General features: G+C 62.4%; 47 protein-coding genes and 2 pseudogenes. 15 read left to right on the top strand and 34 right to left on the bottom strand.

What is annotated here, in order from left to right; genetic code table 11:
- Positions 1 to 125: pseudogene (locus NEZ08_RS25785) on the top strand (cupin domain-containing protein); the annotation flags it as partial.
- Positions 126 to 271: 146 nt separating this feature from the next.
- On the opposite strand, the gene NEZ08_RS12375 reads toward NEZ08_RS25785, so the two are convergent.
- The 6 genes from NEZ08_RS12375 to NEZ08_RS12400 form a co-directional block, all read right to left on the bottom strand.
- Complete coding sequence (locus NEZ08_RS12375) at positions 272 to 1,522, bottom strand: flavin-dependent oxidoreductase (protein WP_298107202.1); 1,251 nt, start codon at positions 1,520 to 1,522, stop codon at positions 272 to 274.
- An 85-nt stretch (positions 1,523 to 1,607) separates the two neighbouring features.
- On the bottom strand, positions 1,608 to 3,959 hold the full coding sequence (locus NEZ08_RS12380; RefSeq protein WP_298107204.1) for a bifunctional salicylyl-CoA 5-hydroxylase/oxidoreductase: 2,352 nt from the start codon (positions 3,957 to 3,959) through the stop codon (positions 1,608 to 1,610).
- Positions 3,960 to 4,189: 230 nt separating this feature from the next.
- Positions 4,190 to 5,026: an enoyl-CoA hydratase family protein gene (locus NEZ08_RS12385; RefSeq protein ID WP_298107205.1), complete on the bottom strand. Its 837-nt coding sequence runs from the start codon at positions 5,024 to 5,026 to the stop codon at positions 4,190 to 4,192.
- Positions 5,027 to 5,038: 12 nt separating this feature from the next.
- Positions 5,039 to 5,800, bottom strand: a complete 762-nt coding sequence (locus tag NEZ08_RS12390) for an SDR family NAD(P)-dependent oxidoreductase (protein ID WP_298107207.1) — start codon at positions 5,798 to 5,800, stop codon at positions 5,039 to 5,041.
- Positions 5,801 to 5,915: 115 nt separating this feature from the next.
- Positions 5,916 to 6,803 carry a sulfite exporter TauE/SafE family protein gene (locus NEZ08_RS12395; RefSeq protein ID WP_298107208.1) on the bottom strand — a complete coding sequence of 296 codons (888 nt, stop codon included), beginning with the start codon at positions 6,801 to 6,803 and terminating at the stop codon, positions 5,916 to 5,918.
- A gap of 300 nt (positions 6,804 to 7,103) precedes the next feature.
- On the bottom strand, positions 7,104 to 9,488 hold the full coding sequence (locus NEZ08_RS12400; RefSeq protein ID WP_298107259.1) for an EAL domain-containing protein: 2,385 nt from the start codon (positions 9,486 to 9,488) through the stop codon (positions 7,104 to 7,106).
- Positions 9,489 to 9,829: 341 nt separating this feature from the next.
- On the opposite strand from NEZ08_RS12400, the gene NEZ08_RS12405 reads away from it, so the two are divergent.
- Positions 9,830 to 10,987 (top strand): ABC transporter substrate-binding protein, encoded by a 1,158-nt coding sequence (locus tag NEZ08_RS12405; RefSeq protein WP_298107210.1) that lies wholly within the window; start codon positions 9,830 to 9,832, stop codon positions 10,985 to 10,987.
- A 30-nt stretch (positions 10,988 to 11,017) separates the two neighbouring features.
- Here NEZ08_RS12405 and NEZ08_RS12410 read toward each other — a convergent pair whose 3' ends face one another.
- The 3 genes from NEZ08_RS12410 to NEZ08_RS12420 are packed head-to-tail and all read right to left on the bottom strand — an operon-like array spanning position 11,018 to position 14,774.
- Positions 11,018 to 13,405: a xanthine dehydrogenase family protein molybdopterin-binding subunit gene (locus NEZ08_RS12410; RefSeq protein WP_298107212.1), complete on the bottom strand. Its 2,388-nt coding sequence runs from the start codon at positions 13,403 to 13,405 to the stop codon at positions 11,018 to 11,020.
- The gene (locus NEZ08_RS12415; protein ID WP_298107214.1) at positions 13,402 to 13,899 is read right to left on the bottom strand and encodes a (2Fe-2S)-binding protein; all 498 of its coding nucleotides are present in this window, start codon (positions 13,897 to 13,899) and stop codon (positions 13,402 to 13,404) included. Before NEZ08_RS12415 ends, NEZ08_RS12410 begins: the two co-directional genes overlap by 4 nt.
- Positions 13,896 to 14,774: a xanthine dehydrogenase family protein subunit M gene (locus NEZ08_RS12420; RefSeq protein WP_298107215.1), complete on the bottom strand. Its 879-nt coding sequence runs from the start codon at positions 14,772 to 14,774 to the stop codon at positions 13,896 to 13,898. The genes NEZ08_RS12415 and NEZ08_RS12420 overlap by 4 nt, the downstream gene beginning before the upstream one ends.
- A gap of 322 nt (positions 14,775 to 15,096) precedes the next feature.
- Between NEZ08_RS12420 and NEZ08_RS12425 the strand changes: the two genes are divergently transcribed.
- Positions 15,097 to 16,185 (top strand): LLM class flavin-dependent oxidoreductase, encoded by a 1,089-nt coding sequence (locus NEZ08_RS12425; protein ID WP_298107216.1) that lies wholly within the window; start codon positions 15,097 to 15,099, stop codon positions 16,183 to 16,185.
- Between the two features lie 106 nt (positions 16,186 to 16,291).
- On the opposite strand, the gene NEZ08_RS12430 is transcribed toward NEZ08_RS12425, so the two are convergent.
- The 3 genes from NEZ08_RS12430 to NEZ08_RS12440 are packed head-to-tail and all read right to left on the bottom strand — an operon-like array spanning position 16,292 to position 18,706.
- Positions 16,292 to 16,978: a TetR/AcrR family transcriptional regulator gene (locus NEZ08_RS12430; RefSeq protein WP_298107217.1), complete on the bottom strand. Its 687-nt coding sequence runs from the start codon at positions 16,976 to 16,978 to the stop codon at positions 16,292 to 16,294.
- Positions 16,975 to 17,541, bottom strand: a complete 567-nt coding sequence (locus tag NEZ08_RS12435) for a flavin reductase family protein (RefSeq protein ID WP_298107218.1) — start codon at positions 17,539 to 17,541, stop codon at positions 16,975 to 16,977. Before NEZ08_RS12435 ends, NEZ08_RS12430 begins: the two co-directional genes overlap by 4 nt.
- A 7-nt stretch (positions 17,542 to 17,548) precedes the next feature.
- Entirely contained in the window at positions 17,549 to 18,706 is a 1,158-nt protein-coding gene (locus tag NEZ08_RS12440; RefSeq protein ID WP_298107261.1) for an acyl-CoA dehydrogenase family protein, read from the bottom strand.
- 350 nt (positions 18,707 to 19,056) lie between these two features.
- On the opposite strand from NEZ08_RS12440, the gene NEZ08_RS12445 reads away from it, so the two are divergent.
- The 8 genes from NEZ08_RS12445 to NEZ08_RS12480 all read left to right on the top strand — a co-directional run bounded on the left by NEZ08_RS12445 (position 19,057) and on the right by NEZ08_RS12480 (position 27,132).
- Entirely contained in the window at positions 19,057 to 20,040 is a 984-nt protein-coding gene (locus NEZ08_RS12445) for an NAD(P)-dependent oxidoreductase (protein WP_298107219.1), read from the top strand.
- Between the two features lie 369 nt (positions 20,041 to 20,409).
- Positions 20,410 to 21,663, top strand: a complete 1,254-nt coding sequence (locus NEZ08_RS12450; protein WP_298107220.1) for an ABC transporter substrate-binding protein — start codon at positions 20,410 to 20,412, stop codon at positions 21,661 to 21,663.
- 178 nt (positions 21,664 to 21,841) lie between these two features.
- A complete protein-coding gene (locus NEZ08_RS12455; RefSeq protein WP_298107221.1) occupies positions 21,842 to 22,708 on the top strand; it encodes a branched-chain amino acid ABC transporter permease in 867 nt (288 codons plus the stop codon).
- Positions 22,705 to 23,640, top strand: coding sequence for a branched-chain amino acid ABC transporter permease (locus NEZ08_RS12460; protein ID WP_298107222.1), 936 nt, complete (start codon positions 22,705 to 22,707; stop codon positions 23,638 to 23,640). The genes NEZ08_RS12455 and NEZ08_RS12460 overlap by 4 nt, the downstream gene beginning before the upstream one ends.
- Positions 23,637 to 24,380 (top strand): ABC transporter ATP-binding protein, encoded by a 744-nt coding sequence (locus NEZ08_RS12465; RefSeq protein WP_298107223.1) that lies wholly within the window; start codon positions 23,637 to 23,639, stop codon positions 24,378 to 24,380. Before NEZ08_RS12460 ends, NEZ08_RS12465 begins: the two co-directional genes overlap by 4 nt.
- Entirely contained in the window at positions 24,370 to 25,095 is a 726-nt protein-coding gene (locus NEZ08_RS12470) for an ABC transporter ATP-binding protein (protein ID WP_298107224.1), read from the top strand. The genes NEZ08_RS12465 and NEZ08_RS12470 overlap by 11 nt, the downstream gene beginning before the upstream one ends.
- 18 nt (positions 25,096 to 25,113) lie before the next feature.
- Positions 25,114 to 26,004 carry an NAD(P)-dependent oxidoreductase gene (locus tag NEZ08_RS12475; RefSeq protein WP_298107225.1) on the top strand — a complete coding sequence of 297 codons (891 nt, stop codon included), beginning with the start codon at positions 25,114 to 25,116 and terminating at the stop codon, positions 26,002 to 26,004.
- A 54-nt stretch (positions 26,005 to 26,058) separates the two neighbouring features.
- Positions 26,059 to 27,132, top strand: coding sequence for an amidohydrolase family protein (locus NEZ08_RS12480; RefSeq protein WP_298107226.1), 1,074 nt, complete (start codon positions 26,059 to 26,061; stop codon positions 27,130 to 27,132).
- 61 nt (positions 27,133 to 27,193) lie between these two features.
- Here the strand turns inward: NEZ08_RS12480 and maiA are convergent, their stop codons facing one another.
- The 11 genes from maiA to NEZ08_RS12535 form a co-directional block, all read right to left on the bottom strand.
- Positions 27,194 to 27,853: a maleylacetoacetate isomerase gene (gene maiA / locus NEZ08_RS12485; RefSeq protein WP_298107227.1), complete on the bottom strand. Its 660-nt coding sequence runs from the start codon at positions 27,851 to 27,853 to the stop codon at positions 27,194 to 27,196.
- 102 nt (positions 27,854 to 27,955) lie between these two features.
- On the bottom strand, positions 27,956 to 28,810 hold the full coding sequence (locus tag NEZ08_RS12490; protein WP_298107228.1) for a type 1 glutamine amidotransferase domain-containing protein: 855 nt from the start codon (positions 28,808 to 28,810) through the stop codon (positions 27,956 to 27,958).
- A 6-nt stretch (positions 28,811 to 28,816) separates the two neighbouring features.
- Positions 28,817 to 29,791 (bottom strand): quinone oxidoreductase, encoded by a 975-nt coding sequence (locus tag NEZ08_RS12495; protein WP_298107229.1) that lies wholly within the window; start codon positions 29,789 to 29,791, stop codon positions 28,817 to 28,819.
- A 211-nt stretch (positions 29,792 to 30,002) separates the two neighbouring features.
- Positions 30,003 to 31,265, bottom strand: a complete 1,263-nt coding sequence (locus tag NEZ08_RS12500; protein WP_298107230.1) for a CaiB/BaiF CoA-transferase family protein — start codon at positions 31,263 to 31,265, stop codon at positions 30,003 to 30,005.
- Between the two features lie 106 nt (positions 31,266 to 31,371).
- Positions 31,372 to 31,842, bottom strand: coding sequence for a GNAT family N-acetyltransferase (locus NEZ08_RS12505; RefSeq protein WP_298107231.1), 471 nt, complete (start codon positions 31,840 to 31,842; stop codon positions 31,372 to 31,374).
- Complete coding sequence (locus NEZ08_RS12510) at positions 31,839 to 32,021, bottom strand: hypothetical protein (RefSeq protein ID WP_298107232.1); 183 nt, start codon at positions 32,019 to 32,021, stop codon at positions 31,839 to 31,841. Before NEZ08_RS12510 ends, NEZ08_RS12505 begins: the two co-directional genes overlap by 4 nt.
- Entirely contained in the window at positions 32,018 to 32,320 is a 303-nt protein-coding gene (locus tag NEZ08_RS12515) for a hypothetical protein (RefSeq protein ID WP_298107233.1), read from the bottom strand. Before NEZ08_RS12515 ends, NEZ08_RS12510 begins: the two co-directional genes overlap by 4 nt.
- Before the next feature lie 4 nt (positions 32,321 to 32,324).
- Positions 32,325 to 32,684: a phage terminase large subunit gene (locus NEZ08_RS12520; protein ID WP_298107234.1), complete on the bottom strand. Its 360-nt coding sequence runs from the start codon at positions 32,682 to 32,684 to the stop codon at positions 32,325 to 32,327.
- On the bottom strand, positions 32,647 to 32,916 hold the full coding sequence (locus NEZ08_RS12525; protein WP_298107235.1) for a hypothetical protein: 270 nt from the start codon (positions 32,914 to 32,916) through the stop codon (positions 32,647 to 32,649). The genes NEZ08_RS12520 and NEZ08_RS12525 overlap by 38 nt, the downstream gene beginning before the upstream one ends.
- A gap of 26 nt (positions 32,917 to 32,942) precedes the next feature.
- Entirely contained in the window at positions 32,943 to 33,122 is a 180-nt protein-coding gene (locus NEZ08_RS12530; protein ID WP_298107236.1) for a hypothetical protein, read from the bottom strand.
- The gene (locus NEZ08_RS12535) at positions 33,119 to 33,328 is read right to left on the bottom strand and encodes a hypothetical protein (RefSeq protein WP_298107238.1); all 210 of its coding nucleotides are present in this window, start codon (positions 33,326 to 33,328) and stop codon (positions 33,119 to 33,121) included. Before NEZ08_RS12535 ends, NEZ08_RS12530 begins: the two co-directional genes overlap by 4 nt.
- Before the next feature lie 93 nt (positions 33,329 to 33,421).
- Here NEZ08_RS12535 and NEZ08_RS12540 point away from each other — a divergent pair, with 93 nt between their 5' ends.
- Positions 33,422 to 33,832, top strand: a complete 411-nt coding sequence (locus tag NEZ08_RS12540; protein WP_298107239.1) for a hypothetical protein — start codon at positions 33,422 to 33,424, stop codon at positions 33,830 to 33,832.
- A 128-nt stretch (positions 33,833 to 33,960) separates the two neighbouring features.
- Here the strand turns inward: NEZ08_RS12540 and NEZ08_RS12545 are convergent, their stop codons facing one another.
- The 7 genes and pseudogenes from NEZ08_RS12545 to NEZ08_RS12575 all read right to left on the bottom strand — a co-directional run bounded on the left by NEZ08_RS12545 (position 33,961) and on the right by NEZ08_RS12575 (position 43,302).
- The gene (locus tag NEZ08_RS12545) at positions 33,961 to 35,799 is read right to left on the bottom strand and encodes a KUP/HAK/KT family potassium transporter (protein WP_298107262.1); all 1,839 of its coding nucleotides are present in this window, start codon (positions 35,797 to 35,799) and stop codon (positions 33,961 to 33,963) included.
- Positions 35,800 to 35,943: 144 nt separating this feature from the next.
- A pseudogene (locus tag NEZ08_RS12550) lies at positions 35,944 to 38,338 on the bottom strand (EAL domain-containing protein).
- 318 nt (positions 38,339 to 38,656) lie between these two features.
- The gene (locus NEZ08_RS12555; RefSeq protein WP_298107241.1) at positions 38,657 to 39,343 is read right to left on the bottom strand and encodes an antibiotic biosynthesis monooxygenase; all 687 of its coding nucleotides are present in this window, start codon (positions 39,341 to 39,343) and stop codon (positions 38,657 to 38,659) included.
- Positions 39,344 to 39,438: 95 nt separating this feature from the next.
- Positions 39,439 to 40,809 (bottom strand): ATP-binding protein, encoded by a 1,371-nt coding sequence (locus NEZ08_RS12560; protein WP_298107243.1) that lies wholly within the window; start codon positions 40,807 to 40,809, stop codon positions 39,439 to 39,441.
- On the bottom strand, positions 40,796 to 41,482 hold the full coding sequence (locus NEZ08_RS12565) for a response regulator transcription factor (RefSeq protein WP_298107244.1): 687 nt from the start codon (positions 41,480 to 41,482) through the stop codon (positions 40,796 to 40,798). The genes NEZ08_RS12560 and NEZ08_RS12565 overlap by 14 nt, the downstream gene beginning before the upstream one ends.
- Before the next feature lie 119 nt (positions 41,483 to 41,601).
- Positions 41,602 to 42,228, bottom strand: coding sequence for an SCO family protein (locus NEZ08_RS12570; RefSeq protein ID WP_298107246.1), 627 nt, complete (start codon positions 42,226 to 42,228; stop codon positions 41,602 to 41,604).
- A gap of 3 nt (positions 42,229 to 42,231) precedes the next feature.
- A complete protein-coding gene (locus NEZ08_RS12575; protein WP_298107264.1) occupies positions 42,232 to 43,302 on the bottom strand; it encodes an MBL fold metallo-hydrolase in 1,071 nt (356 codons plus the stop codon).
- Between the two features lie 227 nt (positions 43,303 to 43,529).
- Here NEZ08_RS12575 and NEZ08_RS12580 point away from each other — a divergent pair, with 227 nt between their 5' ends.
- Both NEZ08_RS12580 and NEZ08_RS12585 read left to right on the top strand, forming a co-directional pair.
- Positions 43,530 to 44,519 (top strand): tripartite tricarboxylate transporter substrate binding protein, encoded by a 990-nt coding sequence (locus NEZ08_RS12580; RefSeq protein ID WP_298107247.1) that lies wholly within the window; start codon positions 43,530 to 43,532, stop codon positions 44,517 to 44,519.
- A gap of 31 nt (positions 44,520 to 44,550) precedes the next feature.
- Positions 44,551 to 45,495: an NAD(P)-dependent oxidoreductase gene (locus NEZ08_RS12585; protein WP_298107249.1), complete on the top strand. Its 945-nt coding sequence runs from the start codon at positions 44,551 to 44,553 to the stop codon at positions 45,493 to 45,495.
- A gap of 354 nt (positions 45,496 to 45,849) precedes the next feature.
- Here NEZ08_RS12585 and NEZ08_RS12590 read toward each other — a convergent pair whose 3' ends face one another.
- The 4 genes from NEZ08_RS12590 to NEZ08_RS12605 form a co-directional block, all read right to left on the bottom strand.
- Entirely contained in the window at positions 45,850 to 46,035 is a 186-nt protein-coding gene (locus tag NEZ08_RS12590; RefSeq protein ID WP_298107251.1) for a hypothetical protein, read from the bottom strand.
- Between the two features lie 131 nt (positions 46,036 to 46,166).
- Positions 46,167 to 47,708: a SpoVR family protein gene (locus NEZ08_RS12595; protein ID WP_298107253.1), complete on the bottom strand. Its 1,542-nt coding sequence runs from the start codon at positions 47,706 to 47,708 to the stop codon at positions 46,167 to 46,169.
- A complete protein-coding gene (locus NEZ08_RS12600; RefSeq protein WP_298107265.1) occupies positions 47,705 to 48,979 on the bottom strand; it encodes a YeaH/YhbH family protein in 1,275 nt (424 codons plus the stop codon). Before NEZ08_RS12600 ends, NEZ08_RS12595 begins: the two co-directional genes overlap by 4 nt.
- Positions 48,980 to 49,012: 33 nt before the next feature.
- Entirely contained in the window at positions 49,013 to 50,956 is a 1,944-nt protein-coding gene (locus NEZ08_RS12605) for a PrkA family serine protein kinase (protein ID WP_298107255.1), read from the bottom strand.
- A gap of 741 nt (positions 50,957 to 51,697) precedes the next feature.
- Between NEZ08_RS12605 and NEZ08_RS12610 the strand changes: the two genes are divergently transcribed.
- A complete protein-coding gene (locus NEZ08_RS12610; RefSeq protein WP_367278410.1) occupies positions 51,698 to 52,495 on the top strand; it encodes a Crp/Fnr family transcriptional regulator in 798 nt (265 codons plus the stop codon).
- Positions 52,496 to 52,571: the final 76 nt, after the last annotated feature.

Consider the following 52,571-nt stretch of genomic DNA (forward strand, 5'->3'; position numbering starts at 1 on the left):
CGACGCAGAAGCTCTATGACCTGTTCTGGGGCATTCACAACATGAAGGAACAGACGCCCGACGCAGTCGTCGCGCTTGCCGCCGAGCACAACATCCACTTCCTGCCCCCGCCGCCGGGAGCGTGATCTCACTCCTCTAGCGGGCTGAGGGTTAGGGGTGAGGGAATTTTCCGTAGATCGAAGCTCGCGGAGATTCTCCCACACCCAAGCCTTGACCTCTCCTCTCAAGCGAGGCGGAGGTGCCAGCGAACAAGCGCCCTCCTCGCAGCAAGCTAGCCCCGCACCGCCGCCAATCCCGGCACAGCGGCGAAGCCCGCCTTGCTGGCATAGCCGCGCACGATGGCTTCGCGCTGGGAGTAGCTCAGCACCTTGTCGATATCGGTAAAGCCGTCCGGCGCGAGCTGCTCGACTGCGTCGATCACGCCCTCCGGCCCGCCGCGGCGGTTTGAGCGCACGATCTCGGCCGTCATGGGCAGGCGCTTCTGCTCGTAGGCGACCAGCGCCTGACGCGGATGTTCGGATCGCACGAGCAGATCGGCAAGACAGCGCGCATCCAGAATAGCCTGCGAAGCGCCGTTCGAGCCGACCGGATACATCGGATGCGCGGCGTCGCCGAGCAGCGTGACGCGTCCGCTTGACCAGTACGGCAAGGGATCGCGGTCGCAGGTCGGATATTCGTAAAACTCCGGCGTTGCCGAAATCAGACTGGCGACGTCGATGTGCGGCACCGAAAACCGGGCCACGTGCGGCATCAGCTCTTCGCGCCGGCCCGGACGCGACCAGTCTTCGCGGCGCGGCGGCGGCGAGCTGCCGTCACCGATCTTGACCAGCACTGCCCAGTTCGTCAGCCGGTTGGACGGGCTGGAGCCCTGCGCGATCGGGTAGACCACGACCTTGGCATTGAGGCCGCCCGCGACGATCATCGAGCGGCCGGTCAAAAACATCGGCCAGTCGCGCGCGCCGCGCCACAGCATCAGCCCGTTCCAGCACGGCGGACCTTCGTTCGGAAACAGCGTCTCGCGCACGCGCGAATGAATGCCGTCGGCGCCGATCAGGATGTCGCCGCGCACGGTCTTGATATGATGACCTGAGCGATCGAAGAAGTGTGCGGTCACGCCGCCCTCGTCTTGGGTGAACGCGCCGAGGCGATGACCGGTGTGAATGGATTCCTTGCCGAGCCGTTCCTCGACCGCGCGATGGATGACGCTTTGCAGGCGTCCGCGATGGATCGAAAATTGCGGCACGTCGTGGCCGGCGTCGACGCCGCGCGTGTCGCGCCAGACCTCCTGGCCGTGACGGTTGAGATAATAAAGCACGTCGGTGCGGATCGAGACGTCGTCGAGCTTCTGCAACAGGCCGAGCTGGGCGAGTTCGCGGATCGCGTGCGGCAGCGTGTTGATGCCGACGCCGAGTTCGCGGATGGTGTCCGCCTGCTCGAACAGCTCGCAGCCGATGCCGCGCGCGGTCAGCATCAAGGCCGTGGTCAGACCACCGATACCGCCGCCGACGATAATCGCTTTCATCGCCTTAACTCCACGCAACCCGACTCGCCTCTCACCCTGCCCGCCAAGCGCGGGGCGCGAGGGCCGACCCAGCGTGCCATCCGGCCTATTCGGCCGCAAGCGGCTTTGTGGCCTCCGCCTTCAGCTCGGCGCGGGTCTTCGGCTTAGCCTTAATTTTAAGCTCTTCCAGGTCCTGCCGGTCCCTGACGCTGTTGCGGAAAATCTGCTCCTTGCCGGGCAGGTATTGCGGCGGGCAGAAGACATCGTCGGCGCCGTACCAGGCGGCAGCCTTCATCGTAAAGCCGGGGTCGACCAGATGCGGGCGGCCGAGCGCCACAAGGTCCGCCCGGCCGGCGGCCAGAATGGTGTTAACCTGGTCCGCGGTCGTGATGTTGCCGACGCACATCGTCGCGACGCCGGCTTCGTTACGGACCTGATCGGAAAAAGGCGTCTGGAACATGCGGCCGTAGACCGGCTGCGCGTCGCGCACGGTCTGTCCCGTCGAGACGTCGACGAGATCCACCCCGGCCTCGGCAAAGGCGCGCGCGATCTTCACCGCGTCGTCGCCGGTGATGCCCCCCTCAGCCCAGTCGGTCGCAGAAATGCGCACCGACATCGGCTTGTGCGCGGGCCAGGCCGAGCGCAGCGCTTCGAATATTTCCAGCGGATAGCGCAGACGATTTTCCAGCGAGCCGCCGTACTGGTCGGTGCGCCGATTGGTCAGCGGCGAGATGAAACTCGCGAGCAGGTACCCGTGGGCGCAGTGCAGTTCCAGCATGTCGAAGCCGCACCTTTCACCGCGCTCCGCGGCTGCGACGAACTCGGCCTTCACACGGTCCATTGCGGCGCGGTCCATCTCGCGCGGGACCTGGCTGTCATGGAAGTATGGCACCGGGGACGCCGAGATCACGTCCCAGGCGCCTTCCTCCAGCGGACGATCGATGCCGTCCCACATCAATTTCGTGGCGCCCTTGCGGCCGGCATGGCCAAGCTGGAGACAGATTTTTGCAGCGGAATTGGCATGGACGAAATCGACGACGCGCCACCACGCCTTCTCCTGCTCGTCATTCCACAGACCGGCACATCCCGGCGTGATCCTTGCATCGCGTCCGACGCATGTCATCTCGGTGAAGATCAGGCCGGCGCCGCCCATCGCGCGCGAGCCGTAATGCACGAGGTGGAAATCCTGCGGCACACCTTCTTTTGCCGAATACATGCACATCGGCGACACCACCGCGCGGTTGGCAAGCTGCATCTCGCGCAGGCGGAACGGCTGGAACATCGGCGCGCGGGGCTTTTCGACATCGACGTCAAAGCCAAGATTGCGCACGTGGCGCGCAAAGGCCTTGTCGACCTCGCCGACAAAGTCCGGCGCGCGCAGCGTGAGATTGTCGTAGGTGATCGCCTTCGCCCGCGTCATCACGCCAAAGGCAAATTGCACAGGATCGAACTCCAAGAAGCGATCGAGATGCTCGAACCAGACGAGTGAAACGTCGGCGGCATGCTGGGTCTTCTCGACCTCCTCGCGGCGGCCCTGCTCGTAAAGAGCCAGCGCGCCCTGAACTGTCGGCGCGTCGCGCATGGCGTCGGCGAGCGCGATCGCGTCTTCCATCGCAAGCTTGGTGCCTGAGCCGATCGAAAAATGTGCGGTCGCCTTGGCGTCGCCAAGCAAGACCATGTTGTCCTTGACCCAGCGCTGGCTGCGGATCATCGGAAAATTCCGCCACATCGAGCGGTTGGTGAGCAGAGGGTGCCCCTCAAGGAACCAGCCGAAGATTTCCGCCATGCGATCGGCCGATTGCTTCTCGTCCAGCCCTGTCAGACCGGCGCGTTTGAAGGTATCGGGATCGGTCTCGAAGATCCAGGTCGAGCGTCCGGCCTCGTATTGGTAGGCATGGGCGATGAACGGCCCCCACTCGGTCTCCTGGAAGATGAAGGTGAAGGCGTCGAGCGGCCGGGTCGAGCCCATCCAGGCAAACACGTTGGAGCGAAGGTCCACTTCCGGCTGGAAATAGGCAGCATGTTTTTCGCGGAATCGGCTGTTGATGCCATCCGCCAGCACGATGAGGTCGGCGTCGGCGAAACGCGCCTCGTCGTCGATCTCGGTCTCGAAGATCAGCTTCACGCCGAGTTCGCGCGCTCGGCCCTGAAGGATCAACAGCAGTTGGCGACGCGAGCAGCCGCAAAAGCCGTTGCCCCCGACGCGATGCACCGTGCCACGGAAATGCACGGCGATGTCGTCCCAATAGGCGAATTCCTGCGTGATCCAACGGTAGCTCGATGGATCGTGCTTTTCGAAATTGTCGAGGGTCGCGTCGGAAAACACCACGCCGAAGCCGAAGGTGTCATCGGCGCGGTTGCGTTCATAGACCGTGATGTCGGCCGCGGGACGCTGCTTTTTCAGCAGGATCGCCGAATAGAGACCAGCCGGTCCACCGCCGATGATCGCGACCTTCATGGGAACCTCATCCGCGCTTCGAAAGCAGAAATTATTTTAAACCTAAAATATCTCGACGGCAAGCGTCTTGCGCTGGTGCCGCTTAGCGCAAAAAATCCGTCCGTCTCGTCTTGGCCGGATCTCGTCCGGCCGTCCACGCCTTTTGGCTTCGATAAATAAGGACGTGGATGCCGGCACCAGGCCGGGCATGACCGCCGACGTTCGAGGCGTCGAGCCGGAATTGACTGCCTTCAATTTCCCTTGAACACCGGTTTGGTCTTTGCGGCAAAGGCCTCGAACGCCCGAGTGAAGTCCTCGGTCGTCATGCACAGCGCCTGCGCGATCGCCTCGGCTTCGATGGCTTCCTCCACCGACATTGCCCATTCCATCGCCAGCATCCGCTTGGTCATGGTGTTGGCAAAGGTCGGCCCCGCGGCGATTTCGTTCGCGAGCGTCTGGGCCTGCGGCAGCACCTCGGAAGGCGCGACGATGCGGCTGAAGAAGCCCCAGCGTTCGCCCTCCTCCGCGCTCATGAAGCGGCCGGTGTAGAGCAGTTCGGAGGCGCGCGCCTGGCCGATGATGCGCGGCAGGATGGCACATGCGCCCATGTCGCAGCCGGCGAGCCCGACCTTGTTGAACAGGAACGCGACCTTGGCGCCGGTGGCAGCCAGCCGCATGTCGGACGCCATCGCGATGATCGCGCCCGCGCCGGCGCAGATGCCCTCGACGGCAGAGACGATCGGTTGCGGACAGGCCCGCATCGCCTTCACCAGATCGCCGGTCATGCGGGTAAAAGCAGTCAGCCCCTTGGTGTCCATCTTCACCAAAGGCCCGATGATCTCGAACACGTCGCCGCCGGAAGAAAAATTGCCGCCGGCACCGGAGACGACCACGGCCTTGACCTCATCATCGAAGGCGAGAGCGCGGAAGAAGTCGGTCAGTTCGCGGTAGCTGTCAAACGTCAACGGGTTTTTGCGCTCGGGACGATTGAGCGTCACGCCGGCGACGCTGCCTTCGACCCGCAGCAGGAAATGACGCGGCTGATATTGCGCGAGCGGAGTCGAGACGGGATTGGCTGGCTGGCTCATGGATGCTTCCTCTCAAATTTCTCCCCCGGCGACCGCAATCGCCTGACCAGTGACGGCGCTTGCGCCCTCGCCGCACAGCCACAGCACGGCGTCGGAGACTTCCTGCGGCGAGACGAGACGGCCTTGTGGATTGTGCCTGGTCAATTCCGCCATTGCTTCCGCGTGGTCGCGCCCGGTTCTTTTCTTGATGGTGTCGATAGAGCCTGCGACCAGATCGGTATCGGTAAAACCGGGACAGACGGCATTCACGGTGATGCGCGTCGAGGCCAATTCAAGTGCCAGCGAGCGAACGAGGCCGATCGCCGCATGCTTGGCCGCTGCATAGGCGCTGACGTAAGGGTAGCCCTTGAGGCCAGCCGTCGAGGCAATCACGACGATGCGGCCAAAGGGCTGCTTCCGCATCGACGGCAGCGCCGCCTGGATGCTGTTCACCACGCCCATGAAGTTAACGTCCAGCATGCGCTTGAACAGCGCCGCATCCGATTTCGCAAAAGGAGCGGACTCCGCCGCGCCCGCATTGGCGATCATGATATCGATCGGCCGGCGGGCGGCAGCCTCTTTCAGCGCTGCGACGACGGCGGCTTGATCGGTCACGTCAGCGACCGCCGAAAATCGCGCATCGCCTCGCGCAATCAGCTCTTCGAGTGCTGCATTCTGACGGCCAAGCGCGGTGACGACGGCGCCTGCTCTCGTCAGCGTCGCGGCGATTTCGCGGCCGATGCCGCGCGCTGCGCCGGTGACGACAGCATGTGGGGAATGCGGCAGTCCCGCCATACGCCACCTTCCCGAATGAAAAGACCACGTCGAGGACCTGGATATATTTTAAACTTCAAGCTTTGGCAAACGAATCCGGCCGGTCGGCCCGGACCTAACGGGCAGATTCAGTCGATCAATGCGCGGGGCGTGCGCCGATCGCAACAGGCACGACCACGCCCCCGCGTGGTGCCCGCGCCGGCGCGCCCGCCGTAGCGGCGGCAACGTTTGGCGTGGCAGTGCGCCATTCTTCGGCGCCCAGCCTGCCCGCGACGACGACCAGGATCGCCGCGAGCATGAGCCGCAACGCCGTCTCGGGAACGCGGACTGCGCAATAGCTGCCGAGCGCAATCCCGGGCAGCGAGCCCATCAGCAGCACGCCCATCAATGGCCAGTCGATCGAGCCCAACGCCCAGTGACCGATGCCTGCGATCAGCGTCAACGGCACGGCGTGCGCGATGTCGGTACCGACAATGCGAGACATCGGCAATTCCGGGTACAGCAGCAACAAGGCGGTGGCCCCGACCGCGCCGGCTCCCACCGAGGAAATCGATACCAGCACGCCCAGAGCAATGCCGACGAGCACGGTGGCGCGCGCCACTGCAGCTCCGTCCAGGCTCTGCATCCGCGCCCGCAAATTTTCGGTCACGAATTTGCGGAAGATCAGCGAGAGCGCGGTCAGCATCAGCGCGAAACACAGCACCGAATTGACCAGGCTGCGTGCGGCGTCCGCCGGCAGGTCCAGGTGCCAGAGCAACAGCAATGTCAGGACACTGGCCGGGATGCTGCCGCAGGCGAGCCTTGCCACCGCGGGCCAGTGAATGGTTCGCTCCCAACCGTGCACGGCCGCGCCACCGGCCTTGGTCGCCGAAGCGTACAACAGGTCGGTGCCGACCGCAGTGGATGGGTGAACGCCGAACAGCAGGATCAACAGCGGCGTCATCAGCGATCCGCCGCCGACGCCCGTCATGCCGACCAAGAGTCCGACGCTGAAGCCGGACGCCACGAAAACAGGATCGATCACAGGCGTCCTGCACGTCTGGTCAGGGGCGTGCGATCACGTCCTTGCAGTCCGGCAGCCATGGTGAAAAATCCTCCTTTGTCCTAATTCGGAACTGAACGTCCTAGGATGCCATTAGGCTCCACCTGTCAGGTAGGATTATATTTCTCCACACGGCAATAGCGTCCATTAAAAAAGCATAATCCTTCTATTCGCGGGGTTTTCGAGGGGATTCTGGCCTATCGGGCGGCCATGCCGCGATTGCGCCGACCCATCCGGGGCCGTCCTGCATGGCATGCCAGGACAGGCGACCTGCGCCGGCCGTCACGCGGCGGCGGCGTGAAGCGGCTGGAAGGTTGCCGGTTGCTTTTCGAGTTCAGAGGCCGTCACCGGACGGCCCAGGAGATAGCCCTGCGCAAAATTGACACCGAGCGTCTTCAGCCCTTCGAGTTGCTCGATTGTCTCCACGCCTTCCGCCGTCACCGACATATCGAGCCCCCGCGCGAGCGTGACGACCGAGGAGATAATCGCCGAGCTCTTATAATGCGCTGACAGGTTGCCCATGAAGGACTTGTCGATCTTGATCTTGTTGAAGGGGAAGGTGGTCAGGCAGCTCAGCGAAGAATAGCCGGTGCCGAAATCGTCCAGCGCAAGCGAGACCCCGGTGCCGCTCAGCCGTTCCATGAAAGCGAGGTTTTCGGCCGCGCGCTCCAGCAGCACGGATTCGGTGATCTCGATTTCGAGCCGCTCCGGCGGCAATCCCGAATTCTTCAGCGCCGAGGCGATCACGTCGAACAGCTCCGCCTGCTTGAACTGCACCGGCGAAAGGTTGACCGAAACCCTGGTGTCAGCGGGCCAAAGCGTCGCGTCGTCGCAGGCCTGGCGAATGATCCATTCCCCGAGCGCTACGATAAGCCCGGTTTCTTCCGCGAGCGGAATGAACCGGTCCGGCGGGATCAGGCCCCGCTCCGGATGACGCCAGCGAATGAGCGCCTCGGCGCCACGCCTGCGTCCGCTCTGGACGTCAAAATACGGCTGGTAGTGTACTTCGAACTGGCACCGCGAGATCGCGTCCCGCAAATCGCCCTCAAGGGTGTTGCGCGCATCGAGCTCGGCGGACATGGCCTCGTCGTACACGGTGAAGCAGTTGCGGCCGGCGGATTTGGAACGGTAGAGCGCGAGGTCCGCCTTCTTCAAAAGCTGTTCGCGGTCATCGCCATGCTCGGGAGCCAGCGCGATGCCGATGCTGGTGCCGATTTCGACCTGATGCCCGGGAAGATCGAACGGCTCCGCGATCAGTTTCGAAAGCCGGCTCGCCAGATCGATCGCATTTCCGCGCTGATCGAGATGACCTGCCTGGATGATGGCGAACTCATCGCCGCCCAGTCGGGCCAGCACGTCTTCCTTACGCAGCGCCGATCGCAAGCGGGCCGCCACCTGCCGGAGCAGCGCGTCGCCGGCAGCGTGGCCGAGCGAGTCGTTGACGTTCTTGAAGCGATCGAGGTCGAGCATCAGGACCGAGAACATGCCGGGCAGATATTGCTGATCCGTGCCGGCGTGCTTGAGCTGGTCGAGAAAGAATGCCCGGTTCGGCAATCCGGTCAGAATATCAGTCTGCGCGAGTTCGAGCACGCGGCGGTTCGCCAATGCCAGTTCGCGCGAGTTGCGGCTGGCCATGCCGAGATAGACGCAGAGGAAAATAGTGACAGCGCAGCCCGCGGTGAGCACAGTCAGAGCGCGCTCGTAACGTACGGTCAAATGACCGCCCGCGGCGGGAAAGGCCTTCACCTGCCATTTCGCATCGCCAATGCGAAGCGAGCCGGACCAGTGCGGTTCGCTCTCAAGCGCGCGCATCATGAGGGGCGCCAACGGAACGGAGGAATAATCGGCATGGACCGCCTGCTTGCCCTCAACGGCAGGCGGAAACGCGGAAAGGACGACCGCGCGAGATTCAGGGCTATCGGTCCGGATCGATGTCAGGAGTTCCCCGATATTGAACATTCCGATCACGAAACCATTCAGGTTTCGCCGGCGATCCGCGACTGTGGCGCGCGAGGTCCCTTTCACATAGACCGGTACGGCGATCAACACGCCGTGAGAGTTGCCGCGGTCGCTCTGAAACAACTGAGTGGGAACGACCGCAACGGAATCGTTATCGCGTGCGCGTTGCAGCGTCGCCCAACGGATCGGATCGGTAGAATAATCCATCCCGTAAACACCGGAGGTCTTCGGCTCGGTCGAAAACAGGATCGGGTAGTAGAAATCCTTGTCCGGCGCGACGGAGACGATACCGCCCAACAACGATTTGAAATGGTAGCCCGGAACGCCATCGCTGACAGCGGCGCTTTCGAATTCCCCTCGTTCCTTGCGGTACACCTTCGGCAGCCAATGGACGCGAAGCACGCCCGGCTGGTGCTCGAATAACCGGCGGCCGAACACTTCGAACTCACTGCGCGTCACTTCCTCGTTGGCGGATTCGAACAAGGTGCGCAGCGTCACCAGGCGGCCGAGATATTCGTTGACGCCGTTCTGCATCTCGATCAGTTGGGTCGCAGCAACGCCATCGAACTCCGTCCTGATGGCGCGGCGTTCCCAGCGGGCAACCGCATAGGCGGCAGCGATCGTCAGCAACAGGCCGGCACCTGCGGCAACCCAGACGGGTCGATGCGGCGCGGTTCGCGATGCGAACGCTTTCCTCCGTTCGACCATGTCTTCCCTGCGATTATCGCCGGGATCTCGACCGCTCATCTTCACCCCTGATCGGAACGGCTGACGTAGCTGCTTACCGTTATGAGGCGGATGCTGGTTAAAAACCCTGAAGCGTCAGGGGGGATAGCGCCGGTTCTGGCCGCCGTAGTTAACGATCCCTGGGATCGGAATCGTCCGCTGCATCGCAACAGAGCATAGGAACGGACGAACTGCTGCCTCGAAGCAAAAACCTTGAAAGGACAGGGACCTGGAACCGTTGTCGGCGCGTCGAAATTAGCGACCTCTTCACCGCATGGCGCTATCTTCGAGCCGTTTCGCACCGATCGTTTACAAGTATTGGCATGCGTTTTTTACAACCCAGGATTTTGTATGGCCTGGTGCCAGTGTTGCTGGCCGGCCCGGTTCAGGCGGGCGAGGTTGGCGTCATGCCGGACCGGATCGTGTTCGGCCAGGCAGCGGCGCTATCCGGCCCTTCGTCGGCGCTGGGGCAGAAAATGCGCCAGGGTATCCTTGCCGCGTTTGCCGAGGTCAATGCGAAGGGGGGCGTGCATGGCCGCACGCTTCAACTGGTGAGCCGTGACGACGGTTATGACCCTGACCGCTCGGTCCTGCAGACCACGAAGCTGCTGCATGACGACAAGGTCTTTGCGCTGATCGGCGCCGTTGGCACTCCCACGTCGCTCGTCACCGAACCCATCGCGAAGGAGGAGAAAGTCCCCTTCATCGGTCCCTTCACTGGCGCGGGTTTCCTCCGGGAAAATGATCTCGATAACGTCGTCAACATTCGCGCCAGCTACAGCGCCGAGGCCGAAGCCTGGGTCAAGCACCTGACCGAAGATCGGCATATCAAGCGCATCGCGATCTTTTACCAGGACGATCCCTATGGCCGCGATGGTCTGGCCGGGGTCAAGCTGGCCCTGGCAAAGCGCGGCATGGAGCTTGCGGCCGAAGCAACTTATGAGCGCAACACCAAGGCGGTTGGCATGGCCATGCGCGTGCTGAAGCGCGCGGAGCCAGAGGCGGTGGTGATGGTCGGCACCTATGCGCCTTGCGCCGAATTCATCAAGCTTGCGCGGCAAAGCGGCTTCAACCCGGTCTTCGTCAACATCTCCTTTGTCGGCGCCGATGCGCTTGCCCAACAGCTTGGCCCCGACGGCGCTGGCGTGATCGTCTCGCAGGTCGTGCCATTCCCCTGGGATACGTCGGTCAAGGTCGTCGCCGATTATCAGGCGGCAGAAAAAGCCATCGATCCGGACCTTCCGCCGGATTTCGTTTCGCTGGAAGGTTATATTTGCGGCCGGCTCGCCGCCGCGGCGCTCGACATGGCCGGTCCCAACCCGACGCGCGCCGGGATGCTCCGGGTCATCAACGAAGTCGGTCAGTTCGATATCAGCGGCGACCATCTCACGGTCGGACGGAAGATGCGGGATTCTCCCGGCAGCGTCTTTCTCACCCTGATCCAGCCTGACGGCACTTTCAGGCCGGTCGACAAATTGTGACCTCGCTTTGCGGGCAACCGGATGTGCGAGTCAGATCCGCTTCAGCGCCGTCAGGATGAGCTGTGGCGTCAGCGGAATCTCCGTAATCACCGCGCCGAACGGCTTTAGCGCATCATTCACGGCATTGGCGACCGCCGCAGCCGCACCGGCCGTGCCCGCTTCGCCCGCTCCCTTTGCGCCAAGCTCGCTCTCGGCGGTCGGAGACACCACGTGGCCGACATCGATATCCGGCGTCTCGCCCGACATCGGCACCAGGTAATCCGCCATGTTGGCGTTGGTGAGCTGCCCGCGCTCGTCATAGATGCACTTCTCGAACAGCGCGGCGCCAAGCCCCTGCACCACGCCGCCCCGGATCTGCTCGTCGACCAGTTGCGGGTTGACGACGACGCCGCAATCTTCCACCACCCAGTGCTTCAGGAGTTTGACGAAGCCGGTATCGGTATCGACTTCGAGCCAGGAGGCCTGCACGCCGTTGGTGAAGGCGAACGGATATTGACGCGGCACGAAATGGCGCGTCGCCATCAGTTCCGGCTGGATCCCGGGCGGCAGCGTGTCGGGGCGGAAATAGACGATGCGCGCGAGTTCGGGCAGTTCGATGCGCGGGGAGCCGTCGCCCGCATTCACGATCCGATTGTTGGCGATGTCGAGTTCGGCAGGCGTCGACTGCAGGATGGCGGCGGCAACCTCCAGGATGTTCTTGCGCAGGACTTTTGCGGCCTGAAGCGCGGCCTCGCCGCCGATGCCGGCGCCGCGGGAAGCCCAGGTTCCGCCGCCATAGGGCGTCTGATCGGTGTCACCGAGGATGACGCGCACCTTTTCCATCGATACGCCAAGGACGCTGCCGACGATCTGCGCCGTCAGCGACTCCGATCCCTGCCCCTGCTCGGTGATGCTGGTCTGACAGACCACCGCGCCCTGCGCATCGAGCCGCACCGCCACGCCGTCCTGCGAGGAAATCTTCGCCCCACCCACGCCGTAGAATGCCGCGCTCGGATTGGTCACCTCGATGAAACTCGCAATGCCAATGCCGCGATGGATGCCTCTCTTGCACAATTCCGCCTGCTCGGTGCGAAGCGCGTCGTAGTTCATCATCTTGAGCAGCTTGTCCAGCGAGGCGTGGTGTGACAGCAGCTCGAAGCGCAAGCCCGCGGGCGACGTGCAGGGATAGGCATCGTCGGCGATCAGGTTGCGCCGGCGAATTTCGACCGGGTCCATGCCGATCTTCGCCGCGGCCAGATCGACAAGCCCTTCCGTGATCGAACACGCGATAGGATGGCCGACCGCGCGATACTGGCACATGACGTTCTTGTTCTGGAACACGACTCGAGCGCGGGCGCGGTAATTCGGCGTGACGTAGGGGCCGCCGACGAGATTGACCACCTGATTGGCCTCGATCGCGCTGGTGCGCGGATACATCGAATAAGGCCCGATGCCGGTGAGATCATCGATCTCGAACGCGGTGATGGTGCCGTCGCGCTTGACGCCGACGCGTGCCTTGCAGCGATGATCGCGAGCGTGGATGTCGGTATTGAAGCTTTCGATCCGGTCCGCGACGTATTTGACGGGGCGCTTCAACAGTTTCGACAGGGCGTAGGTCGCCATCTCGTCGGCATAAATGTGCACCTTGATGCCGAAGGAACCGCCGACGTCCTTGCAGACGACGCGAACCTGCGCCTCTTCCAGACCCAGGTGCAGCGCGGCGATGTTCTGCACCATGTGTGGCGCCTGCGTGCCCTGGTAGATCGTGAGCCGCGCTTCGGCGGCATTCCAGTCGGCGACCACCGAACGCGGCTCGAGCGTCACGCCGGTATGGCGGCCGAAGATAAATTCCGCCTCGGCAACTTCGTCCGCCTCGGCAAAACCTGCATCGGGAGCGCCGGCATCGAACGTGCGCTCGAACGCAAGGTTGTCACCCAGCGAAGCGTGAATGACCGGCGTTGCGGAATCCAGCGCCGTCCGCATGTCGGTGACCGCCTCCAGCTCTTCGTATTCCACCGCGACGAATTCGGCCGCATCTTCAGCGGCGGCGCGGCTTGAAGCGACAACGGCTGCAACAGCCTCGCCCTGCCAACACGCGCGATCGACCGCGATGGCGCGCTGCGGCGCAGACTTGAGGCCTTTCATATGCGACAGCACGCCAACCCATGGCGTGATGACATCCGCAAGCTCTTCTCCCGTAACCACCGCGACGACGCCCGGTTTCTGCTTTGCGGCTTGCGTATCGACCGACACAATCTTCGCGTGGGCATGCGGCGAGCGCACATAGACCACATGGGCCATGCGCGGCAGCTCCATGTCACTGACGTAGAGCCCGCGCCCCTGCAACAACCGGTCCAGATTCGGCCGCGGCACCGTCTTGCCGATATAAGAATTCGGCCGGTCGAGTTCTGAGAGGGTTGCGTGTGCCGGCTTGTTCATGGCGCGCGCCCTTCGTCGGAATTCTTGCGCGCCCTTGCGGTCGCTTCCACCGCATCGATGATAGCCTGATAGCCGGTGCAGCGGCAGTAGTTGCCGGAAAGATGCTCGCGGATTCGTTCCCGGTCCGGCTCGGCGTCCGCTTTGAGCAGGTCCTGCGCGGTGATCAGCATCGCCGGCGTACAGTAGCCGCATTGCAGGGCGTTGCGCGCGCGAAACGCTTCCTGAAGGTCGGATATCTCGCCGGAATCCGACAGTCCTTCGATGGTCTCGACGGAGGCGCCATGCGCCTGTACGGCCAGCATCAGGCAGGAGCGAACGATCTCGCCGTTGACCCGGATGGTGCAGGCGCCGCAGACACCATGTTCGCATCCGACATGCGTGCCGGTCAGTTTGAGGTTCTCTCGCAGGAAATCCGCCAGATTGGTCCGCGGCAGCACATAGGCTTCGACGTGTTCACCATTGACTTGCAAGGCGATGGGATGCGGCGCCGTCATGCCGTCCCTCCGGCTCGTAAATCCGCCCGGCCGAGCAACTCCGCCACGCAGCGCGCCAGCAGGACATTCGCCAGATGCCGACGCATACTCGCGCTCGCCTGCTGATCTTCGGGCGGATCAAGCGTGCCTTGCATTACCTTCAGGCTTTCGGACAACACCGCCGGGGTCACATCCGTGTTGAGCAACGCCGCCACGTTGACGCGCTCGGCCTTGGCGCCGACGCCAAACAAGACCGGCCGAATATCCGTGAGGCGCTTGTTGTCCACCACCGCCTGTGCCGCGAGGCCGACGATGGCGTAGTCGCCGTGGCGCCGGGCGAATTCCGAGAAGAAGTGAACGGCATTGGCAGCCGGAAGCGGCACTTCCACCGCCGTGATGATTTCGCCGGCGGAAAGCGCCGTCTCGTAAATTCCGATGAAGAAATCTTCGGCGGGAATCCGGCGTTCTCCATTGATGCCGCGAACGACAATTGTCGCGTCGAGCGCGATGACACAGGCCGGCAGTTCGGAGGCGGGATCAGCATGCGCGAGGCTGCCGCCGATCGTTCCGCGGTTGCGGATCGCCGGATGGGCGACATGGACGACGGCCTCCTTCAGAAGCGGCGCATGCGTCGCAATCTCAGCAGAATTTTGCAGATCGGCATGGCGCGTCACCGCACCGATCGAGAGCATGCCGCCTTGTCTCCTGATGCCGCGCAATTCGTCGAGCGCGCCGATGTCGACGATCAGCTCGGGCGCGAGCAAACGCAGATTCATCGCAGGCATCAGGCTCTGGCCGCCCGAAAGCACCTTCGCCCGCTCGCCGTGTTTGGCGAGAAGCGCGATCGCCCCTTCGACGCTCGTCGCGCGGGCATAGTCGAAAGCCGGGGCTTTCATTAGGCGAAATCCTCCCTGACGTCACGGTTCTGACATTCGTATGCCGTCGCGGCGAACGCTTTCACGAATGCCAGAACCAACGGGACAGTCAGCAGATATCAGTTTTCCAGTGTGGCTTTGGCTATGACGTTCCTTGAAGGGGGCGCCGCAGAACTGAAGGAGCGTCGGAGCCGCCACACGAGTGATGTTCCGGATTAGACGGGCCGGCCCGTCAAAGGTCAAGTTTGTTTATCGAACGATTATTTCTGATGACTCGCCCTGCGGATCGGCATAAGGGAAGAAAAAGTCGACGAGCCTCGACGCTTCAGGGAGCAGCAAGCGCATGAATTTGGGCTTCTTCACCATGCCGATCCATCCGCTCGGAAAGGATTGGCGCGTTTCGCTTCAGGAAGACCGCGAGGCATTTCTCCTGGCGGACGAACTCGGCTTCACCGAAGCCTATGTCGGCGAGCACGTCACCGACCGCGCCGAAAATATCACCTCCTGCATCGCGTTTCTGGCCTGGATCGCGGCCGCAACCAAGACGATGAAGCTCGGCACGGGCACCATCAACATGCCGAACACGCACCCCGCGGCGACCGCCGCCGTCCTTGCGATGCTCGATCACATGCTGGACGGCCGGCTGATCTTCGGCATCAGCCCGGGCGGGCTTCTGTCGGATGCGGAACTGTTCGGCAATCTCGATGCCAACCGCAACGAGATGTTCCTGGAAGCGATCAACCAGGTTCTCGAGATCTGGGCGAGCGAGCCGCCCTACAACATCAAAGGCAAGTACTGGAACATTTCGGTCGAACGAACGCTGATGGCCGATATCGGGCAAGGTTTTATCGCCAAGCCCTTGCAGCGGCCGCACCCGCCGATCGTTGTCACGGCCGTCGCCCCGTTCTCGAAGGGCGTCACGGAAGCCGCTGTTCGCGGCTGGGAGCCGATTTCGGCAAACTTTTTGATGCCGGCCTGGGTGAAAAGCCATTGGCCGAAATACGTCGAGGGCTGTGAGCGCGGCGGAAGGCCGGCCGATCCGGCCAACTGGCGCGTCGCCAAAAGTGTATTCGTCGCCAAGGACGCGGCGACTGCGAAAGCCTACGCAACCGATCCGGACGGGCCTTACGTCTATTACTACCGCTCGCTCTTCACCAAACTGAAGAAAAACGGCCGCATCGAACTTTTCAAGACAAGGCGCGATCAGCCTGACGACGAAGTCACGCTGGAATCGATCTGCGACAGACTGATTATCCACGGCACGCCGGAAAGCGTTGCCGACCAACTGCTCGCCTTCCAGGAAGAGGTCGGCACCTTCGGCACGCTGCTCTATGCCGGCAAGGACTGGAAGGACCGCGAGCTCGGCCGCCAATCGATGATCCTGATGGCGGAAAAGGTGTTGCCGCGGGTGAATGCGGGAACGGGTAAGTAGCAGGCGGGTTCTTTATCCTGAGGAGCGATCTCTTGGTCGCGTCTCGAAGGTTGAGGCCTCATGACTGGAGACAGCGCGAGCGCCTCTTCGGCAACAGGATGGCCACCTAGACCGCCGCCCTCACCGCTAACTTGCGAGCCCCCTCCTTCTCGCCGAACACTTGCGCGAAACCGGCAAGAAACGCATCGACCGCGTCGCTGATCATCTGCTCCTTGCTTTCCAGGACTGGCGCTTCGTAGATGAATTTGCGCACGCCATAATAGAAAATGCCCGAGTGAAACACCCAGGCCATTTCGAGTTCGGCCGCGCCCGGCTTGCCCTGAGCCGGCAGTCCCGCCTCATGCCGGCACTCCCGGATGATGCGCGACAAGATCTTGTCGCGGACGATGCCGACATAGGAGCGATTGATCTCCAGCCCCTTCAGGCCGGAGTAGAAATAGATTCGCAGCCATTTGCGGCTGAAGATCACGCCGGTATAGGCTTGGTAAAATTCCTTCAAGCGTTCGCGCAGCGGCCGGGTACGGTCGCCGAGCAGCTTTTCCCAGCCGTCTCCGAACGGTTCGAGATAGACCGTGCGGTAAACTTCCTTGATCAGATCGTCCTTGCTCGGGAAATAACGATAGAGCAACGGCTGCGTCACGCCGAGCCGATGAGCCAGTGCCCGCGTCCCCCCGCCAAACCCCTCTTCCGCGAAGAATTCGGTGGCCTTGGCAACGAATTCCTGACGGCGGTCTTCCGGCGACAGCCGCCGCTGCTTGGCCCGCGCACGCTTGACCGGAGTCTTCTTGCTCATGACCCCGCGGCCGACGGTGCGTTGGCGCTGACGAAACGGCCATAGCCGCCGCTGGCAAACAACAGTGGTTCCTGCTTGTTGTAGCTGTAAGCCTCGACGGCGCCGAGAAAGATCACGTGGTCGCCACCATAGTATCGGTTGGCAGCGCGGCACTGAAAACAAGCGACGCTGCCGGCGAGCAACGGCGCATTGCCGAGCCCCGGCTTCCAATCGACGCCGGCAAAGCGATCGATGGTGGATTTCGCGAATATCGAAGCCAGTGCCTGCTGCGAGGCGCCGAGCACATTCACCGCAAAATGGCTGGCGTTCTGGAAGATCGGCAGGCCCTGCGAATACATCCCCAGGCTCCAGAGCACGAGCGGGGGATTGAGCGAGACGGACGCGAAGGAATTGCAGGTCAGCCCGTAAGGTTTGCCGTCGCCGGCCATCGCCGTGATGATGGTGACGCCGGTGGCGAAGGTGCCGAGCGCGTTGCGGAAATCCCGAGCGTCAAGCGCGGAGTTTCCGCTTGCCAGTTCGTTGGCGATCTCCGGTTCGGGCACATGGGTTGGCTTATCGTTCATTCTGTCTCTATAGCGTCAGATTGTCGGAGGGCAATCCAAGCACGACCCGCCCGTAATTGGTGCCAGCCGCATCGAAATTGAAGGCAATATGAGCGTTGATCGCATGCGCGTCCCGGAATTGGCGCTGCAATGCCCCGGACGTATAAAGGCCGCGCGCGCCGCTCGCCGCAAACAACAGCGAAACGGCCTCGGTGCAAAGGTTGACCGAATAGGCGCCGTCGCGCCGCATTTTCGTCTTGGCGGCCATGTCGGGAATGTGTCCGCGCCGGGCCTCGCTGAGCGCCTCGATACAGGCCTGGCGCATGATTAACCGCGCCGCATCGATCTTGGAGGCGGCTTCGGCAATCTTGATCTGGGTGGTCTGGAGATCGCCGACCTTGGCGCGATTATAGGTCGAGGCGCGGTGCCGCGCGAGATCCACGTAATCGTCGAGACAGGCCTGCGCGTTGCCAAGCGCGACGCCCGAGAGAACATAGGGAAACAGCGAGAACACCGGAAGGCGGTAGAGTGCGTTCGGATTGACGGCGCTGCCGGGCGTGGGCCCGCCGGCTACTTCGTGGACGCCAACTGTCATCGCCTCGGGCACAAAGGCGTCGCTTACCTCGACATCGTTCGATCCCGTGCCGCGCAAGCCGGTCGCGTCCCAGGTGTCGTTGATACGATAGTCGCTCTTGGGCAAAAGGAAGATACGGTATTCGATGCCGTCGGCTTCATCCTCGGATGACACCACACTGGCCAGCATATTCCATTCGCTGCAATTCACGCCGGAGGAGAAGGGCCAGCTGCCACGCAGCACATAGCCGCCATCGACCTTTCGGGCGCGACCGGCGGGAAAGATAAAGGACGAGGCAATCAGCGCATCCGGGTTCTTGCCCCATACGAGGTCCTGTGCCCGGGGATCGAACATCGCCAACATCCAGTGATGACTGGCGAGGTTGGCGAAGGTCCAGGCTACCGAGGCATCGCCCTGCCCGAGTGCGTCGGCGCAATCGATCAGCGCGACGTAATCGAGTTCGGAACCGCCGACGCGCTTGGGCTGCACGATCCGGAACAAGCCGCTCTCGTGCAACTCGCGCTCGGTCTCCGCAGCAAGGCTGCGAAGCTGTTCGGAACGGAATGCCTCCTCACGCAGCCGCGGGGCCAGGGCTGCCGCGCGCGCCACCATCGCCGCATAAACGCGGCCGTCTCCATCCGTCCCGGAAGGGGACACGGCATCGTTTCTCAAATCGGCAACTGTCATGCCGCGCTCCTCCCGGTCGCGCCCGCCCTCTTATATGCTTATACGCTCGATTCTTGGTCCAGGCTGCCGTCGAAGCGCGGGTCGAAACCCGCTTGAGCGAAGGACGCCGAACCCTGTTTATCGCTTGATCACTAATTAAGGCCCGGCTGACGCGGCCCGTCAATCGAATTCGGCGAAGAACGAGCGGGCCGGATGGTTGAAGGGTGCAGCGTTGTTAATGCGGACTTGCCCGGCCGATCCTGCCGTACAGATAAGAGCTCCGGCCACCGCGGCGCATGTGTCTGCGATTGTCTGATGGCGGATCAATCGTTATTGAAGGCGCGAGGTTTGCGCGCCATGCTGGCGCTGGTTCTTTCGGCGGGAAGACTTTCATGGACAAGACAGTCGGGATCATCGGGCTTGGCATTATGGGCGGCGCGATCGCGCGCAATCTCGTGGAGCGTGAATGGCATGTGGTCGGCTTTGATACCGATCCCGCCAAATGCGCCGAGCTTGCCGAAGCCGGAGTCGCCGTCGTCGAGAGCGTGGCGCTCGTTGCCCGCAGCGTGCCGATCATCATGACGAGCCTGCCGACCCCGGCAGCCGTCGAGAGCGTCGCCAAGTCGATTGCCGAATCCGGTCAGCCGCAGCGCATCGTGGTCGAACTCTCGACGCTGACGCTCGCCGACAAGCTTCGCTTCGAGGCGATCCTGAAGACGGCCGGCCATATTCCGCTTGACTGCCCACTTTCCGGTACAGGCGCGCAGGCCAGGATGCGCGACCTGATCGTCTATGCCAGTGGCGACAGCGCGGCGATCGCGCGCTGCGGCCAACTCTTTGCCGACTTCTCCAAGCAAAGCGCGGATCTCGGGGCCTACGGCAATGGCAGCCGAATGAAATTCGTCGCTAACCATTTGGTCGCTATCCACAACGTCGCGACCGCGGAGGCCATGATTTTGGCCGAGCGCGCCGGCCTCGACCCAAAGCTGGTCGTCGAGATGGTTGGCCCCGGCGCCGGCGGCTCCCGCATGTTCCAGATGCGGGCGCCGATGATGGTCGAAGGCAAATATGAACCGGCCACCATGAAGGTCTCGACCTGGAAAAAGGACATGGCGATCATCGCCGAATTCGCCGGCGACGTCGGTTGCGAAACGCCGCTGTTTACGCTGACGCAGCCGGTCTATAGCCAGGCCATGGCTATGGGATTGGGCGACCAGGACACGGCCTCCGTGTATGAAGTGCTGAAGAAGACCATCGTCACCGCGCCCAAGAGCGGCTAAACGGGCCGCGGCGGGTCCTAATTGTCGCTCGCAATCTCGTTACCGCACCGCATCAAAAACGCCGCCTGGTGCGGCGAATTTGAAGTTCCTGTCAGTGTTGAAGCAAGTTCTTCAGAGAAACCTCAAATTCGAAGCCGCACTACAAATCAATAAGTTACTAGAGCTCCTTTGATTGCGAGTTCGCCTCAGAATTTGCCGCGACCGTTAGCGAACTCCGGGGATCGGAGCTCAAGGCGCATTTCGACTTTAGTGCGTGACGGATCCTGCCCGGCGTCTGTGGTTATCACTTGATCATTTAGTGCTTCCGTCGGATAAATTGGCCAAGCCAAAAAGGCACGGATAGCTCGGCTGATTGCCGCGGGAGGGACCATGACGATTTCACGACGACAGTTTGTTGTATCTGCCCTCGCCGGCGCGGGCGCAGCGAGCCTGGCGAGCCCAAACCTTTCATTTGCACAAGGTAGCGGACCGGTTCGCGTCGGGCTTCTGGCGGCCAAAACCGGGCCACTTGCCTCCGGCGGTATCGACATGGAACTGGCGCTGACCATGTTCCTGAAGGATCGCGACCACACACTTGGCGGGCGCAAGGTCGAGCTGATCGTGGCCGACACGGCCGGCGTCCCGGCAACGGCGCGCACGAAGGCGCAGGAGCTGGTAGAGAAAAACAACGTCCACTGCATCATCGGCCCGCTCGCGGCCTTCGAAGCGCTCGCAATCATCGACTATCTGACCGAGAAGCAGATACCGACCTTGGGCGTCTCGGCCGCCGAGGACATGACCCAGCGCCATCCGAGCCCGTGGTACGTCCGCCTGACCTCGACCTCGGCACAATGCGCCTATCCGCTCGCCGAATATTCGTTCAAGGAACTCAAGTACAAGAAGATCGTCACCATCGCCGACGATTTCGCCTATGGCCATGAAATGTGCGCCGGCTTCCAGCGCGTGTTCGAGGATAATGGCGGCAAGATCATCCAGAAGATTTTTACCCCGCTCGCGACGCCGGACTATGGCAGCTATGTCGCGCAGGTGAAGACCGATGCGGATGCGATCTTCCTCGGCACAGCCGGTTCGAACGGCTTCCGCTTCCTGCGTCAGTTCATCGAATATGGCCTGAAAGACAAGATCGCCGTGATCGGCGGCATGACCGCGCTCGACGAATCGGTGCTGCGCAATATGGGCGACGAAGCGCTGGGCATCATCACGACGAGCTGGTACTCGGCAACGCTCGACAACCCCCTCAACAAGGTCTTTGCACCGGAGTTCCGCAAGCAGTTCAAATATGACCCCGGCTATTATGCCGCGAGCACCTACCTCTCCGGCGAAGTGCTGGAAGGCGCGCTCAAGACGATCAAGGCCAACGCCGAAGACAAGAAGGCGCTGATGGCTGCGATCCGTGGCAACAATGTCGACACGATACGCGGGCCCATCAAATTCGACGAGTTCGGCAACGTCATCGGCAATGTCTACATTCGCAAGGTGACGCGCACCGACGGCCGGCTGGTCAATTCCGTGATCAAGACCTATCCGGACGTCAGCCAGTTCTGGACCTACAACAAGACCGAATTTCTGAAGAACCCGGTCTATTCGCGCGACTACCCGCCGGCCAAGAATCTGGAGCTCTAGCTTTCTGGTTCAGGTTCAGATCCTCATCCACGCGGGGAACCGTCCTCCCTCTCCCATCCGGAGAGGGTTGGGGTGAGGGTTACGATCCATCCGCGAATCTTATCCTCACCCGGCGCTTCGCGCCGACCTCTCCCCGCGGGGGAGATGAATCCGCCAGCAGGACGCACTGAGACGCTAGATGCAGTTTTGGATCATCCAGGGTCTCAACAGCCTATCGCTCGGGGGCCTGCTGTTTCTGCTGTCCTCGGGCTTCTCGCTGATTTTCGGCCTGATGCGGCTGGCGAACCTGACTCACGGCGCGTTCTTCATGCTCGGCACCTATTTCGGTGCAATCGCGCTACGCGACTATAGCGGGCTCAATCTCTGGGTCACTGCAATCGGCGCCGGCATCATCGTCGCCGCGCTCGGTGGCCTGTTCGAGCGGCTGGTGCTGACGAGGCTGAAAACCAATCCCCTCGGCCAGGTGCTGGTGACGCTCGGCATGGCCTTCATCATTTCGGATGCATGCCTGGTACTGTGGGGCGGCGACTCCATTCCAGTGCCGACGCCGCACAATTTGCAGGCTCCGACGCGGCTGTTCGGCTTCGTATTTCCAACTTATCGGCTGGTGCTGGTCGCAATCGCCATCGCCACGGCGATCGGGCTCTATATCCTGATCGACCGCACGCGGCTGGGCGCGATGATCCGCGCCGGCGTCGACGATCGCCAGATGGCGCGCGCGGTAGGCATTCCGGTTTCACGCCTGTTCACCATCGTGTTCTGCCTGGGTGCAGGCATTGCCGGCGCAGCAGGCGTGCTCGGCGGGCCCATCCTCTCCGCCTATCCGGGACTCGACGCCGACATGCTGCCGCTCGCGCTGATCGTCGTCATTCTCGGCGGCATCGGCAGTCTGTTCGGCGCTTTCATCGGCAGCTTCATCATCGGCTTCATCTATACGTTCGGCACGGTGCTGTTTCCCGAACTCGCCTACATCATCCTGTTTCTGCCGATGATATTCGTCATTGCGTTCCGCCCGCAGGGCCTGTTCGGACGTCTCGGCACATGAAGTGGATCGCCCTCGCTCTGTTCGCCGCGGTGGCGTTGCTCCTGCCCTTTGTCGCGGGCGACTTCTACGTCAACCTCGCGAGCCAGATCTTTATCGCAGCGATCTTCGCGCTCAGCCTCAACCTGCTCGTCGGGTTCGGTGGCATGACCTCGCTCGGCCATGCCTCCTATCTCGGCGTCGCCGCCTACCTCTCCGCGCTCATGACCACGCGCTACGGCTTCGGTCATGGCGCCGCCGCGCTGATTTCCATTCTGGGAACGGTCGCGATGGCAGCCTTTTTCGGTTTAATTGCGCTCCGCGCGACGGGCCTCGGATTTCTCATGATCACGCTGGCATTGTCGCAGGTGTTATGGGGCTTGGCCTATCGCATGTCGGGTATCACCAACGGCGACAACGGCATTGCAGGCCTGACCCGCCCTGCCCCGTTCGGTATTTCGCTGGAGAGTCCCGCCGCCTTCTACTGGTTCTCCCTGCTTGCCGCGATCATCGCCTTCGTCATGATGACGATCTTCGTGTCGTCTGCCTTCGGCTCCTCGCTCAAGGGCGTCCGCGACCAGCCGCGCCGAATGGCGGCGCTCGGCTTCAATCCCTGGATGATCCGCTGGATCACCTTCGTCTATGCCGGCTTCTGGGGCGGCATCGCCGGCCTTCTCTACGTGTACTACAACAAATATATTCACCCGACCTCGCTCTCGACCACAAGCTCGGCCGAGGCGCTGCTCGGCGTCATTGCCGGCGGCTCCGGCACTCTCGCGGGTCCCGCCGTCGGGGCTACCCTGGTGCTGCTCCTGAAGAATTATGCCTCGGCCTATGTCGAGCGCTGGAACATGCTTCTCGGCCTCGTGTTCCTGTTCATCGTGCTGGTGATGCCGACGGGGATCGTTCCGGGCTTGCAAAAACTTGCGTCGCGGCTGTGGAGGCGACCGTCGTGAGCACCCTCGCGCTCGAGGTGACGGCCCTGAACAAGGCGTTCGGCGGCTTGAAAGTGACGCAAGGCGTATCGCTGTCGGTCCGGCCGGGCGAGCGGCGGCTGATCATCGGGCCCAACGGCGCCGGCAAGACCACCCTGTTCAACCAGATCAGCGGCGACCTGCGGCCCAATTCGGGGCGGATCAGACTGTTCGGCGAAGACGTCACGGCGCTTTCGCCCTATCAACGGGCGCATCGTGGCCTGTCCCGCACCTACCAGATCATCACGCTGTTTGGCGGCGACACGCTCGAGCACAATGTTACGCTCGGCCTGCTCGGGCTGCTTCCATCGCGCTGGCAGATGTGGCGGCCGCTCTCGACCTATCGCCATTTGGTAACGGAAGCACGGCGGACGCTGGACAGCGTCGGCCTGTTGCATCTGGCGCATCACTCCGTCTCCGAACTCGCCTATGGCGAAAAGCGCCGCCTTGAACTTGCGATGGCGCTGGCGCAAAAGCCGCGCGTTCTGCTGCTGGACGAGCCGCTTGCCGGACTTTCCAACAGCGAGCGCGCCACCGTGAAGGCGCTGGTTGCCTCGATCTCGAAAGACACGACCGTGGTCATGATCGAGCATGACATGGATACCGCGCTTGACCTGGCCGAAACGGTGACGCTGCTCAATTACGGCCGCGTCATCGTCGATGGCGAGCGCGATCAGGTGATTGCCGACGAGCGAACGCGCGAGGTGTACCTTGGCGGTTGAAGCTCTCGCCCTTGCCAACGTGCATTCGTTCTATGGCGACAGCCATATCCTGCATGGCGTCGGCTTTTCCCTGAGCGAGGGCGAGGTGCTGGCCTTGTTGGGACGCAACGGCGCCGGCAAGACCACCTGCATTTCCACCATTGTCGGCTTTCTGACGCCGAAGGAAGGTGACATCCGCCTGTTTGGCGAGCCGATCGGCGGCTTGAGCCCCGAGCGGATTTCGCGCCTCGGCATCGGCCTTGTCCCGCAGGGCCGCCGGATCTTTCCATCGCTGACCGTGCGCGAAAACCTCGTCGTGGCCCGGCAACGCGAGCGCGCGACCACGAAGCCATGGAATGTCGAGCGCATCTTCGCCTTGTTCCCTCGGCTTGAGGAGCGCTATGCGCAGTTTGCCGGCACGCTCTCCGGCGGCGAGCAGCAGATGCTTGCGATCGGCCGCGCGTTGATGGGCAACCCTCGCGTGCTGCTGCTCGACGAGCCGTCGGAGGGACTGGCACCCTTGATCGTGGCCGAGGTCGGCCGCATCATCAAGCGGCTGAAGGATGAAGGCCAATCCATCGTTCTGGTCGAACAGAACCGGCAACTGGCGCTCGATGTCGCCGATCACGCCGTCATTCTCAATACCGGGCGCTGCGTCTTTTCCGGCAAGGCGCACGAAGTTTTGAACAACGAAGAGCTGATCGCACAGCATCTTGGCGTCTATCACGCGCACTAACCAAGAAGGATCAAGAAAATGAAGGTCGGCGTTTGTGGAACGGGAAGAATGGGCGGATCGATCGCACAGCGGTTGGTCGCGGTCGGACATGAAGTGGGGGTGTGGAATCGCGATACGGCGAAGACAAAGCCGCTGGTCGATGCCGGCGCCAAGGCCTTTGTCTCTCCGGCCGCACTCGCGGAAGGTTGCGACGTCACCATCGTGATGTTGCTCAACGACGCTGCGACCGAAGCCGTCTATCGCGGCCCCAACGGCCTTTTGCAGGCAAAGCTTAACGGCAAGCTCGTGATCGACATGAGCACGATCCAGCCGCAGACGATGAAATCGGTCGGCGATGCTGTAGCCAAGATGGGCGCAGCCTTTGTCGAATGCCCGGTCGGCGGCAGCAAGGCTCCGGCGAGGGAAGGCAAGCTGTTTGGCCTTGTCGGCGGCTCCTACCCGGACGTCGCACGCGCAAGATCCCTGCTGGAGCAACTCTGCCGCAGGATCGAACATGTCGGGCCCATCGGCGCCGGCTCAACGCTGAAACTGGCCGTCAACCTGCCGCTCCTGGTCTATTGGCAAGCGCTCGGCGAGTCGCTGACGATCTGCAAACCGCTCAACCTGCCGCCCGAACGTCTGATCGACATCCTCTCCGACACCAACGGCGCGACCGGCGCCATGAAGGCTCGCGGTCCGAATATCGCCAAGGTTCTCGGAGGTGCGCCGCTCGGCGAGACCGCCTTCGGCATCACAGCTGCGAAAAAGGATCTCGCCACCGCCGTGCAATTTGCCGCTTCGATCAATGCCGAACTGCCGGTTGCGAAAAGCGCGCTGGCCTGTTTTGAGGAAGCGGAAAGGGATGGGTTGGGTGAAGCCGATGCGACGACGGTCTCCGTCCACTGGACCCGGCGCAAGCCAAAATCCTGATCCGAAAACAAACACCAGCAATCTATTGTCCAACCAAACAACAGAGCTCATTCCATGATCGACGCCAAAAACCGCTATGGCCTCACCGCCGCACGCAACAACGATGCCGACGGCCTGGCGCGGCGGCCATCTTCCGTCACGATCGACATTCACGCCCACATCGTGGTGCCGCAGGCCGCGAAGCTGGCACAGCCGCATGTCGACCTGAAGCGCATACCGCTCGCGCATTTCGCCGACGACCTGACCAAGGAGATCAATGCGCAACAGGAAAAGGACGTCGCCGAGGTCATGACGACGATTGACCGCCGCCTGCACGATCTCGACAAGATGGGCATCGATATCCAGGTCGTCGCGCCGGCGCCGCCACAATGTTACTACTCGGTCAAACCCGAGATCGCCGAAAAGGCGCATCGCATGGCCAACGACGGCGTGGCGGAATATTGCGCGCGCAAACCGGACCGGTTCGTCGGCCTTGGCGTCGTCACGTTGCAGGAGCCGGAGCTTGCGGTACGCGAACTCGACTACATCATGAACGAGTTGAAGTTGAAGGGCGTCGAAATCCTGACCAATGTCGATGGCCAGGAATTATCCGATCCAAAATTCCGACCGTTCTTTGCGCGCGCCGAAGAACGTGGCGCCTTTATCATGATGCATCCGAACGGGTTCACCCACGGCGAGCGGCTGACGCACTTCTATTTCAACAACGTGTTCGGCAATCCGCTCGACACGTCGCTGGCGCTGCACAACCTTATCTTCTCGGGGACGCTGGCGCGCTTCCCTGACCTGAAGCTGATGGCCGTTCACGGCGGTGGCTTCCTGCCGGCCTACTCGGGTCGCGTCGACCATGCCTGGGGCGCACGAAAGGACTCGCATGGCGAGCTGCCGCTGCCGCCGACGACCTATTTGCGGCAGGTATATCTCGACACGGTGGTGTTCAGCTATCACCAGCTCGCTTATCTGATCGACGTATTCGGGCCCGACCGCATCCTGATGGGAACCGACTATCCGTTCGACATGGGCGAATATAATCCCGTTGGCCATGTCGCAGGCGTGCAAGGCATGGACGAAGCGACACTGGCGCAGATTGCGGGCGGCAACGCCGCGCGCATCCTCGGGCTTGATGTTTAATGGTGCGCGGCTGGCGACCTCTTTCCGTCGGGCAGGCCCGTCTTGGCGCTGAAACCAGCGCCTAATGCTGGCCGCCTGCAGCTTGGTAGTCGGGCTGCTTGAACGGATGTGAGCTCGAAAATTCCGGCAGCTGGAAGCAGCGGTCCGACAGCTGCTTTACCAGCGGATAAGCATCGATAGCGATCCTCAGATATTGCGCGCCGACCACATGGCCGGCGATGCAGATATCGGCAAGGCCCGCTTCCTTGCCGAGGGCAAAGGGCGCCGGATTCCGGCGCGCCAGCAATCGCTCATAGGTCGCAAGACCCTCCCCGGTCCAATGCGCGCCCCACTCCTCGATCGCCGCGGCGTCTGCACCGAACGTATTGGCGAGATGCTTGCGCACCCGCGGCACGATCAGCGGATGAGAATCCGCAATCGTCATTAGCGCCAGCGATCGCGCATAGGCCCGCTCCCTGACGTCATCCGGCAACAGCCGCGGGTTCGGCTTGATCTCGTCAAGATATTCCATGATCGCCAGCGACTGATACAGCGTATGTCCGTCATGGATAAAGGTCGGCACGACATGCTCGGGATTGATCGCATCATAACCGTGCTCAAACTGCTCGCCATGAAGGATGTCGATCGAGATTTCCTCGAAGGCAAGCGCCTTCAATTTAAGGGCCACGCGGATGCGAAAGGACGCAATCGAACGCCAGAAGCCGTAAACCTTGATGCTCATTGGAACTCCATGTTCAGCCAGGGCGGCAAACCGCCGACCTGAACAGCATTCGCGGCAAAATAGATTATCGCCCTCGACCTTCGCCTCGCCATCTTACGCTCACTATCTCAACAGGCTGGCGAAGGTCTTCGCAAAGGTGTGAACGTCGCCCGGCCAGCGCGCCGAAACATAATTGCGATCCGCCACGACAAAGGCCGGCCGCGCGTTCTCCAAAGTGTCGCGCTGCAAGCCGGAGGTTTTTCGGCGGTAATCCGGATCGGTTTTGGGAACATCGAGAAAGTCTTCCGGATGCGCGAGGGCCCGCATCACTTCCTGCTGCACCGACATGTAGCCGTCCGGCTCGCCGGGCTTTTCAAGATAGGTCCGATAGTAGTTCGGGTCCCAGAACCGTGTGACGCGGGCAACTTTCCAGGCACTCTTCTCCAGCGCCCAGGTCAGCGCGGTGGTCCTGTAGCCATAAAGCACGGATCGGCGCGTTTTTTTTGAGATGCTTCGCGCGGCCAACAGGACGCCATGGCAGATCGCCGCCACCGGCTTTTGCGCCTCAAAGAAGTCCGCAATGCACCGCTGAAGCGCTTCGCTCTCGAGATACTCGCGCATGCCGCGTGCGCGATGGCCGCCGGGCAGGAGCAGGCCGTCGAATGCGGAAGCATCGACTGCATCCCAGCGCAACGGGCGGGCGTAGTTGTGATCGGCGAGCATCGCGGCGTACGCATTGCGTGCGTTGCGATTGGCCCGCATCAAAAGACCGATCAGAGGCAATTTCCGCAATAGCGGAATGGCGCCCCACGGGTCGAGCCCCTCTCCTGACAACATCATCTCATCGGCGGCCGCCGGTCCGCCGCCCGGCGTCGCAAACGTAACGGCGTGGCCCGCGTTCGACAGCACCTGCCAGCTAATTGCGGCTTCGCTCGGATCGAAATCGCGCGCCGGCAGCGGAATGAGGACGCGGGCCATCGCGCCCTACACCAGGAACACGGTAGATCCCGTGGTCTTGCGCGCGGCGAGATCGGCATGCGCTTTCGCCGCATCCTTCAACGGATAAGTCTGGTTGACATTGATCTTCACCGCGCCGGAAGCTACAACGTCGAACAATTCCTTCGCCATGGCGCGAAGGTTTTCTGTTTTCGCGGCATAGGTGTTGAGCGTCGGGCGCGTAACGTAGAGCGATCCCTTCTGGGCCAGAAGTCCAAGGTTGAGCGGCTCGACCGCTCCAGAAGATTGGCCGAACAGGGCGGCAATACCGAGCGGCGCGAGACAATCCAGCGACTTCAGGAAAGTGTCCTTGCCCACCGAATCGTAAACGACAGGCACCTTCTTGCCGCCGGTGATTTCGTCGACCCGCTTCACGAAGTCTTCGCGCGAATAGACGATGGTGTGCGCACAGCCATGCGCCTTGGCGAGCGCGGCCTTCTCGTCGTTGCCGACCGTACCGATCACCGTGGCGCCGAGGTGTTTTGCCCATTGCGACAGAATGAGGCCGACGCCGCCGGCGGCTGCATGAAGCAAAATCGTGTCGCCCGCTTTGACGTGATAGGTCTGGCGAATGAGATACTGCACGGTGAGGCCTTTCAGCATCATTGCGGCTGCGGTCTTGTCGTCGATACCGTCAGGTAGCTTCAGCAGGCGTTCGGCCGGAATAAGCCGCGCCTCGGCATAGGCACCGAGGGGCGCCGCACCGTAGGCGATGCGATCGCCCGGCTTCAGGTCGGTGACGCCAGGCCCGACCTCCTCGACGACGCCGGCGCCCTCGCCGCCGAGACCGCTCGGCAATTGCAGCGGGTAAAGGCCCGAGCGATTATAAATGTCGACGAAATTGAGCCCGACGGCCGTGTGACGAATGCGCGCTTCCCCCGCCCCCGGCTTGCCGACATTGACTTCCTCCCAAACCAGAACTTCGGGGCCGCCGGTCTTGTGAAAGCGGATGGCATGGGTCATGAGAATTACTCCTTGAGATGATGAAACAGAGGGATAGGTCGGCCGCGCGGGAACGCTGGCGCGACACATTTATTATAGCGCCGGCCATGAATGCCAGAATACACGCCCCTGCGATCTCTCGAAAGCTGGAGCATCATGGTCCAGAAACGAAAAAGCGCCCGGCGGCCGAACGGCCACCGGGCTTTTCATTTCAGATGATTTGTCAGGCAAGTCAGCCGGCGGCGACCAATACCTTGCCGAAGACGCCCGCCCCCGACAGCGCGGCGATCTTCGTCTCGTCGTAGCCAAGCGTCTCGCGCAGCACCTCCCTGGTGTGCTGGCCCAACAAGGGTGCAGCGACGGGATCGATGGCGGGTGTCACCGACATATTGAGCGGTGATTCGATGTTCGGAACACTGCCGGCCTTGGGATGCGGAATCTCGCTGACCCGGTGACGTTCGCGTGCCTCCGGCGAGTTGAAGGCTTCCTCCACGGTGCGCAGATAGCCGACCGGGACGTTGGCTGCCTTCATCTTCGTGACCCAGTTCTCGCGGGTATCCTGCGCAAACACATCGGTCAAAATCGCGCGCAGCTTTTCCCTGTTGGCGGTGCGCGAGCGGCGATCGCCGAATTCCCCGCTGACGAGATCGGGACGGTTCAACACCTCGACCACCAAGCGGCGATAGAGACGGTCGTTAGCACAGGCAATGTAAAACGGCGCATCGGAACCGTGATAAACGCCGACCGAAGGCGAGCCGTTTGGCGAGTTTCCCTGGCGGCTCGGATTCACGCCACTCATCAAATACGCCATTCCGTAGAATTGTGTCATGGCGAGCGCCATATCGAACAGCGCCACCTCAACGTGCTGGCCGCGGCCGAGCTTGTCGCGGGCAAGCAGCGCCAGCAAAATGGTATTACACGCCGACATGCCCGTCAGCATATCGACCGCGGGCGGACCGGTCCGGACCGGCGGACCATCCGGAAAGCCATTGAGCGACATGAAGCCGCTCTCGGCCTGGGTGATCGGATCGAAACCAGGGCGCGATGCGAACGGGCCTTTGCGGCCGTAGGCCGAGATCGAGCAATAGACCAGCCGTGGATTGCGCGGCGCCACCGACGCGTAGTCGAGGCCATATTTTTTCATCACGCCCGCGGAGAAGTTCTCGACGACCACATCTGCCTTCGCGATCAGCTCATGCGCTATCGCGCAAGCTTCCGGCTTGGTGAGATCGAGCGCAATGCCTCGCTTATTACGGTTGAGGCTGATGAACGCCGCGCTCTCGCCGGCGAGATCGGCATGTTCATAGTGCCGCGTGTCGTCGCCGCCTTCGGGATTTTCGATCTTGATGACATTGGCGCCGAAATCGGCAAGCGTCTGCGTGCAGGCGGGACCGGCAACAACGCGGGTAAAATCAACGACCAGGAGACCGTCCAGGGCGGTGGGAGCTCCCTTCTCTCGCGGCAGGTGGCCCGGCAGTTTCGGTCGTCCAGTCATGATCGGCGCGTTCCTTCCCGTTGGTCGTTTACGTCGGATCTTTATGGGCAATTGTATACGGCCCTGTGCGATCCTTCCAACGGAAGTCAGCGTCGTCACGCTGCTGCTATCGTCTTTTCGAATGGGTGCCATGAGTGGAAGGCTCGGCGATATCCTTCTGCCAGTAGAGGGTGTCAGGGAATGCCCATGGCACAGAGGGGCGAAACATCCGGTATCCAGCCCGGATGAAGTTGTTAGCAGAGGGGACGTTGGCGGTCGTATCGGAAACCACGCGGCGCCAGCCGTTGCACCGGCCCCGCGCTTTCATGGCCCGCATCAGCCGCAACTGAAGACAATGGCCCCGGTGAGGTTGTAGCACGCCGACCCGGCAGAAATATCCGGCGTTGCGGACATGTGTCGAAGGTATGACGCCGGCGAAGGCAACCGGCGTCGCACCGCCGTAAGCAAGCCACCAATGGCCCCAATCAAACTGCGGGATGGGAGCGCCGCTGAAGAAGGTCAGACGGTGCAATTCGGTCAGGATCCCTGCGACATCGTCGTCGTGTTCGTCCACTTCGCGAACCCTGTAGAGAGTCATGATTTGAGACATCGCCTGGCCCGCTCGACATCCTTGTTTGAAAAGCCCTTGGAGCGTGCCCAGGCCTCGGCCGAAGCCTCGCCGTATTGCGCGACGGCGCGCTTGATGACCGGGCACGGAATGACATCTGCAGGTGACGATGCCAGCAGACCGATCACCAGCCAAACGATATCGATCATTTGCCGAGGGTGGCCTTGATGCCGAGCCACACCGCGCCGAGAATGCCAGCGACGATGACGCTGATGACGGCCTTGAAGGTAAAGCCCTGCGCTTGTTCGACGCTTTTGCGCCAACGTCTTAAATGCTGAAAGTCGGCGCGGAGCTCGCGCCTGTCGTCTTCCTCGATGCCAAAGGAGGCCAGCACAGTGGTAATCGCGCGATCGACCACGGCATCGATATCACCGTGATGGATCCTTTGCTGTTCGCCAAGGGTTTCCGCGACGAGCGTGCGAATGGCGTCCTCGCTCATTTCGGCCATGGCTTCACGCTTCCTGCGTCATCTCTTGATGATCTCGGATCATCGCTTGATGAGCCATGCCGCGAAAAATGATGAGGCCGTCGCCGGGCGTCGCGATGCGGTCGCTATAGATCCTGAAGCGATGCGAAAGTCCGAGCTTCCCGATTTTGCTTTCGAGCAGCCGCTTGGAGGATTGCGCCAGCGTCTTTTGCGATTCACGGATGCAGACCGCCAGCGTGCCGCGTTCGGCTTCGCAGATTTCGATCAACAGTTCTCCGAAGAAGTGCGACTTGCCCGATCCTCGTCCTCCGAACAACGCCTTGTAGCGGGCCGGCGCCAGCAGCGGTTCAAAGATCTTCGCCGTGGGAATTTTCAGCGTTTTCATGGCCGGGATGCACGATGACACGTTCGATGCGATGGATCAGCTCCAGCGCGCTCTCGTCGTTGGAAAGCGCCTGCGTCGGCTTGCCCCAGCCGCGGTCGAGGATGGCATTCGCCGCGGCCACGCGTGCCGGAGGCGTCGCCTTGGTGCTGCGCATCACGGCGACGAGCACGTTCAGCGCGGTCCGGGTATGAGAACGCGCGAGCGAGCGGATTTCGGTGACGGCTTTTGGCATTTCGGGTTCTTCTTTCGGCAGCGGCGTCAGGCGGGTTCGGGACCGACGGGGCCGGCATCGCACCACGGCGAATATTCGCATGGCGCGGTATCGGCGTGGTCCATGACGAGATCGTCAGGCTGTGCCGGCGAGCGAAACGGAACCGGCGCGTGATCGGGACTGCGGCCGCGCGGGCGCGGCACAAATGAAATGACGATCGCACTCACGCGAAAATCTCCCACAGCACGATGAGGGTCAGTCCGCCGATCGCAAGCGCGATCAGGCAGGCGGCAGCGGCCATGCGGGCCTCCGCTTTGTTTGATGCGATGATGGTCAGGAAAAGGCCGCGGCTCCGGAATGGCGGCGGCTGAGGTACAGCGATGATGGACCTATGCCGCTGATTTGCCCGACGTGTCAAATCGACGACCGTCAACATAGCCGTAGATAGCAAATCCGTGTCTTGGCTTAATCCTGCGACGGGATTACCTATGGTCGCGACGAAGCCGCAGGATGTTGCGAGGCCACCATGACCAGCAAAATGACGATCGGGCTCCTGCTGACGGCGGCGCTTGGCATAACGATGGCTGAGGTCCCGTCGGCTGACGCGCAAAGCACGCTGGGCGGCGCCAGGAACCAGCAGAACAGGATCGGCGGCGTGGCCAAGCCCGCGCCGGTCGTCGGCGGGGCGAGCGTTCGGGCCTACGCGCCCTCTCCCCCGAAACCGCCCACCCCGGCCATCAACCTCGCCAACAGACCAGGCGCGCCGGGGCCCGGTTCAGTCGGTGCGGTCAGGCCGCTCGGTCAGACCGTGGGCAATACGTCGCCGCACCCCGTCTTCACGCCGCCGAACAAGATGAAGACCAACACGGTTGTCGGGTCTTCGCCGACCCTGAAATGCTCCGGCGGCGCCTGCATGGCGCGAGGCGTGAGGCGGTAGGGTGCGAGCGCCGGCGCAGCAATCCGGAACCTGTTCGGTCGTTCCGGCCTGACGCGTCAGCACCAGACCCGGAATTTCGAGATCCTGGCTCGCCCTTCGGGCGACGGATTAACAAATTCTCGCGTTCCCTAGATCGCTACCTGTCTTCCGATTTCGACCACCTGGTCGTTCGGCAGGCTGAAGAAGTCGCTGACGTGGACCGCATTGCGCTCCATCACCATGAAGAGCTTTGCCTGCCATGCCGGCAGGCCCATGTTGTCCTCGCGGCCGATCACGGTTTCATGCCCGACATAGTAAGTGACGTCGGAAAGATCGACCGTGCAGCCGAGCGACCTGGCAGCAGCGAGCAGCTCCGGAATGTGCGGCCGCTCCATGAAGCCGAAATGCGCCTCGGCACGCCAGAAATTCGGTGCGACTTCAGCGATGCTGAGGCGGCCGCCGGGTGATGTCCACGGCACTGACCTGATATCGACACGCAGCACGAACAGATGCTCGTGCAGGGCGCGGTTATGCTTGACATGCCACTGCATCACCGGCGGCGTGTCGCGCTCGGCTCGCGTCAGGAAAACCGCGGTGCCGGGCACGCGCGGCACCCCCGCATCCTTGATGCGCGCCATGAACTTGTCGATCGGGATCAGTTGCTCGTGCATGCGCTGTTGCACGGCCGCCGCACCGCGGTGCCAGGTCCACATCACGCCGTAGACCGTAATGGCGAGCAGGAGCGGCACATAGCCGCCCTCCGCGATCTTGGTGAGATTGGCAAGAAAGAAGGCGCTGTCGACCACCAGGAAGCAGCCCGCGACGGCTCCGGCCGCGATCATACTCCATCTCCAGATATCGCGCATCGCGATGAAGAGCAGCGCCGAGGTCATCAGCATGGTGGCGGAAACGGCGATGCCGTAGGCGGCGGCGAGATGATCGGATTTGCCGAACAGGACGGTCAGGCCCACGGTGACGAGCATCAGCAGCCAGTTGACGACGCCGACATAGATCTGGCCGTAACCTTCGGACGAGGTCTGCTTGACATAGAGCCGCGGCAACCAGCCGAGTTGAATCGCCTGCCGCGTCATCGAGAAGGCGCCGGTGATGATCGACTGGCTGGCGATGATGGTGGCAACGGTCGCCAGAGCGATCAGCGGCAACAGCAGCGGCCCGGGGCACAGCCGGTAAAAGATGTTGCCGTCGGTCGGCGTGCCCTCGAGCACCAGCGCCGCCTGGCCCGCATAGTTGAGGATCAGGCTCGGAAACACGATGGCAAACCAGGCGAGCTTGATCGGCCGGCTGCCGAAGTGCCCCATGTCGGCATAAAGCGCCTCCGCGCCAGTGACGCAGAGAAACACCGCTCCCAACACCAGGAAGCCTGTCATGCCATGCGAGACCAGGTACGACAGCCCGTACTCCGGATTGAGCGCGGCAAACACCTGCGGGTGGCCCACGATGCCCCACGCCCCGAGCAGCGCCATCGCGAAAAACCAGACCAGCATTACCGGACCGAAGAAGTGACCGATCGCAGCCGTGCCCCGCGACTGGATTGCGAACAACACAAGCAGGATCGCAACCGCTGACGGCACCACGTATGGCTGGAAGCTGGCCGTCGCCATGTTCAGGCCTTCGAGTGCCGACAGCACCGAGATTGCCGGAGTGATCGCTCCGTCGCCGTAAATCAGCGCGGCGCCGAACAGGCCGACCGCCACGATGGTCGGCCGGTGGTGCTTCTTGACGCCGAGCAGAGCCATCAGCGCGAGAATGCCGCCCTCCCCGTCATTGTCGACACGCATGGCGAAGGAGACGTATTTGACCGTGGTGATGAGGAAGAGCGTCCACAGCACCAGCGACAGCGCGCCGAGCACCGTGGCCGGGTCGGACGGCGTGTCGGTCGTGCCGAGCACCGTCTTGAACGTATAGAGCGGACTGGTTCCGATATCGCCGAAGACGATGCCGAGGGCGGTCAGCGCCAGGGCCGGCATGCTGCCCTGCGGTGCTTGCCGCACCTCGGATGTGGGGATTTCTTGTTCAGTCACGGGCCGCCACTCTGAAGGTAAGGCTATCGGCCCATTCCTACAGAGTATCGTCGCCAATTGCGACAGCCAGGCGACCGGAGAAAAGCGGGCTTAGCCGTTCGCAACGCGTTTGTCGGAGGCCGCCGGCGGCAGGCCGGCTTCCAGATGCGTATACTGGCGGAAGCTGTCGATCGAGGCGGGCCTGCCCAGCAGGTAGCCCTGCACTTCGTCGCAGCTTTCCTCCTGAAGGAAACGCAGCTCCTCGTCGGTCTCCACGCCCTCTGCAATGACCGGCAGCCCCAATCCCTTGCCGAGACCCAGCACGGCGCGGACGATCGTGGCGGCCTGCTGGTTGGAGTTGACCTGCTTGATGAAGGAGCGGTCGATCTTGATCCGGTCGAAGGGAAAGGCGCGCAGGTTGGAGAGCGACGAGTAGCCGGTGCCGAAATCGTCCATCGCGATCTCGACCCCGAGCGCCTTGACCTGGCGCAGCGTCGCCAGCGTACGATTGAGATCGCGCACCAGCGCCGTCTCGGTGATCTCGATCTCCAGGCGCTTCGCGGACAGGCCGGTCTCGATCAGGATCTGATGCAGTTCCTGGGCAAAGGAAGCGTTGTGCAGTTGCACGGCAGAAACGTTGACCGCGACCTTCAGCGGCATCTTCCAGCTGGCAGCCTCGCGGCACGCCTCCTTCAGCACCCAGTCGCCGATCTGCAGAATCGCGCCGGTTTCTTCCGCGACCGGAATGAAAACGCCCGGCGAGATCTCGCCGCGCGAGGGGCTCCTCCAGCGCACCAGAGCCTCAAAGCCAACGACTTTTCCGTGGCGAATATCGAGCTGGGGCTGGTAGGCCAGCCACAATTCGTCGCGGGAAATCGCCAGCCGCAGATCATGGTCGAGTTGACGGCGGTCGCGCACCTCGGCGCCCATTTTTGCTTCGAAGAAGCGATAGGTGCCGCGGCCCTCCTTTTTGGCACGGTAGAGCGCGACGTCGGCGTGGCTCATCAGCGATTGGCGATCGTCCGCATCATCCGGGCTGAGCGCAATGCCGATCGAGGTCGCGATCGGCACTTCCGGGGCGTCGCTGGCGTCGCGAAGCGCTTCAAGGATGGTTTCGGCGAGCCGGCCGGCAGCCGCGGGTCCCGAAATGTTCGGCAGCAAGGATCGCAAATTCGTCACCGCCGAGCCGCGCCATCATCTGGCCGTCGACCAGCAAGCCACTCACGCGCGAGGCAAAGGACAGCAAGGCACGGTCGCCGGCGGCATGGCCGAACAGATCATTGATCTCCTTGAAGCGGTCGAGATCCAGGCACATGACGCCGAGGCTCCTGCCCGGCGCAAGGCCCGCGATTTCCTGATCGACGCGGACGTTGAAGAATGCACGGTTCGGCAGCCGGGTCAGCGCATCATGGTGCGCCAGGAACTCGATGTGCTGCTCCGCGTCCTTGCGCGCCTTCAGGTCGCGAACCGCGATGACGTGATGAGGCCGCTCGGCGAAGATGATCGGCCGCATGATCAATTCGACCGGGTTCATCGAGCCGTCGCGATGACGCAGCTCTGTTTCGATGGCGTGATGGGGCCGCGCCATGAGCTTCGAGCGCGCCGCAGAATCGGGAAAGCAGCTTTCCAGCTTGCGGCCGACCAGGCTGTTCGCCGCCGCCCCGGCAAGTTCGGAGAAGCTCTTGTTCGCCGAGACGATCGTATGTCCATCGCAAACGAGTAACCCCTCGACGGACGCGTCCGCCAGATCGCGCATCCGGTCGGTCTCGCGCTCCGTGCGACGGTGGTCGCGGACGTCGATTACGACGCCGGCCGTCGACAGCCCGAGGATCGCAAGGCTTGCCATCGTCACGCCGACGGCGAGCAACCCGGTCGGCAAGTCCTGTGAAACCACGATGGTCGGGTCCGGAATGATCGAAACCGCGGCCATGGCGGTGAAGTGATGGCTGAGGATGGCAAGCGCCAGCAACAGCGCGCCGCCAAGCTTCCATCCCTCATGCTCGCCGTGCAGGCCGACCGGCAGCGCGACCGCTCCGATCACGGCACCCAACACGATCGAGGCCGCCACCAGCACGGGATCCCAGACCACGATGCCCGCGATCTCGAAGGCGGCCATTCCCAGATAGTGCATCGCTGCGATGCCGCCGGCGACGATGGCGCCGCCGATCCAGGCGCTATGGCGCCAGTCTTTGATTAACGATACCGCCAGTCCGACTCCTGTCAGCAGGATTGCGGCGATCAGCGACAGCACCGTCAGCGCAATGTTATAGCCGCTCGGAATGCCCGGCGAGAACGCCAGCATGGCGACGAAGTGGGTTGCCCAGATCCCAAAGCCGGTCGATATCGCCGAAACCGCCAGCCAGAGCTCTCGCATCCGCCCTTCGGCAGCGCGGGCATAACGCAACAGCCTGATCGCCGAGATCGATGCGAGCAGGCAGACGAAAGCGGCAAGGCCGACAAGCTTCAGGTCATGTGCCGTGGCGATACAGTTGTAAACCTTGAACATGAAACATTCCGCTTTCGGATCTGCGTCCGGCAGCGAAGCCTACGCGTCCCGGTGTGAATGCTGCGTAAATTCAATCGACAGACAACCTGACATCGGAGGGAACCAGGAGTTTATGCGGTGGGCGATGCCCCGTGAAACTGCGGTCCAGGCGCGCATGGAACCCGGCGGGAACTCGAAAGAGTGCGACAGACCCGACGATTTCGGGTTCCACCCGATGAGCGCTCGCAAAGATCGCTGACGCCCGGAATTGCGTTTGGTGCTGAAGCAGGCCGGCAACATCGCGCGACCGTCGGTCGGCACCGGTTCCGACTAAAGCGATTAGAGCACCTTGAACACGCGCTCGTCGTAAAGCGCGCCGCCCATCGGCTGCAATTGTTCGCGGAAGGTGCGTACCGCCGTCGACGAGATCCAGGCATCCTTGTCGGCCTGCGACCTCCAGGCCTCGACCACCGTGAAGTGGTTCTTCCGGTTGGCCTGAACATTGTCGTCGAACCGCAGATTGCCGGGCGCATGCCTGCCTTCTTCGACAAAAGCCTTTACCTTAGCCGTGCCCGGCTCTACCTGGGTCGGAACCACGTCGACATGGGTGAGCACCAGGATCTCGCCAGTGCGGAGCGGCCTCATCGGGCCGACCGACAGCGCCACATGAATCCGCTCGTCATAGGCTGCGCTGCGCAACGGATCGAGCGCCGCACGAAATTTCGTGTAAGCCTCTGTCGAGGCAAAAGCCTGCTTGGCCGCCAACGACTTCCACTGCTCGACGAGTGCGAAATGCCCTGCATCGGAAATCCGCTGGCCGGCGTCGATCTGCGCGGCGCCATCGGCTTTGCGGGCGGCGGCGGCATAGGCAGCGATAAGCTTGCGCGCCTCCATCGCCTTGGCGGGCGCGACTTCGGCATAGGTCACGACGGTGACCGGCTGGCTCGAATCCTGCGCGCAGGCGCTGGTGCCAGCCGAGAACAGGCAGGCCGTGGTGATAACGGCCGCCGCAAACAAACGATGCATGGGGTATTTCCTCCGGCAACGACGGATGCTCCTATGAGTGGCATCCGTTCATAAGTCCGGAACATCTTCGCGCAGGAGAAGCCGGCGTCAAGCTCTCAACTCTTCGGGTACGGCGCCGCCGAGATAAAGTGCAGGGAAAAGCATGCGCCGCCCGCCGGCCGGTTCTCCACCTCGACGGTGGCCCCGTGCAATTCAGCGATCCGCTGCACGATGGACAAACCCAATCCCGAACTGCCCTGGCTGTTGCGGTCGTGCCGCCAGAAGCGGTGGAAGATCAGCTCGCGCTCCTCGCCCGAAATGCCGGGGCCACGGTCCTGCACCGACACCGTGCCGCTCTCCTCGACAACGAATTCCACCACGGTGTCCCTGGGCGTATGGCGGATGGCGTTTTCGGCGAGGTTGCGGATCGCCCGCTTGATCATCTCGGCATTGCCCTTGACCAGCACCGGCGCGGTCGTACCCAGAAGTTCGATTTCACGACCCTGTTCGAGCGCCAGCGGCGCGACAAAGCCGGCCACTTCGGCCGTGGCGGCCTGCAGATCGGCGACCTCGGCAGGATCGATTGCGAAGGCTTCGAGCTCGGCGATGTCGAGCAACTGGCCAACCACCCGGCTCATCGCCTCGATGTCCTGAAGCAGTGCTTTCGCAACGTGGGGATCGTCGAGCGTCTCGACACGGGTGCGCAGGATGGAAAGTGGCGTGCGCAGTTCATGGGCCGCATCGGCGGTGAATTCGCGTTGGAGCCGAAAGCCTTCATCGAGGCGGTCGAGCGCCTTGTTGATCGCCGACACCAGCGGACGCACCTCACTCGGTATTTCCTTGAGCGGCAGGCGAATGTCGGTGCGGGCCGGCGTGATCTGCTGTGCAGTTTCGGAAGCCTGCCGCAGCGGCCAAAGCGCGCGACGGAAGATCGCGATATCGATCACCAGAAGCAGAAGCAGGATCGGCAGCGTGATCCAGCCGACGTGACGGTAGAAATCGTTGACGATGTCGTCGGTCAACACGTCGCTGTTGGCGAGGTCTTCGGCCGCCTGTACCCACACCGTCCTGCCGCCGACGATGCGGCGGACGCTGGCGCCTGAGATGGCAGCATCACCGCTATTGGTCTCCAGAAACTCGACCGTGGCCGAGCGCGGATCGGCGGCAAAGACCGGCGCATTGTCCTTCAGAGAAGAGAACAGCGTCTTGCCGGCCTGGTCGACGACCGCATAGGAATATCGTCCGTACGGCTGGGAGTAGAGCCCCTGAAGGTTGGGCGGCAGGTGCAGCGAAAGCTGGCCGTCCGCATCAAGGCCGAGATGCTCCGCGAGCGATACCGCCTGCTCCTCCATCGCGTCGTTGTGGATGTTGTTGGTCGCAACACTGAGCAGCCACGACAGAGCCACCGACATCAGAACCGACGTGATCGCCACCGCGATCACATGCAGGATCACGATGCGCGAGATGATCGATTCAAACCGGATCACGCTTTTCCTCGGCGATCAGATAGCCGACACCGCGGATCGTATGGATCGTCACCTTTGCGCCGCGGTCGGACAGCTGCTTGCGCAGGCGGTGAACATAGACCTCGATGGCGTTGGAAGCGACGTCGCCGGAGAGGCCGAAGATATGATCCTCGACCTGCTTCTTCGAGACCACCCGGCCCTTGCTGCGCATCAGAAGTTCGAGAACCTCCGTTTCGCGCGACGACAGCACCTGCGGCTGATTGTCGATCAGCGCCTGCCGACCGCGAAGGTCGAATTCGAGATTGGCGATGTGCAGCGAATTGCCGAGCTGCTGGCCGGGCCGGCGCAACTGCGCCTCCAGTCGCGCCACCAACTCTTCCAGAGCGAACGGCTTCACCATGTAATCGTCGGCACCCGAGCGCAGGCCCGAGACGCGATCCTGCAAGCCGCCACGCGCGGTGAGCACCAGCACGGGAGTCGAGTCCTTGCGATGGCGCAGCTCACGCAGGATAGCGAGGCCGTCGCCGTCCGGCAGGCCGAGATCGAGAATGATCGCGGCGTAGGTAGTCGTCATCAGCACAGCGCGCGCTTCCGAAGCGGTCGCGAGCAGATCGACCTCATAGCCCGCCGCCCGCAAGCCCTTGGCGAGCAGTTCGGACAACACTGCATTGTCTTCGATCACCAGTAGACGCATCGCAGGAGCCTGACGATTCGCAAGCGCCAGCTTTGGGCCCTTTTGCCGCTAACGACAAGCTTGTCGTCGCGGCCGAGGTTAACAGAAGCGCGCGCTGTAAGGTTGATGTAAGGCTTCTGCTACTTCGCGAGGTATTTGCGCAAAACTTCGGTCAGCTTTCCGGGATCCGTCTGCGGCGGCATGAACCCGAGATATTCGCCCTGCCGGCCGACCAGATAGATGACACCGGTGTGATCGATGGCGTATTCGCCGTCGGCCGTCGGCGGCCGCCTGGCATAGAACGCCTTGTAGGCGTTGGCGACCTTCCGGATTTGCTCGGGCGTGCCGGTCAGTCCGATGAAGCTCTTGTGAAACGCTGAAATATACTCAGCCAGTACCTTGGTGTCGCGTTCGGGGTCGATGGTGATGAAGATCGGTTGCACGCCATTGGCCAGAGGTCCCAGCGCGTCGAGGGCCTGCGTAATCGCCATCAGGTCGGCCGGGCAGACGTCCGGGCAAAATGTGTAGCCGAAATAGACGATCATCAGCTTGCCACGGAAGTCGCGGTCGCTGCGCGCCCGGCCCGCCGGATCGAGGAGCGTGAACGGGCCGCCGACTTGAGTTCGGCCATACATCAGGTCGTCCATCATCTGCGCGGCGGCGGCCTGGTCCGGTGTGCTATCGTCTGCGCAAGCCATTTCGGCCGAGATGCCAAAGGCCAGCAGCGCAAGGAAAAGCCGCCAGGCTTTTGCTTCCCGCGGGGACACCGCTCAAATGCCGAAGCTGATGCGGGTGCCGGTGGTGGTTGTCAGCACCTTGCCCGGCATCTGCCGCTGCGCCTCCTCGGTGAAATTGAGGCCGCTGCAGTGCATGGGGATCACGACGTCGGGATTTAATTTTGCGATCTCGGCAACGACCAGTTTCAGATAGTCCGTCGGCGCGGGCCCGAGATGGAAGCCGCCCACGATGGCATGCACCTTATCAACGCCCGAGACCTCCATCGCCTGCCGCACGGAATTGACGATGCCGACGTGACCGCAGGACGAGATGACGATAAGGCCTTTGTCCCTAAGGTTGAAGCAGGTCGCGTGTTCATGGATGTGCTCGTCAGGAACGATCTTGCCTTCCATCTCCGCCGGCAAATAATGGCTCCAGTTGCAGCCGGCGCCGTCCTTCTGCTTGAACTCGACCAGCGTGTTCGGCAGCACCTTTTCGATCGAATTGCGCTTGATTTTTCCGGTCGTGAAAGCGAGATCGCCGATCACCGTCGGCGTTTCGCACAAGACAACGTTGACGTCGCGCTTGGCGAGGTCACGGCGATCGAGCATCCCGTAGTCGCTGAGATCGCCCTGACCATTCCTGCTATAGCGCTGGCAGAAATTGTCTTCGCCGCCGGCATAGATCGTGAGGTCCGCCGGCATCGACTTGCGATGCCTGTCGAGAAAGCCCATCATGCCGCCGAGATGGTCCCAATGGCCGTGGCTCATGATCAGTGCGTCGACCTTGGATGGGTCGACCTTGAGCAATTCCATGTTGCCGTTGATGGCTTCGGGCGTCCAGCCAAAATCAAGCAGGAGCGTGCGCCTGGTGTCGCCGCGCTGCGGCTCGAGGTATAGCGACAGACCCCATTCGCTGTGCAGCGGCCGCAACGAATTCGACGAGCGGCCGGCCTCGGTCCTGACGCCCGCAACTTGCGCAGGCTTGAAGAATATATCGCTGGAACTGTCGACGATCACCCGTACGCTGAGCTTGTCGATGACCGGCACCTCGATCGGAGCAGCCTTTGAAAGCTCGATGCAGGAAAATCCGCCGGCGGCAGCGGCGGCGAAGCCGGCGGACATTTTCAGCGCGTCACGTCGATTGAAATCAGGCACGCTTCCCTCCCTTGGTCCCCTGGCGACAGTACAGGCCGGAGCAGCCGGCGTGTCAATGCAAGGACGGACTCCACGGGGCGATCGGCCGCCAGACCCGGTCGGACGACATCCGCGCTCCCCGTTGGCAAAAACATACCTGTCCCGCCGCGGACGGATTGAATGATCCCGTTTGCCCAACTATCGTGCGCCGCGTGATGAAGATATCCGATCGTGTCCCGCGCCGCCATTTGCTGGCGTCCCTTCCCGTGCTGTTCGCCGCCTTGACGCTTCCGGCATCGGCGCAGGCCAAATACCCCGAGCGTCCCGTCCGCATCGTCGTGCCATTTGCGGCAGGCGGCGTTGCGGATTCCACCTCACGCATCGTGGCGGACAAGCTTTCGGAAAAGCTCGGCCAGCGCTTCTATGTCGAGAACCAGCCCGGCGCCGGCGGCATTATCGCCGCACGGCAGGCGCTCGGCTCGGCAGCCGACGGCTATACGCTGATCCTCCTGACCAACGGCACGGCGGTCAGCGTGTCGCTGTTCGAAAAACTTCCGTTCGACCCGGTGAAGGATTTCACCCCGATCTCGAGCCTTGGATTTTTCGATTTCGCCTTCGTCACCAGCGCCTCCTCGGGATTCAAGACGCTCGGCGACTTTATTGCTGCGGCCAAGGCCAAGCCGGGCGAGTTGAATGTCGGCACCATCAATGTCGGCTCGACGCAGAACCTGTCCGCCGAACTGTTCAAGACCGCGGCCAATATCGACTTCACGCTCGTGCCGTTTCGCGGCAACCACGAGGCGGAAGTCGCGCTGCTCCAGGGCAACGTGTCGCTGGTGATCGACAGCTATTCGGTACTCCAGGGCAATATCGAGGCTGGCAAGCTGCGCGCGCTTGCGTCCTCCGGCGCGACCCGCTCGGAAAGCACGCCGAAGCTGCCGACCGCGCAGGAAGCGGGAGTGGCGGGCTACGACGTCGTATCCTGGAATGCGCTTTTCGCCCGCGCCGGCACGCCGCCCGAGATCATCAAGACGCTCAATTCCGCGTTGCAGGAGGTGTTGAGCGATCCCGACATCAGGAAGAAGATGCTCGCCCTCGGCATCGAAGCCAAGGCAAGCACGCCCGAAGCGATCGAGGACCGGCTGAAATCCGACATCGACAAGTGGCGGGCCGTGATCGACAAGGCCCGTATTCCGAAGCAGTGACCGCGCAGGGAATGCTGAAAGGCTGACAAACATGAGTGCGCCCGCAACCGAGCCCAAGCAGTGGAATGTCGGCCTGATCGGCTATGGGGAGGTCGGCCGCATCCTCGCCGAGGACCTGCGCAAGCAGGAGATCAATGTCGCGGCCTACGACATCAAGCTGCGCAGCGATCAGAGCGGCCGGGCGTTGCGCGATCACGCCAGGCAGCTTGGCGTGACGCTGACGGCTTCGCATGCGAACCTTGCCGCGCAATCGGATTTCATCGTCTCGGCGGTGACCGCGAGCCAGGCCGTGCCGGTGGCGAAAGCCTGCGCAGACACCGTCAAGAAAGGCGCGTGGTATCTCGACTTCAACTCGGCCTCGCCCGGCGCCAAGCAGCGCGCCGCCGGCATGATCGATGCCGCCGGCGGGCGCTATGTCGAGGGCGCGGTGATGACATCGGTGCCGCCCTATCGGATCAAGGTGCCGCTTTTGCTGGGCGGCAGCAGTGCATCGGCGCTAGCACCGTTGCTGAACCAGCTCGGATTCGCCGCCACGGTCGCGAGCGACAAGCTCGGCGTCGCTTCGGCCGTGAAGATGTGTCGCAGCGTGATGATCAAGGGGCTGGAGGCGATGGTGATCGAGAGCTTTACCACCGCGCGCGCCTATGGCGTGGAGGATGCGGTGCTCGCCTCGCTGAAGGAGACGTTTCCCGGCATCGACTGGGAAAAGCAGGGCGCGTATTTCTTCCAGCGCGTCATCGAGCACGGCCGCCGCCGCAGCGAAGAGGTGCGCGAGGTCGCGCAGACCGTGCGCGAGATCGGGCTTGAGCCGTGGTCGTCCTCCGGCACCGCCGAGCGGCAGGCATGGATCGCCGATCTCGCCGATGAAGGACTATTCGGTGAGCGCGGCAGCAAAGGCTTTGCGCGCAGCGCCGACTGGCGCACCGAGGCGGACCGGATACTCGGCGCGATCGAATCGAAGAAGCGAAAGCCATGACGTCGTCCTGCGAGAGCAGCGACGACGTCCTCCGGGGCACGGACTGGCCGCACCTCGACCCGTAAGACCGCATGCCGGACGACGGCGTGCCGGTCGATTTCATGCCGCACGCCGCCGCCACGCCGGAGCACAATACAAGCTCCTGGTGGCAAACCCGATGCGGCTCTACCGGCCGGAACAAAACTGAGGCGAACGCAATTCTGTCGTCGCCGGGCTATGACCCGGCAACCCATCGGCTTCGCAGGACATCTTCTTCAAAGACGATTGATGCGCGGCCCAAGCCCGCGCATCACTTAACGTATTTGCCGAAACATTCCCTGACCTGCCTGGCTGGTAAGATCGAAAACCGGCTCCTCAATGCACCGTTGCAAAGCAGTATTCCTCGCCCTCGTCGCCGAGCGACATGATGGTATAAAGCCTCTGCAGTTCTTCCTCGAGGTGCTCGTTGACGAGCATCAGCGCTTCAAGCGCCCCCCGCATGTTGCCATCGCATGATGCGATGATTTTTTCGATAGCAACTTCAGTCCGCTTGTACGCCATGGTAATCCCCTACTGCACACACCCGCCTGCCATATCCGGGTGTGATTGGGGCAAAATTCGGCGGCCCTGGCGATGATTTGGTGGCGCCCCACAGATATCCCCTGACGAAAACTGGGCGCCAGACGCGGGAGCTATGCGGCTATTGCAAGGGCGCGGGGGCTGACGACGTACTCCTTCAGCACCTTGTCCCTGGCGTCGACCTCAACCAGCGATACGTCATAGGTCCACAGGTCAGCGAGATGTTGCAGCACGCGCCTTGCGTCCGTTTCGTTGAGCTGGGCTCCCTTCACTACCGTATGGCGAAGGACCAGACGGCGATCTCCGGCGAGGTCGACGTCGACCACCTCGATATTGGGATCGATGAAGCCGACGTCATATTGCCGCGCAAGTTCGCGACGGATGCGGCGGTAGCCGCGCGCATCGTGGATCGCGTCGACCTTGATGCCTTCGGTGAACGCGGGATCGTCGTGCAGATGGAACAGCCGCCAGCTTCGGATCAGCTTCGGCGACAGGAACTGACTGATGAAGCTTTCGTCGCGGTAATTGGCCCAGACCTGGCGCAGCGTGCCCATCACATCGCCTGAGCCGGCGATATCGGGAAACCACTCGCGGTCCTCCTCGTCCGGATCGGTGACGATGCGTTCGATGTCCTGCATCATGGCAAAGCCGAGCGCGTACGGATTGAAGTCCGAAAAACGCTGGTCGTCGAATTCGGGCTGGAACACCACGTTGGTGTGGGATTGCAGAAATTCGATGAAGTTGCCGTCGGAGATACGGCCCTGTTCGTGCAGGCGGTTCATGATGCGATAGTGCACGTAGGTCGCCGTGCCCTCGTTCATGACCTTGGTCTGGCTCTGCGGATAGAAGTATTGCGCGATATGACGCACGATCCGCAACACCTCGCGCTGCCAGGGATGCAATCGCGGCGCGGTCTTTTCCAGGAAATAGAGGATATTCTCCTGCGGAAGGCCGAGCAGCGCGCGGCGCCGTTCGGAGTTCAGGATCTCGGTGGTCTTCGCCGGGCCCGAAGGCACCGTGCGCCAGAGATCATTGAACATGCTCTGCTCGTGCTCGCGCCGCTCGCGGGCGCGCTTTTCCTCGGCGCGAAGATCGAGGCCCTTCTTGCCGGGATAGCGGTCGATGCCGTGCGACATCAGGGCATGCGCGGCATCGAGCGTGATCTCTACCGCAAGCCGTCCATAACGTTCCTCGCAATGGGCGATGTAGCCCTTGGCGAAATCGAGATAGTCGAGAATGCCGTCGGCGTCGGTCCACTGCCTGAACAGGTAGTTGTTCTTGAAGAAATGGTTGTGGCCGAACGCGGCGTGCGCGATCACCAGCGTCTGCATGGTCGCGGTGTTCTCCTCCATCAAATAGGAGATGCACGGCGATGAATTGATGACGATCTCGTAGGCAAGGCCCATCAGGCCCTTGCGGTAGAACGTCTCGTGATGGGCGAAGCGCTTGCCAAACGACCAATGCTTGTAGAAGAGCGGCATGCCGGAGGACGAGTACGCATCAAGCATCTGCTCGGCCGTGATGATCTCGATCTGGTTCGGATAGGTATCGAGCCCGAGTTCGCCATGCGCGATCTCCTCGCAGGCATCGTGGATGCGCTGGAGCTGCCGGAAGTCCCAATCGGCACCTTCGAACAGACGTTCGTGCGTCGTCATGAGGCGGCCTTCTCCTGGTTCTTCCGGCGCTGGAACAGATCGTGAAACACCGGGAAGATTTCGCTGCGGGTCGAGACCTTGCGCATCGACAGCGGCTGGCCTTCGCTGCGCAGGCGCTGATACAGCGTCCACAGTGAAGAGTCCGGCATCTCGAAGGTCGAGCCGTTGGCCTCGCCGACCTCGAGATAGGCGAAGAACTGGCTCACGGGCAGGATGTTCTCGGTCAGCAGCCGTCCCGTCAGCGGGCTGTCGGCAAGCGAATTGTCGCCGTCGGAGGCCTGCGCCGCATAGATATTCCAGTCGGAGGGCTTGAAGCGCGAGCGCACGATGTCGCTCATCGCCTGCAAGGCGCTGGACACCATGGTGCCGCCGGAGGCCGGACCGTAGAAGAACGTCTGCTCGTCGACTTCCTCGGCGTGATCGGTATGGCGGATGAAGACGATCTCGACATGCCGGTAGCGGCGCGTGAGAAAGACGTAGAGCAGCATGTAGAACCTCTTGGCGAGGTCCTTCATGTGCTCTGTCATCGAGCCCGACACGTCCATCAGGCAGAACATCACCGCCTGCGCCACCGGTTTCGGCACGGTCTCAAACCGCCGATAACGAATGTCGAGCGGATCGATGAAGGGAATGCGCTTGGCCTTGGCCTTGAGCGCCTCGAGCTCGGCCAGGATCTCGGCGCGGCGCACTTCCGACCTCTCGCCTTCCAGTTCCGCCTCGAGTTCGGCGATCTCCTGCGGCTTCGGCCGGCGCAACGCGACGCGGCGCGCCAGTGCGAGCTGCACGGTGCGGCTGATCGAGATATTGGCCGGCGACCCTGACGTCGAATAGCCGGCGCGCTGCAGGCCCTCGCTCTCGACTTCCGCCAGCTTGCGCTTGGCAAGATCCGGCAATTCGAGGTCGTCCAGGAACAGGTCGACGAATTCGTCGCGCGACAGCACGAAACGGAAATCGTCCTCGCTGTCGCCCTCGCCGGCCTGCGAACCACGGCCGCCGCCGCCGTTCGGACGCGGGAGCACGTCGCCCTCGACAAACTTCTTGTTGCCGGGCAGCACCCGGTCACGCGTGCCGCCCTCGGTGCGGAAGCGGGGCTCATGCATCCCGTCAAGCGGGATGGAGACCTCGCCGCCTTCCAGGACATCCTTGATGTCCCGGCCCTCCGACGTCTTCTTGACGGCGCCCTGGACCAACGCCTTGGCACGGCGCAGGAACCGCTGGCGGTTTTCCAGGCTCTTGGAGCCTGGATTCAGTCGCCGATCGACTATGAACATGGTCACTGTTGACGCCTCACTCCTGTTGACGCCTCAGCCGGCCTGTTTCACCCGCATGTACCATTCGACGAGCCGACGAACCTGGCGCTCGGTGTAACCGCGCTCCACCATCCGCGCGACGAAATCGCCGTGCTTCTTTTCCGTCTCGCCGTCCTTCTTCGATCCGAACGAGATCACCGGAAGCAGATCCTCGACCTGCGAGAATATGCGTTTTTCGATGACTTCGCGGATCTTTTCGTAAGACGTCCAGGACGGATTCTTGCCGCCGTTCTGGGCGCGCGAGCGCAGCGAGAACTTGACGACCTCGTTGCGGAAATCCTTCGGGTTGGCGATACCCGCCGGCTTCTCGATCTTGGTCAGCTCCTGATTGAGCAGCTCGCGGTTGAGCATCTGGCCGGTGTCGGGATCCTTGAAGTCCTGATCCTCGATCCAGGCATCGGCATAATCGACGTAACGGTCGAACAGGTTCTGGCCGTAATCGGCGTAGGATTCCAGATAGGCCTTCTGGATTTCGTTGCCGATGAACTCGGCATAGCGCGGCACCAGCTCGGCCTTGATGAATTCGAGATAGCGCTTCTCGATTTCCTCCGGCAGCTGCTCGCGGCGGATCGAATGCTCCAGCACGTACATCAGGTGCACGGGATCGGCGCCGATCTCGGTGGTGTCGTGGTTGAAGGTCGAGGCCAGCACCTTGAAGGCGAAACGGGTCGAGACGCCGTCCATGCCCTCGTCGACGCCGGCGGCATCGCGATATTCCTGCACGCTGCGCGCCTTCGGATCGCTCTCCTTCAGGCTCTCGCCGTCATAGACGCGCATCTTGGCAAACAGCGTCGAGTTCTCGTGCCGGCGAAGCCGCGACATTACCGAGAAGCGGGCAAGCGTCTCGAGGGTCGCCGGCGCGCAGGGCGCCGCCGCAAGCTCGGAGCCCTGGATGAGCTTCTCGTAGATCTTCTGCTCTTCGGTGACGCGCAGGCAGTACGGCACCTTGATGACGCAGATACGGTCGATGAACGCTTCGTTGTTCTTGTTGGACTTGAAGCTCTGCCATTCGGCTTCGTTGGAGTGCGCGAGAATGACTCCGGTGAAGGGGATCGCGCCGATATTCTCGGTGCCGATGTAGTTGCCTTCCTGCGTCGCGGTCAAAAGCGGGTGCAGCATCTTGATCGGCGCCTTGAACATCTCGACGAATTCGAGGATGCCCTGATTGGCGCGGTTCAGTCCGCCGGAGTAGCTATACGCGTCGGGATCGTTCTGCGCATAGGTCTCGAGCTTGCGGATGTCGACCTTGCCGACCAGCGAGGAGATGTCCTGGTTGTTTTCGTCGCCCGGCTCGGTCTTGGCGATCGCGATCTGGCGCAGACGGGAGGGCTGGATCTTGGCGACGCGGAAGCGGGAAATATCGCCGCCGAAAGCCTCCAGCCGCTTGTAGCACCACGGGCTCATCAAGCCGTTGAGACGCCGGCGCGGAATGCCGTACTTTTCCTCGATCATCGGCCCCAGCTGTTCGGGATCGAACAGGCCGAGCGGTGACTCGAACACGGGCGAGAGTTCATCGCCGGCCTTCAGCACGTAGATCGGGTGAACTTCCATCAGCGACTTCAAGCGCTCGGCGAGCGAGGACTTGCCGCCGCCGACCGGGCCGAGCAGGTAAAGAATCTGCTTGCGCTCTTCGAGGCCCTGGGCTGCGTGACGGAAGAAACCAACGATGCGTTCGATCGTTTCTTCCATTCCGTGAAAGCCGGCGAAGGCCGGATAGACGCGCATGGTCCGGTTCAAAAAAATACGGCCAAGGCGTGGGTCCCTGGCCGTGTCTATCATCTGAGGCTCGCCGATCGCAGCTAGTAGTCGTTCTGCCGCATTCGCGTATTTCATCGGGTCGCCGCGACACGACTCCAGATATTCCGCCATCGACATGTCGGTCTCGCTCCGCGCCTCGAACGACCGGGCGAAAGCATTGAACAGAGAGTCGTTATACATTGATCCCGCTCCTCATCTGGTTGCTGCCACCGCTTTCAGGCGCGTCGCTGTCACATCCACGTCGTCGAGCGATGTCTGTACCGGCCCCGCGAATCAGTCCCCGTAACTACCTCCATTGGACACGCGACCGACTCCAAGGGGCAATGCAATACTTATGCAAGACGATCCGTCGTGGATAAAAAAACATCTGAATCCTACGCTCTGTAACCATGCCGCAACATTCCGGATCACTACCGATATGCTGTCAGGCGGAGTATTAACGCACTATTAACGATAATCTGCCCTGAGCTGGATCAATAAAATTGGTCGCACCGCTCGGCGATATGGAGGCATTCCGCTTCACAAGCGCGATATCGCCGCGGCGCGTTGACGCGGCTAAGGAACAAAATTGTTCCTCGCGCCGCGGTGCGCGCCTTTGTGACTGACACCCGGGCGGGCGGATACGCCTCGCCCGACGACCACGCTCAAGCAGGCCGCCGCCGTACCGTCATCGCCATTCGACTAAGGGCGGAGAGCGAGGCGGGCTTTTGCTCCCGACCAGGCGAGGTTAGCCGCCTTTTCCGCCCGGATTCGGCGCTGTTACGCTTGCGAACCGCCTGCCCCCGGGTTTTTTCGGGGTATAGTCCGCTCGTCGGAATCGACCCGCCTGGATCCGGAAAGGGCGTCAGCCGCAGCAGCTTCCTGACGCGACAGCCGGAAAAGAAGGCGGGTGCGACAAATTTTGTGCAAGGAACGGTCATGATCCCCAGTGCAGACATGTCGACGGTTCTCAACCGCATCCTCGACACCGCGGCTGACAATCTGCGGGTCGCCAAGATCCTGATCCAGCTCGGGCTCGACCCCAACAATGTCACCTATGACGCGATCTTCAACCGCCTGCTCGAACTCTTCCTCGCCAACATCACGCTCGCCAACCTGCTGGCGCTGATCGGCGCGATCTTTTTCGTCGCGACGCTGCTGACCCAGACCATGGTGCCCTTGCGGGTCGCCAACATGATCGGCTGCGCCTTCTTTGCGGCTTTCGGCGCGCTCACCGGAACCATCACGACGTTTCTGTTGTACCTGCTGATGGTGCCGATCAACGCCTGGCGGCTCCGCCAGATGCTCAACCTCGTGAAGATGGCGCGCAGCGCAACGCAGGGCGACACCTCGATGGAATGGTTGAAGCCGTTCATGACCGAGCGGAAGTATCGCAAGGGCGACGTGCTGTTTCGAAAGGACGACCCGGCCGCCGAGATGTTCCTCACAGTGACCGGAAGGTTTCTGGTCAAGGAGATCAGTGTCGAGTTGCCGCCGGGGCGGCTGATGGGCGAACTCGGCTTCCTGTCGCCCGACAACCGGCGCACCGCGACCGTCACCTGCCTGGAGGACGGCCACGTGCTCACCATCACCTACGAAAAGCTCCTCGAGATCTACTTCCAGAATCCGCAGTTCGGCTATTACTTCCTGGTGCTGACCAGCCAGCGCCTCCTGGAAAACATCGCGCGGCTGGAGGCTGTCATCGCGCAGAACAAGATCACTCAGCCTGCGGCGAATTAGTCCGTGGACTTATCGCCGCGCAGCCAATCATATGGTTGTCATACCAACCGTCAAACGGGTGACAGGCCATGCTGGA

This window comes from Bradyrhizobium sp. (genome assembly GCF_027451485.1).
GTDB lineage: Bacteria > Pseudomonadota > Alphaproteobacteria > Rhizobiales > Xanthobacteraceae > Bradyrhizobium.

Excerpts from the sequence above, each read along its gene's own strand:
- NEZ08_RS12430 (WP_298107217.1), bottom strand. The coding sequence starts at position 16,978 with ATGAGCAAGAAGACTCCGGTCAAGCGTGCGCGGGCCAAGCAGCGGCGG.
- NEZ08_RS12415 (WP_298107214.1), bottom strand. The coding sequence starts at position 13,899 with ATGACGGCGCCGCATCCCATCGCCTTGCAAGTCAATGGTGAACACGTC.
- NEZ08_RS12455 (WP_298107221.1), top strand. The coding sequence starts at position 21,842 with ATGCAGTTTTGGATCATCCAGGGTCTCAACAGCCTATCGCTCGGGGGC.
- NEZ08_RS12385 (WP_298107205.1), bottom strand. The coding sequence starts at position 5,026 with ATGAGCCAGCCAGCCAATCCCGTCTCGACTCCGCTCGCGCAATATCAG.
- NEZ08_RS12515 (WP_298107233.1), bottom strand. The coding sequence starts at position 32,320 with ATGGCCGAAATGAGCGAGGACGCCATTCGCACGCTCGTCGCGGAAACC.
- NEZ08_RS12565 (WP_298107244.1), bottom strand. The coding sequence starts at position 41,482 with ATGCGTCTACTGGTGATCGAAGACAATGCAGTGTTGTCCGAACTGCTC.
- NEZ08_RS12595 (WP_298107253.1), bottom strand. The coding sequence starts at position 47,708 with ATGACGACGCACGAACGTCTGTTCGAAGGTGCCGATTGGGACTTCCGG.
- NEZ08_RS12525 (WP_298107235.1), bottom strand. The coding sequence starts at position 32,916 with ATGCCAAAAGCCGTCACCGAAATCCGCTCGCTCGCGCGTTCTCATACC.
- NEZ08_RS12460 (WP_298107222.1), top strand. The coding sequence starts at position 22,705 with ATGAAGTGGATCGCCCTCGCTCTGTTCGCCGCGGTGGCGTTGCTCCTG.
- NEZ08_RS12405 (WP_298107210.1), top strand. The coding sequence starts at position 9,830 with ATGCGTTTTTTACAACCCAGGATTTTGTATGGCCTGGTGCCAGTGTTG.
- NEZ08_RS12410 (WP_298107212.1), bottom strand. The coding sequence starts at position 13,405 with ATGAACAAGCCGGCACACGCAACCCTCTCAGAACTCGACCGGCCGAAT.
- NEZ08_RS12490 (WP_298107228.1), bottom strand. The coding sequence starts at position 28,810 with ATGGCCCGCGTCCTCATTCCGCTGCCGGCGCGCGATTTCGATCCGAGC.
- NEZ08_RS12375 (WP_298107202.1), bottom strand. The coding sequence starts at position 1,522 with ATGAAAGCGATTATCGTCGGCGGCGGTATCGGTGGTCTGACCACGGCC.
- NEZ08_RS12420 (WP_298107215.1), bottom strand. The coding sequence starts at position 14,774 with ATGAAAGCCCCGGCTTTCGACTATGCCCGCGCGACGAGCGTCGAAGGG.
- NEZ08_RS12575 (WP_298107264.1), bottom strand. The coding sequence starts at position 43,302 with ATGTCCGCCGGCTTCGCCGCCGCTGCCGCCGGCGGATTTTCCTGCATC.
- NEZ08_RS12445 (WP_298107219.1), top strand. The coding sequence starts at position 19,057 with ATGTGTCTGCGATTGTCTGATGGCGGATCAATCGTTATTGAAGGCGCG.
- NEZ08_RS12500 (WP_298107230.1), bottom strand. The coding sequence starts at position 31,265 with ATGACTGGACGACCGAAACTGCCGGGCCACCTGCCGCGAGAGAAGGGA.
- NEZ08_RS12425 (WP_298107216.1), top strand. The coding sequence starts at position 15,097 with ATGAATTTGGGCTTCTTCACCATGCCGATCCATCCGCTCGGAAAGGAT.
- NEZ08_RS12440 (WP_298107261.1), bottom strand. The coding sequence starts at position 18,706 with ATGGTGGCGCGCGCGGCAGCCCTGGCCCCGCGGCTGCGTGAGGAGGCA.
- NEZ08_RS12555 (WP_298107241.1), bottom strand. The coding sequence starts at position 39,343 with ATGCATCGTTTGTTTGCGGCGGCCGTTATCACCACGGCCTGCCTGTTC.
- NEZ08_RS12545 (WP_298107262.1), bottom strand. The coding sequence starts at position 35,799 with ATGCCGGCCCTGGCGCTGACCGCCCTCGGCATCGTCTTCGGCGATATC.
- NEZ08_RS12435 (WP_298107218.1), bottom strand. The coding sequence starts at position 17,541 with ATGAACGATAAGCCAACCCATGTGCCCGAACCGGAGATCGCCAACGAA.
- NEZ08_RS12480 (WP_298107226.1), top strand. The coding sequence starts at position 26,059 with ATGATCGACGCCAAAAACCGCTATGGCCTCACCGCCGCACGCAACAAC.
- NEZ08_RS12475 (WP_298107225.1), top strand. The coding sequence starts at position 25,114 with ATGAAGGTCGGCGTTTGTGGAACGGGAAGAATGGGCGGATCGATCGCA.
- maiA (WP_298107227.1), bottom strand. The coding sequence starts at position 27,853 with ATGAGCATCAAGGTTTACGGCTTCTGGCGTTCGATTGCGTCCTTTCGC.
- NEZ08_RS12510 (WP_298107232.1), bottom strand. The coding sequence starts at position 32,021 with ATGATCGATATCGTTTGGCTGGTGATCGGTCTGCTGGCATCGTCACCT.
- NEZ08_RS12585 (WP_298107249.1), top strand. The coding sequence starts at position 44,551 with ATGAGTGCGCCCGCAACCGAGCCCAAGCAGTGGAATGTCGGCCTGATC.
- NEZ08_RS12600 (WP_298107265.1), bottom strand. The coding sequence starts at position 48,979 with ATGTTCATAGTCGATCGGCGACTGAATCCAGGCTCCAAGAGCCTGGAA.
- NEZ08_RS12380 (WP_298107204.1), bottom strand. The coding sequence starts at position 3,959 with ATGAAGGTCGCGATCATCGGCGGTGGACCGGCTGGTCTCTATTCGGCG.
- NEZ08_RS12590 (WP_298107251.1), bottom strand. The coding sequence starts at position 46,035 with ATGGCGTACAAGCGGACTGAAGTTGCTATCGAAAAAATCATCGCATCA.
- NEZ08_RS12400 (WP_298107259.1), bottom strand. The coding sequence starts at position 9,488 with ATGGTCGAACGGAGGAAAGCGTTCGCATCGCGAACCGCGCCGCATCGA.
- NEZ08_RS12605 (WP_298107255.1), bottom strand. The coding sequence starts at position 50,956 with ATGTATAACGACTCTCTGTTCAATGCTTTCGCCCGGTCGTTCGAGGCG.
- NEZ08_RS12520 (WP_298107234.1), bottom strand. The coding sequence starts at position 32,684 with ATGAAAACGCTGAAAATTCCCACGGCGAAGATCTTTGAACCGCTGCTG.
- NEZ08_RS12580 (WP_298107247.1), top strand. The coding sequence starts at position 43,530 with ATGAAGATATCCGATCGTGTCCCGCGCCGCCATTTGCTGGCGTCCCTT.
- NEZ08_RS12540 (WP_298107239.1), top strand. The coding sequence starts at position 33,422 with ATGACCAGCAAAATGACGATCGGGCTCCTGCTGACGGCGGCGCTTGGC.
- NEZ08_RS12505 (WP_298107231.1), bottom strand. The coding sequence starts at position 31,842 with ATGACTCTCTACAGGGTTCGCGAAGTGGACGAACACGACGACGATGTC.
- NEZ08_RS12390 (WP_298107207.1), bottom strand. The coding sequence starts at position 5,800 with ATGGCGGGACTGCCGCATTCCCCACATGCTGTCGTCACCGGCGCAGCG.
- NEZ08_RS12495 (WP_298107229.1), bottom strand. The coding sequence starts at position 29,791 with ATGACCCATGCCATCCGCTTTCACAAGACCGGCGGCCCCGAAGTTCTG.
- NEZ08_RS12450 (WP_298107220.1), top strand. The coding sequence starts at position 20,410 with ATGACGATTTCACGACGACAGTTTGTTGTATCTGCCCTCGCCGGCGCG.